The following is a 55,242-nucleotide window of genomic DNA, read 5'->3' as shown; positions in this document are numbered from 1 at the left end:
GCCGGTGCCGGCCATGGCGACCAGAAAGCCCCGCCTCGTGAGCGAGGCGCCGCTGTCGTCCGGGCGGATGAGCCTAGCCACGGGGCGCCTCCTCGGCTGCCTTGCGGATCGCCGCGCGAATGCGCGCATAGGTCATGCAGCGGCACAGATTGCCGGTCATGACGGCATCGATTTCCTCGTCCGAGGGCTTGGGATAATCGGTGAGCAGCGCGGCCGCCTGCATGATCTGGCCGGACTGGCAGTAGCCGCATTGCGGCACCTGCAGGTCCTGCCACGCCTTCTGCACCGGATGGGCGCCGGCGGGGTCGAGCCCCTCGATGGTGGTCACCTCGGCGCCGGCGACGGCGCCGAGCTCGGTGATGCAGGAGCGCGTCGCCCGCCCTCCCACATGCACGGTGCAGGCGCCGCACATGCCGATGCCGCAGCCGAACTTGGTGCCGGTCAGGCCGATCTCGTCGCGGATGACCCAGAGCAACGGCGTGTCGGCATCGACATCGACCGAGACGGGCCGGCCATTGAGGGTGAAAGAGGTCATCGCCGCACGCTTCCCGACATTGTTCCGGTCCCCGACATCGTTTCCGGCCCCGACATCGTCTTCATGGCTGCCCGCGGCCCTGGGCGCGGATGGTCGAAACGGTCTTCTCCAGGTCCGGCCAGGGCGGATGGTCGGTGCGGGTGGCGCGCAGATGGGCGGCCAGGCGGGCGATGTCGGCATCGCTGAAGCCGGGCGCGAAGCCGGGCATCACCACCCCGGCAGCACCTTCCGGCGCCGTGATGCCGTAGAGCATCACCCGGATCAGATTGGTCGGATCGTTCAGGTTCACCGCGCTGTTGAGCGACAGGTCCGGCCGCAGCGCCTTGACCTCCCCGCCGCCATTATAGTGGCAGGAGGCGCAGGCGGCGGCGTAGAGCCGGTCGGTCGGGTCGTCGTGCGGCCCGGTGCCGGTGGCGCTGGCGGCCAGCGCGCGCTCGATGGCCGGCTGCGCCTCGCCGGCACGCGCCACGGCGTCGGACACCCCGGCGAGATAGACGCCGAGCGCCTGTATGTCGGCATCGGGCAGCTTGCTCAGCCCGTCATGCACCACCGGGGACATCGGGCCGGCGGCGACGCCATGGAACCGGCTGACCCCGCCGCGCAGATAGGCGACGAGCTCGTCCTCGCTCCACGGCACCGGCGAGGGATTGGCCCTGGTCAGCGGCGGCGCCACCCAATTGTCGATGGCGGCGCCGGCATAGGGCGCGCCGCGCTCCTCGGCGCCGAGCGGGTTGCGCGGCGTGTGGCAGGCGCCGCAATGGCTGATGCCCTCGGCGAGATAGGCGCCGCGATTCCATTCCGCACTGCGGTCCGCCTGCGCCTCGAACCGCCCCGGCCGGAAGAACAGCAGCTTCCAGCCGGCCTGCAGCGGGCGGAAATTCAGCGGGAAGGGGATGGTGTTCTCCGGCGCGGTCGCCCGCACCGGCGTCCGCGTCATGAAATAGGCATAGAGCGCGGAGACGTCGGTATCGGTGAGCCGGGTGAAATGATCATAGGGAAACGCCGGGAACAGATGCGAGCCGTCGCGCGCGACGCCCTCGTGCATGGCGCGCCGGAACGCCGCCTCGGACCACGTGCCGATGCCGGTTTCCGCATCCGGCGTGATGTTGGTCGAGTAGATGGTGCCGAAGCCGGTATGCATCGCATAGCCGCCGGCATAGGGCTGGCCGCCGCCTGCCGTGTGGCAGGTGGCGCAGTAGCCGGCCCCGGCCAGCCTTTCGCCGTGCGCGACCAGGTCGGCCGGGAAGCTGCCGGCCGCCGGCGGCGCGATCGGTGGAATGGCCGACCGCCAGGCCAGCACGGCAAAGCCCGCGAGCCCGATCACCGCCAGTCCGGCAAGTGCAGCGACAATCCTGCGAATCACTGATGCAAGTCCCTGTTGAAACTCGCCACGCGCAACCACGACCCCGAACCTACCCCGGACATGGATCGCTGTCTTGAACGGTTCCAGCCTACTTTAGACTGTGCGCATATGCGGGAATTTCGCGTTCGCACGGCGTCCGGCGAAGGCCCTGGAAAGCGCTCCGGCCGCCTCGGGGGCGGCCGGAGATGGGTCTCGGCAGCGGCCGGCGAAAGGCCGGTCAGCCCTTGATGAAGGCGAGCAGGTCCGGGTTGAGCACGTCGGCATGGGTGGTGAGCATGCCGTGCGGGTAGCCCGGATAGATCTTCAGCGTGCCGTGCTTCAGCAGCTTGGCCTGGAGCAGGCTGGCGTCGGCATAAGGGACGATCTGGTCGTCGTCGCCCTGCGCCACCAGGGTGGGCACGGTGATCTGCTTGAGGTCCTCGGTCTGGTCGGTCTCCGAGAACGCCTTGATGCCGTCGTAATGCGCCTTGGCGCTGCCCATCATGCCCTGGCGCCACCAATTCTCGATCACGCCCTGCGAGACCTTCGCGCCTGGCCGGTTGAAGCCGTAGAACGGGCCCGAGGGGAGATCGATGTAGAACTGCGCGCGATTGGCGGCGAGCGCGGCGCGCAGGCCGTCGAACACCTCGATCGGCAGGCCACCCGGATTGCCCTCGGTCTTCACCATCAGCGGGGGAACGGCGCTGATGAGCGCGGCCTTGGCGACGCGGCCCTGCGGCTGGCCGTATCTGGCGACATAGCGGGCGACTTCGCCGCCGCCGGTGGAGTGGCCGATATGCACGGCATTGCGCAGGTCGAGATGCTCAACCACGGCCGAGGCGTCGGCGGCATAATGGTCCATGTCATGGCCGCCGCTGACCTGCGCCGAGCGGCCATGGCCGCGCCGGTCATGGGCGACCACGCGAAAGCCCTTGCCGAGGAAGAACAGCATCTGCGCGTCCCAGTCGTCCGACGACAGCGGCCAGCCATGATGGAACACGATCGGCTGAGCGTCCTTCGGACCCCAGTCCTTGTAGAAGATCTCGACGCCGTCCTTGGTGGTTACCGTGCTCATGATGGGATTCCTTGCGGGTAGGGGATTTGAAGCGGTCTGTGCGAAGGCGGGAAGCGCCGGCAGGGCGGCGAACAGTGCCGCGCCGGCACTGAGGGTGAGGAGATCGCGGCGCACCGGATCGATCGGCGCGTGGGAATCGGGGTCTGTCATCGGTCGCTCGCGGGATCGGGCCGGCCGGGAGCTGGCCATCCATGTGGGGTTGCGTCGGCGGGGTTGCGTCGGCGGGGGGCATCGGACCCGGCGTCCCAGCGGGGGGCCGGATCGTTCATGTCCTGCTTATCGGCCATGCGGGCCGGCCGATCTTGCCGGATGGCTCGAAATTATCGCAATCGCCGCATGCCGATGCGCCGCGACCGGAAACTGCCGGCGCGCACGGCGGGGAGGAGGGGCGTTGGGGGGCGTTCCGCCGGGATCGGTGTCGCCGGGGCGACGGAGACGCCGGCCGGACGCGCGAACCTCGTTCGAATCTGCCAGCGCCGTCGATGGCCGCGCCCTCAGGGCGCGTCGGCGTCAGGACGCGTCGGCCTCGGCATAGGCGAGGACGGCGTTGAGCAGGGTCTGCGCGCCGGCGGCGCAATGCTCGGGCGTGGCGCTCTCGGCCGGGTTGTGGCTGAGCCCGTCCTTGCACGGCACGAAGATCATCGCCGTCGGCGCGACGCGCGCCGCATAGACCGAATCATGGCCGGCGCCGGACACTATCTCGCGGGCGGGGTAGGCTTCCTGCGCCGCGCCGGCGGCCACGGCGGCGACGCAGCCGGCATCGAAGGTCACCGGCGGGCTGTCCCAGATGCGGGTGAGCCGGGCCGGGTTCTGCCGGAAGTCCGGCCCGGCGAGGAAGGCCTCGACCGCCGCCTCCATGCGGTCGAGCGCCGCCGGCTCGGGGTGGCGCAGGTCCAGCGTCAGCCGGACCCGCCCCGGCACCACGTTGCGCGAGGCATCGGCAATGCCGATCTCGCCGATGGTGGCGAGCCCGCCTTCCGCCATCGCGATGCGCCGGGCCTCCAGGATGAAGCCGGCGGCGGCGGCGAGCGCGTCGCGCCGCATCGCCATCGGCGTGGTGCCGGCATGGGCGGCGCAGCCCTCGATCTCGAGGTCGTACCAGCGCATGCCCTGCACGCCGGTGACGATGCCGATGGTGCGCTCCTCGCGCTCCAGCACCGGCCCCTGCTCGATATGCAGTTCGAACATCGCGCCGAGCCGCACGGTGCCGACCGGCAGCGCGCCGCGATAGCCGATGGCGTCCAGCGCCTGCCCGAAGCCCGTGCCGTGCGCGTCGGTCGCCGCCCGCACCTGATCGGCGGTGAACACGCCGGCATGGGCGCCGGAGGAGGCCATGGCCGGGGCGAAGCGCGAGCCCTCCTCATTGGTCCAGTTGACCAGCATCAGCGGCCGGCGGCTGACATAGCCGGCCTCGTCGAGGGTGCGCAGCACCTCCAGGCCGGCGAGCACGCCGAGCACGCCGTCGAACTTGCCGCCGGTGGGCTGGGTGTCGAGATGGCTGCCCATGGCGACCGGCAGGGCGTCGGGGTCGCTGCCGGGCCTGAGCGCGAACATGTTGCCGAGCTCGTCTATGGTGACGGTGCAGCCCAGCGCCTCGCAGGCGACGCGCAGCCAGTCGCGCACCTGCCGGTCCTCCTCGCCCAGCGCCAGGCGGCGCACGCCCCCGTCCGCCGTGCCGCCGAATGCCGCCGTCTCCATCAGCGTCGCCCACAGGCGGTCGGCATCGATCTTCAGATTTGTCATCGCGACGCTCCCAAACGAGGATCATAGCCGGAAAGCGGCAAACGCGGGGAGGCGGCACGCCGCCGCGTCCGGCGCGTCACCCGCGGGTGAGCACCGTCTTGAGGAAGTTGCGGGTGCGCGGCTCCCTCGGGTCGCTCATCAGCGCCTTGGCCTCGCCGGTCTCGACGACGCGGCCCTGGTCCATGAACACCACCCGGTCGCCGACGTCGCGGGCGAAGCCGAGCTCGTGGGTGACGACGATCATGGTCATGCCGCTGGCGGCGAGGTCGCGCATTACCCCCAGCACCTCGCCGACCAGTTCCGGGTCCAGCGCCGAGGTCGGCTCGTCGAACAGCATCAGCCTGGGCTGCATGGCGAGCGCGCGGGCGATGGCGACGCGCTGCTGCTGGCCGCCGGACAATTCGGAGGGGTAGGCGCCGGCCTTGTGGGCGAGGCCGACCCGGTCCAGCAGCAGCATGGCGGCATCATGCGCCTCGTCGCGCCGGCGCCGCAGCACCTGCACCGGCCCCTCGGTGACGTTCTCCAGCGCGGTCATGTGCGGGAACAGGTTGAAGCGCTGGAACACCATGCCGGTCTTGCGGCGCTGGCGGGCGATCTCGCCGTCGCTCAGGGGATGCAGGGCGTCGCGGACCTTGCGATAGCCGAGCAGCTCGCCGTCGAGCCAGAGCCCGCCGCTGTCGAAGCTCTCCAGCTGGTTGATGCAGCGCAGGAAGGTGGTCTTGCCGGACCCGGACGGCCCGATGATGCACACCACCTCGCCGGGCATGACGTCCATGGTCACATCGGCGAGCGCCTGATGCGAGCCGAATGTCTTGCCGACCCTGACCGCCGAGACGATGGGGCCGGTGGCGAAGGAGCCGGGAGCGAAGGAACCGGGAGCGGGCGTGTTCGGGCTCATCGGGCGCCTCCCGTGCCGAAGCCGCGTCCGAAGCGCTTTTCGAGCCGGCCCTGGACGAGGGTGAGCACCGAGACGACGACGAGGAACCAGAAGGTCGGCACCATGAGCAATTCGATGACCTTGGCGTTGGTGTAATAGATGTCCTGGGCGCTGCGCAGAATGTCGCCGAAGCCGATGATCGAGGCGAGCGCGGTCATCTTGACGAGGCCGATGAACTCGTTGCCGAGCGGCGGCACCACGATGCGCATCGCCTGCGGCAGGATGATGCGCCTCAGCGCCGTGCCGCCGGTCATGCCCATCGCCTTGGCGGCCTCGTACTGGCCCTTGTCGACCCCGAGCATGCCGGAACGGATGATCTCCGAGACATAGGCGCCTTCGTTCAGCCCGAGCCCCAGCAGCGTCGCCACCACCGGCGAGATCACGTCGACCGTGCGGAACTCGAACAGGCCGGGAATGCCGATGCGGGGGAATACCAGGGCGAGGTTGAACCAGATCAGCAATTGCAGGATGACCGGCGCCCCGCGGAAGAACCAGGCGTAGAACACCGCCGCGCCGCGCAGCACCGGATTGGCGGAGCTCCGCGCGACCGCGCAGCCGAGCCCGATGGCGATGCCGAGCGCCATGCAGGCGAAGGACATCCACACGGTGTTGAACAGGCCCCACATCACGGTGGGCCAGAACAGGTATTCCCAGGTCGTCGCCCAGTCGATCCGGCCGAGCGCGAAGGCCCGGACCAGCAGGAAGGCAAGAACGAGGATCGCGACGATGGCCGCGATCCTCCCGTAATGCGGCCGCCTGACATGGCGGAGGCGCGCTATGTCAAGCTCCTCCGCCATGGACGGCCCCGCGCGCGAGTGATCGGCGTGGGGCGCTCCGCTCACGGCTGCGGCCCGGCGTTGAGGGTGGCGTCCTTGTAGGCGGAAATGTCGAGCTTCCACTTCTTGATCAGTGCGTCATAGGTGCCGTCGGCGATCACCTTCTTCAGCGCGACGACGAAAGCGTCGCGCAGCACGCCGCCATCGGCATCCTTGTTGAAGGCCATGCCCATCAGCGCCGAGGAGATCGGCTCGCCGAGGATCATGTAGACGCCCGGCTCGGTCTGCACGATGGTCGGCACCGCTTCCAGGCCCTGGACGGCGGCCACCGCCCGCTCGGTCTTGAGATTGGTCAGCTGCTGGCCGAGATCGGTGTCGATCATCACCGTGATCGGCGCCTTGCCGGCGCAGATCTTGTCGGAGAACGCCTTGATGGTCTCGGGATAGGAGGTGCCGCGGGTGGTGGTGACGGTCTTGCCGCACAGGTCGGCGAGGGTCTTCACCTCGGCATTGGCGGCGAGCGAATAGAACTGCGCGCCCGCCTTCAGATAGTCGATGAAGTCGAACATCGGCCGGCGCTTCGGCGTGTCGTAGAAGCCGCTCATGATCATGTCGACGCGGCCGGACTGCAGCGAGGGCGTCATCTGCTCGAAGGCGCCGTCCTGATACTCGATCTTCACCCCGAGCACCTTGGCCATCGCCGCGCCGAGATCAATGTCGAAGCCCTCGAGCTCGCCGGCCTTGTTGCGCATCTCGAGCGGCGGGTAGCCGGCATTGAGGGCGACGCGCACCACTTTCGACGTCTCGATGGAGGGCGGCAGGGCCTGCGCCGAGGCGCTGGCGACGCCGAGCGGGCCGATGAGGCCGAGCGTCGCGACTACCGTAAGGATCGTCCTGTTCAGCATTGAAGTTCCCTTTGTCTGGATTCGGCATTCAGCCTTGTCGATCGGGTGATAGGCGGCAGGAGCTCAGCGGCTCGGCCGCGCCAGCTGCGGCACGGGCTCGGGCCAGAACGGCAGGCGCTCGACCGTGGGGGTCCACTCGCCCCGCGCGATCAGGCCGTCGACATGGGCGGCCATCTCGGCGAGGGTGGCGAACCACACGTCGCCCTTGGCCTGCATGTACGCGATGAGTTCGACCATCGCCTCGGCGCGGGCGAGGCGGCCGGAGACGAAGGGATGCCAGATCGCCGCCCAGACGCCGCCATGGTTCCAGGCGGCGTCGAACTCGGCGCGGAAGACGTCCATCGCCCGCGCCGGCGACTGGATCGTCATGCCCATGTTGAATTCCTTGAGGTTCACATATTGCGGCCAGTCGTCGAGCGGGTGGTCGGACGGCAGTTCGACGAGGCGGCCGGCCTTGCCCTCGATGAGGTAGGGAACGTCGTCGCCGGCCAGCGACGCGTCATAGGCGAAGCCGTGCTCGATCAGCAGGTCGAGCGTGTGCTCGGAGAACGCGCCCGACGGGCAGCGATAGCCGGCCGGCGGCTTGCCGGTGACCTTCTCGATCGCCGCCATGCCGCGCTCCAGCACCGCCCGCTCGTCGTCGCGCGACAGCTGGTTCGGCCGCTCGTGCAGCCAGCCGTGATGGCCGAGCTCATGGCCGTCGGCGAGCAGGGCGTCGATGGCGGCGGGATAGGCCTCGATGCACCAGCCCGGCACGAAGACGGTCTGGCGGAGGCCGAAATGCTTCCAGATCCGGGCGATGCGCGGAATGGCGACGCGGGCGCCGTAGCGCAGCGAGGAGGAGAGGTTGATGCGCCGCGCCGCGTCGTCGGGGTAATAGAGGTGAAGCAGGCTTTCCGCGTCGAAATCGAACGAGAAGCACACCGCGCAGCGCGCGCCGTTCGGCCAGGGGGGCGGATTGTCGATCAACTGGAGCATGCACCACTCACATGAGGCCACGCGGGGCGAGCCGGTCCGCCGGGGGCGGGCACCGCGCCATCCGCACCGGCCGGGCGCCACGCTCGGCAACCGGCCATCGGCGGCTGAAGCGAGGAATGGCCCGACATCGAGCAAGGCCATGGCTGCAGCGCCGACGTCCGCTATAATTCGGAGGGAAAAGTTTATCGTCAACTCTATTTTTAGAGCAGAGTACATCTCGCGCCGGCGCGCCGGTTCGGCTAGAAGACAAGGGAAATCGGGAGAGAGGGATGGCCATGGCCGGCGGCAGGCTAAGAGAGAAGCACAAGCGGCTGAGGGCTGAACAAGTTTTGGACGCGGCCGAGCATCTCTTCAGCCAGAAGGGCTACGAGGCGACGCGCATCGAGACGATCGCGGAAAAGGCGTCGGTGGCCCCGGCCACGGTCTACAACTACTTCGCCACCAAGCCGAACCTGCTGATGGAGCTGGCGCTGCGCCATGTGCACGCCGCGCTGCCGGAGCGGCGCAGCTTCATCCGCAACCTGCCCGACGATCCGATCGCCGGCATGCTGGCCTTCGAGCGCCTGCTGGCCGAGCAGGCGATGCGCCACCTGTCGCGCGAATCGTGGCGGGTGATCATGTCGGCGCAGTATCTGGAGCCCGAGGGGCGCGCGAGCCGCACCGGCGCGCGGCTCAACACGCTGATCAAGCGGCACTATATCCGGCTCATCCGCACCTACCAGCAGCGCGGCCGGCTCGACCCGCAGATCGACGCCGCCGTGCTGTCGGAACTGATCGTCGGCATCACCACCTTCTTCTTCGGCAATTTCGTCTCCAGTTCCGGCGGCACCGTGGAGGAGATGCTGGCGAAGGGCGCCGAGCATATCGAGCTCATCCTGCGCAGCCTGGTGCGCGTGCCCGTTGCCGGTCCGGCGCCCCTCGCTCCGGCAGGCTGAAGGCGCCGAATGAATTTGGAGTAGACTCCAATTTTCTGTTGCAACGCGGCGATCCCGCTCCTACGCTTCCTGTCGACGCATCGTTCCGATGCAAGAGATCATGTGAAGTTCGGGAGCCTGAATTGGGCGCGATCACGGAAAACGAGTGGCGCTACAACCAGTTGATCAAGCAGTTCCCCTCGGAGGCCGAGCCGGCCTTCGAGGACGAGGAGCAGCTCACCCGCTGGTGGGGGCGCAAATGGGGCTGCACCAATGACGTGGGGCAGCTGCGCGTCGTACTCATGCACCGCCCCGGCAACGAGGTGAATGTCGTCGATACCGCCAGGCGCCTCGACAGCAACGCCTTCGGCGACACCCAGACCGGCTGGTACTGGCGCGGCACCGAGGGCCCGGACCTGCCCGCCATGCAGGCCCAGCACGACGGCTACGTGGCGGCGCTGCGCGCCGAGGGCGTCGAGGTGGTGTTCATCGACGAGGCCGCGCCCGGCCGGATGAAGACCTGCTACACCCGCGACGCCGTCGTCGCCGTCGGCGGCGGCGCCATGGTGATGCGGCTCGGCCCGCGCATCCGCCGCGGCGAGGAACTGCCGGCCACGCGCACGCTGGCGAGGATCGGCTGCCCGATCCTGCGCACCATTTCCGGCGCCGGCGTCGCCGAGGGCGGCAGCTTCTGCTGGCTGAATTCCAGGACCGCCGCCACCGGCGTCTCCTCGCGCACCAATGACGAAGGCGCGCGGCAGATCGAGGAAGTGCTGCGCTCGCAGGGCGTGGAGCTTCTCAAGGTGCCGCTCACCGGCTACCGGCTGCATATTGACGGGCTGTTCGTGATGATCGCCCCCGACCTCGCGCTCGCCAATTTCACCCTGCTGCCGTTCTGGTTCATCGAGAAGCTGAAGCAGCTCGGCATCTCGCTGATCGAAATCCATCACGAGGACGACGCCGCCATCATCAATTCGCTCGCCGTGGCACCCGGCCGGATGCTGATGCCCGAGGGCGTGTCCGGCTACACCATGGACAAGCTCGCGCTGCACGGGGTCGAGGTGGTCACCGTGCCCTATGACAAGGTGATCTCCGGCGGCGGCGGCCTGCATTGCTCGACGGCGCCGCTGATCCGCGACGAGGTGTGATCATGGCGGGCGCAATGGACTGGAGCCCGGCCCAGGCGGCGGCGCTCGGCTTTCTCGGCGAGCGCCATGCGGCGTTCTCCGCCGACCATATGACGATCTGGAACCTGCACGAGCCGTCCTGGCGCGAGTACCGTTCCTCCGCCTGGTACATGGACCGGCTGGAGAAGGAAGGCTTCGCGGTGGAGCGCGGCACCGCCGGCATGCCCACCGCCTTCCGCGCCCGCTGGTCGAACGGGCCCGGCCCGGTGATCGCCGGCTATGCCGAGTATGACGCGGTGCCGGGGCAGGCGCAGGCGCCCGTCCCCTACCGCGCCCCGCGCCCCGGAATGAGCCCGCGCGCGGCCGGCCATACCGATCCGCATTCGGCGCTCGGCATCGGCTCCTTCGCCGGCTTCCTCGCCGCCAAGCACGCGATGCAGACGCACGGCATCGGCGGCACGCTGGTCTATTTCGGCGAGCCGGCGGAGAAGATGTGCGGCGCCAAGCCCGTCCACGCCGCGCATGGCTTCTATGACGGGCTCGACGCCGCGTTCAGCTTCCACCCGCACTCGTTCCCGGCGCTGACCAATGGCTGCTTCTGGGAGACCACCAGCGCCCCTTACTGGAGCCGCATCTACACGTTCGAGTGCGAGAACCCGGAGACGTGGCAGAACGAGGCCTCGGGCGGCGGCGTCAGCCATGTCCACGCCATGGCGCGGGCGCCCGGCGCCATCGACGCGGTGTGCCTCATGTACACCAACTCGAAGATGATGAAGGAATCCATGCTGCCGCATTCGGGCTCATGGACGCTCAACGAGTTCATCCCCATTGCCGGGCAGGCGGCCGCCGACAACATCGCCCCCGGCATCGGGCAGATCCAGTATTCGATGCGCGCCCCGACGCTGCCCATGTGCGAGGCGGCGTTCGCGGTGCTGGACCGCAATGCCGACCATATCGCGGCGATGACCCATTGCACGGTGGAAAAGGCGTGGATCACCAAGACCCGCGCCGGCCTGCCCAACAAGGCGATGTCGAAGCTGACCTTCGCCAATTTCGAGAAGCTCGGCGCGCCCCGATGGTCGGACGAGGCGAAGGACTTCGCCCGCCGGATTCAAGGCTCGCTGGGGCTGGAGCCGGCCGACGAGCCGTTCCTGCCGGGCCTCGAAAAGCTCACCCCGCCCTGGGAGGCCGAGGAGGCGTTCCGCGCGCAGCTGCCGGCCTGGCAGCTCAACTACGCCGCCGACGACTATGTCGACTACACCTGGCACGCGCCGACGGTGCGGCTCTACGTGGCCCGCCCGACCCTGCAGGCCACGCAGCCCGGCTATCGCTACCCGGAATGGGTGCGCCACGCCATGGGCGGGGTGCCGGCCTGCATCGACCCGATGTGGAGCAAGGCCGCCGCGGTGATCGCCACCTCCATTCTCGACCTGATGATGAGGCCCGAGGCGCTGGAGGCGGCGCAGGCCGAGTTCCGCGAGCGCACCGGCGGCGGCATCGGCGGCACCGCATGGGTGCCGCCGCTGCTGCCGGCCGATTTCGAGGCGCCCATCGGCTATCGCTGGCCGGAATATGTCGAGACGCCGCGCGGGCGCGAATGGAGCGTGCCCTGATGGCTGACGGGCGGCCGGCCATGAGCGTGTCCGAGGCGGTCGAGGGCCGGGTGTCGGTGCGCGCCTTTCTCGACCGGCCGGTCGAGCGCGGGCTGGTCGAGGACATCCTGCGCCGGGCCGCCCGCGCGCCGTCGGGAGGCAATCTCCAGCCCTGGGCGGTGCGCCTCGTCGACGGCGCCGAGATGGCCGATCTCAAGGCCCTCATGCGCCGGCGCCTCGTCGAGACGCCGGATGGCGAGCCGATGGCCTATTCCTTCTATCCCTCGCCGCTGAAGCCGGCCTATCTCGCCCGGCGCCGGCGCAACGGTGAAATCCTGTACGGCGCCCTCGGCATCGACCGGGAGGACGCCGTCGCCCGCAAGGCGTGGATCGACGGGAATTTCCAGTTCTTCGGCGCGCCGACCGGAGTGATGCTGTTCGTCGAGCGGGCGTTCGGCGCCTCGCAATGGCTCGATCTCGGCATCTATCTGCAGACGGTGCTGCTCCTGCTGCGCGAGGCCGGGCTGGACAGCTGCCCGCAGGCCGACTGGGCGATGTACGAGGCGACGGTGAAGGCGTTCCTCGACGCCCCGGCCGATCTCGCCCTCGTCTGCGGCATCGCCATCGGCTATGCCGACCCCGACCATCCTGAAAATTTCGTCCGCACCGAGCGGGACGATCCGCTCGCTTCCTTCCTGATCCGTTGACCGATCCCCGGAGCCCTGCCATGGCCATTCCCGCCGTTCCTCCCGCCCCGCCGCCGCCCGGCTACCAGCCGACCGAACAGGAACTGCGCGAGGACCTCGCCGCCGCCTATCGGCTGATCGCGCATTTCGGCATGTCGGACACGGTGTTCACCCATCTGTCGGTCCGCCTGCCGGGCGATGGGCATCGGTTCCTGGTCAATCCCTACGGGCTGCTGTTCGAGGAGATCACCGCGAGCTCGCTGGTGGCGGTCGATGCCGAGGGCGAGCCGACCCAGGCCACTTCCTGGCCGGTCAATCCGGCCGGCTTCGTCATCCACTCGGCGGTGCACCGCGAGCGCGAGGACGCCGCCTGCGTGATGCATACCCACACGCTGGCCGGCATGGCGGTGGCCGCGCAGGAAGGCGGGCTGCTGCCGCTCAACCAGATGAGCATCGAATTCTACGACGAGGTCGGCATCCACGACTATGAGGGCATCGCCGCCGACGACAATCTGAGCGAGCGCGAGCGGCTGGTGCGCGACCTCGGCGCCGGGCACGCGCTGATCCTGCGCAATCACGGCCTGCTCACCGTCGGCGCCACCGTCGCCGAGGCGTTCTACTGGATGTATTACCTGGAGCAGTCCTGCCGCCTGCAGATCGCCGCGCAGTCCGCCGGCGTGCCGCTCTCCATGCCGCCGACGCAGGTCGTCGCCCGCACCGCGAAGCAGTTCTCCGGCGAGAGCAACAAAGGCTGGCTGCCGTGGCAGGCGCTGCGCCGCAAGCTCGACCGCGACCAGCCGGACTACCGCTCGTGAGCGAGGCCGCGGCAGCGACGACCGGCGGCGAGGCGGTCGTCGCCGCGCTCAGGGTCAACGGCGTCACCACGCTCTACGGCGTGCCCGGCATCCAGCTCGATCATCTGTTCAACGCGCTGCATGGCGCGCGGGACTGGCTGACCATCGTCAATGCGCGCCACGAGCAGGGCGTCGCCTATATGGCGCTCGGCCACGCGCAGTCGACCGGCGAGCCGGGTGTCTATGTCTGCGTGCCGGGGCCGGGCTTCCTCAACACCGCCGCGGCGCTCTCCACCGCCTATGCGGTGCGGGCGCCGGTGCTGGCGCTGATCGGCCAGATCGCCGGGCCGGCCATCGGCGTCGGTGGCGGCGAGCTGCACGAGCTGCCTGACCAGACCGCCATCGTGAAGGGCCTGACACGCTGGAGCGGCATCGCCCGGACGCCGGAGGAGATTCCGGCGCTGATGCAGACCGCCTTCGCCAAGCTGAAGGCCGGCATCGCCCCGGTGGCGGTGGAACTGCCGGCCGACGTGCTGAAGGCCGTCGCCGCGCTGCCGCCGGCCCGCGCGGCGACGGCGCCCGCCCCGAAGCCGCCGGCGGCGGCGGAGATCGCCCGCGCCGCCGCGCTGCTGACGCAGGCCAAGGCGCCGCTGGTGTTCGTCGGCTCCGGCGCCTATGGCGGGGAAGCCGCGCTCCGGCCGCTGGCGACGCATCTGGAAGCCCCGGTGGTCGCGCATCTGCAGGGACGCGGCCTGCTGCCGAGCACGCATCCGCTGGCCGTCGGCTTTGCCGAGGGCGAGCGGCTGTGGGACGGCGCGGACGTCATCCTCGCCGTCGGCACCCGCTTCCATGAGGCGCGGCGCAATTGGGGCGAGCGGGCGCATCACCGCGTCATCCGCATCGACACCGACCCGGCGCAGTTTTCGCGCGGCGCCGCCCCGGAGATCGCCATAGCCGCCGATGCGCCGCTCACCCTCGCCGCGCTGGCCGGGGCGGTCGAGGCGGCCGGCCCTGCCAAAACCGGCCGCGCCGACGCCATCGCGGCGCTGAAGGCGGAGATCGCCGGCGCCTTCGCCGCCCGCCTCGCGCCGCAGATGGCGTTCATCCACGCCCTGCGCTCGGTGCTGCCCGAGAAGGCGCGCATCGTCGCCGACTATACCCAGATCGGCTATGTCGCGACCGCCGCCTTCGACGTGACGGCGCCGCGCCTGCTGCTCACCCCCGGCTATCAGGGCACGCTCGGCTTTGCCTATGCCACCGCGCTCGGGGCCAAGTCGGCCAATCCCGACGTGCCGGTGGTGGCCCTGTGCGGCGATGGCGGCTTCCTGTTCACCGGCAACGAGCTCGCCACGGCGGTGAAGCATGGCATTGCCGCCGTCGGCGTGGTGTTCGTCGACGGCGCCTTCGGCAATGTGCGGCGCATGCAGGAAGGCCTTCATGGCGGCAAGGTCGTCGCAACCGACCTCGCCAACCCGGACTTCGTGCGCTTCGCCGAGAGCTTCGGTGCCAGGGCCCGCCGCGCCGAGGGCGCAGCGGCCTTCGCCGAGGCCCTGCAATGGGCGATCGAGCAGAAGGGGCCGACGCTGATCGAGGTGCCGGTGCCGACGTTCCCGGATCCCTGGAGCCTCGTCGAGCCCTGACCGGCCGATGCCGCATCAAGCCGAGGAGGGCCGGGCCGCCTGCGACCCGGCCCCTTCGTTTCAGGCCGCCGCCGGATCGGTGATCTGGTGGTCGTAGGGGTCGCCCCTGGTCACGGAGGGCACGATCTTCACCGTGCCGTCGGCGTTGACCGTGAAGCCGCGCACGCCGGCATAGGAAATGGCGTTGTCCTCCAGCAGCTTCTGCGCCACGTCCTCCTGCCCGGCCGGCACATAGACGAAGAAGTGCTTCACGCCGGTCGGGGTGTCGTCGTCGGCCAGCGCCGAGCCGGCCTTCATATAGGCGACGCTCGCCGGCCCGATGTTCATCTCCACCTCGCCGAGCTCGCGCACCCGGCCGGTGCCGTCGGTAATGACGATGTCCGGGTAGTGATCGCCGGCCGGGGTCGGGATCGCGATCCTGGCCTCCGGCACGTTGGTGGTGGTCACGTAATCCGCCGCCCAGGTGGTCTGGCCCGGGAAGGGGAAGCGGAACCTGGCGATGTAGTTGACCACGAGGTCGTGGGTATCCTTCGACATGCTTGTCTCCTGTTGCGAAGGGGGAAGGAAGGGGGCGAGGGGGAGCGAGGGCACCGCCGCGATCTCGGCGGCGGTGGCGGGCGCGGAACGCGAGGACGCGGCGCCGGGATTTTCCAGCAGCACCACCTGCACGCCGGAAATCAGCACCAGCACGGCGCCGAGGGTGATGAGGGCGGTCGGCACATCGCCGAACATCAGGTAGCCGAGGCCGAAGCCGCTGAGCAGCGCGCCGTATTCCAGCACCGCCAGCACATGGGCGGGAATGCGCCGCGCCGCCTCGTAGATGGCGAACTGGCCAGCGCCGCCGACGAAGCCGATGAGCGCGATGCCGTAAATGTCGGCCCAGGACATCCGCCAGCCCAGCCACGGCAGCTGCACCGCCGAGGCCAGCACGAAAACGCCGTTGACCACCGCGACCTGCACGAGGCTGCTCTCCTCGCTCGCCATGGAGCGCAGCATCAGCAGCGCCGCCGCCCATAGCGCCGACGAGACCAGGGCGAGCGCCACCGCCGGCGACAGTTCGAACCGCACCAGCCCGCTCGCCAGCACCACGCCGACGAAGCCGACGAAGATCGCCAGCCAGTGCCGCGGGCTCGGCCACTCGCCCAGCACCGGGCCGGAGGCCACCGCGACGAAGATCGGCGAGACGAAATACAGCGTCACCGCCTGGGCGAGCGGCAGGGAGCGCATGGCGAGATAGAAGGTCGTCCAGGCGGCGAACATCACCAGCGCCCGCACGATCATCGTGCGCTTGAGCGGCGAGCGCACGATGCGGCGGACCACCGTCGTCCGCCCGAGCGCCAGCGCCAGCATCATCACCGTGAAGCTGCGCACCAGCAGCACCTGCGCCACCGGCATGTGCTCGATGAAGCTCTTGGTCAACGCATCCTGCAGCGGGAGCAGGAGGTTGGAAGTCATGATCAGGCCGACGGCGATCCAGAACGACGCCCGGCCGATGGCGGGCGACGCGTCCGGCAGGGTCGGAAAACGGGTGCGAGCTTCATTCATGCGGCGGAAGGGGATCAATGGCGGTGGCATCGGTTCCCGGATCGCGGATCGACGATCCGCCAGCCGGGAATGGGGCAAGTTAAATTTAAACTCAACTCTATTTTTAGAGTTTGCTTCATAGATTTTGGGCCGTCAATAGAGCGCGACGGGCCGGGCGGGTCGCGCCCGCGTGGCGCCGGTCGCGCTGTCCCGGTCGCGCCGTCCCGGTGCTCAGGCGCCCGTCACGCCGGACGGCTGTCGCGCAGCGGAAACTCGTGCGGATGCACGGCGATGCTGCCGTTCCCGGCGAAAATGACCGCGTAGGCGGGCGGCTCGAAGCTGACCGCGTGCGGGCCGGTGAAGGCCAGCGCCGACTGGTGGTTGGTGCCCCGCAGCGTGGCGAACGGTATCCCGTCCCAGGTGCCGTGCGCCAGGCGATGGACATGGCCGGCGAAGATGTGCCGCACGTTGCCGTGCCGTCGCAGCAGGTCCCGCAGCTCGCCGGCCTGCGCGAGGCGGGTATCGTCCAGCGAGGGAATGCCGATCGGGCAGGGCGGATGGTGCAGGAACAGCAGCGCGTCCGCCGCCTCGCGCAGCGTGGCGTCGAGCCAGGCGAGGCGCCGCGCGCAGAGCCGCCCCTCGATCCGGCCCGGCTCCAGCGTATCGAGGAGAACGATCCGCATCGCCCCGAAATCGGCAAGGCCATGCGCGAAGCCGTCCACGGCGAGGCCGCCGGGAAAGCTGGCGGCGAAGGCGGCGCGGTCGTCGTGATTGCCGAGCATCAGCCGGAACGGCGCCTCCAGCAGGGCGAGCCGCTCGGCCAGCGCCGCATAGGCCGAGGGCTCGCCGTCGTCGGTCAGGTCGCCCGAGAACACCACCAGATCGGCATCGGCGTGATGGCGGTTGAGATCGGCGATGCAGTCCTCCAGCCGCGCCAGCGGATCGGAGCCGAACAGTTTGTCGCCTGGCGCCACCAGATGAAGGTCGCTGACCTGGATGATCTTCACGCCGCCGTCTCCAGCCGCACGGCCTCGACGAGCGCGACAAGATCGTCCCGAAGCTGCGGCGCGCAGCCGATCACCGGCCCGCCCGCGACCAGGTCGCCATCGGCGGCGAACGCCCCGGTCCAGCCGCCCGCCTCGCGGATCAGGCAGAGGCCGGCGAGACAGTCCCAGGCGTGCATATGCGGCTCGTAATAGGCGGCGAGCCGCCCGCAGGCCACCTGGGCCAGGCTGAGCGCGCCCGAGCCGTTGCGCACGAACATGCCGCCCGCCTCGATCAGTTTTTCCACGAGGCCGGCGACGACACGCGGCGGCACCCGGAAATTGGCGCCGAGGCCGGTGAGGCCATGGCGCAGGTCGGTGGCGGTGTCGACCGCGATCGGCCGGCCATTGAGGAAAGCGCCGCCGCCGTCCACGGCGCTGAACAGCTCCTCGGCATTCGGGTCGAGGATGAACCCCGCCACCGTCGCGCCGCGCTCGACCAACGCCAGCGCGACGCACCAGTTGCGGATGCCGTGCACGAAGCAGCTGGTGCCGTCCACCGGATCGAGCACCCAGGTGAAGCCGGACGAGCCCGGTGCGAAGCCGTATTCCTCGCCGAGGAAACCGTCCTCCGGAAAGGCTTCGGCGATGCGCCGCCGCACCAGCTTCTCCACCTCGCGGTCGGCGAGGCTGACGACGTCCTGGCCGCTGGTCTTGGTCTCGACGAGGATCGTCGTCACCTCGGCGAAATAGCCGAGCGCCAGGGCGCCGGCCTCCAGGATGATCGCGCGCGCGGCGTCGGTGCGTGCGGCAAGCGGGGCAGGGGCGTTCACGTGCGGGCTCCGGGATCGGGCCTGGCGGCCGGGGAAGGGGTGGGCCGCGTGCTGGCCCGCTCGACATAGGCCGCGTCGAGCCGCGCGGTGGACGGGGCGGCCAGCGGATCGGCGAGCCGGCGGTCGAGATGCTCGATCGCGCAGGCGGCGATCCCGGCGGGATCCTGCCGGAAGGTGCTGAGCCGATAGGCCTCCCACGCGGCTTCGGGGATGTCGTCGAAGCCGATCACCGAGACGTCGTCGGGCACGCCGAGGCCGAAGCGGCCGCGCGCGGCGTCGATGAGGCCGAGCGCGATCAGGTCGTTGACGCAGAACACCGCCTGCGGCGGGTCCGGCCGGTCGAACAGCGCCGCCGCCGCCTCGCGTCCGCCGGCATAGTCGGAATCGGTGCCGCGCGCGTGGACGACCGCGGCGCCGAGAAGCCGCGCCTCCTCGGCGAAGGCGCGCTCGCGCTCGACGATGCTCGGCGTGCCGGAGGCCGAACCGGCGAGGCCGAGCCGGCGGACCCCCCGCGCCACGAACAGGCGGGCCGCCTCGCGCGCGGCGCCTTCATTGTCGATCCGCACATGGTCGCAGCCGGGTTCCGAGCGGCCGATCGAGATCAGCGGCTGGCCGTTCTGCCGCGCCAGCTCGACGAAGGAGGCCGGCGGCGAGCCGGAGAGGATGATCGTCGCCTCGGCGCGATAGCCGAACAGCGCCGCCTGCGCCGCCCGGATCTCCGCCTCGGAGCTGCCGGTATTGATGATGAAGGGGACATTGCCGCGCCGGATCAGCGCCGTGGTCAGCGCCGCCACCAGATGCGCGCGGAAGCCGACCTCCGGCTTGGTGACGACGAGGCCGACGAGACGGCTGCGGTTAGCGAGCAGGCCGCGCGCCAGGTCGTTGACCTGGTAGCCGAGCTCGGTTGCGGCCCGCATCACCTTCTCGCGGGTTTCCGGCGCGATGCTGGCGCCGGGCGTGAAGGCACGCGAGACCGCGGAGCGGGAGACCCCGGCGCGTTCGGCCACCTGCTGGGCGCTGACGAATCCCCGCGCGGCGGCGGCTTCATCGGAGAACAGGACATTCATCGGCCGACCTTCGACAGCACGTCGGATTTGAGGAAGCGCTCCACCACCAGCATGAAGCCGATGGACGGAACCAGAAGCAACAAGGCGGTGATCGAGGCGATCTGGTAGTTGCCTCCCGCGCCCGCCGTGTAGAGCAGCAAAGGCAGCATGTTCACGTCCGGCGCGCCGACGAAGAAGCTGCCGGTGAACTCGTCGAGCGATTCGAGGAACACGAAGATCGCGCTGGCGAGCAGGCCCGGGGCGGCGAGCGGCAGCGTCACGTCGCGAAAGCTGCGCAGCGCGCCCGCGCCGACGGAGCGGGCCGCCTGTTCGAGCTCGATGTCGACGGCGGCGAAGGCGGCGGTGGCGATCCACACCGCATAGACCAGCCCGTGCGTCGCATGCACCAGCACCACGCCGGCGATCGTGCCGTTGAGGCCGATCTGGTAGAACAGCCGGGCGATGTTGACGTAGACCGGCAGGTTCGGGAAGGCCTGCGGAATGAGGAAGGCGAGCAGGATCGCCGCCCGGAACGGCAGCCGCAGCCGCGCCAGCGCATAGCCGGCGGGAATGGCGAGGGCGAGCGAGACGACGACCGTGAGGCTCGCCACCAGCAGGCTGTTGCCGAGCGATTCCATGGCATTGCCGCGCGCGCCGAACACGCGGGCCCAATAGCCGAACCCGTAGTCGAGCGGCAGCGCGTGGGGGAAATACCAGCGCTCGGCCACGGTCCACAGCACGAGATTGGCGAGCGGGCCGAAGATGACGAAGGCGAGGAGACCCAGCACCAGCCCGCGCGGGATCCACCACAGGTCGAGGCCCGTGCCGGCCATGCGTCCGGCCGAAGGCGCGGCCATGCTCATGCCCGCTCCTTCAGGCTGTGGCGCAGGTAGAACGCGGCGGCGCAGACGCTGATGGCGAGCGAGACGAGGCCGAGCGCGTTGGCGACGCCGTAATCGCCATAGGCGTTGATGCGGAAGGCGATGTCGGCGGTGATCATGGTCGGCGACTGGGCGTTGATCATCAGCGGCACCGAGAGCACCGACATCATGGTGACGAAGGAGAGCACCAGCGAAACCAGCAGCGTCGTCGCCACCTGCGGCAGCAGGATCTCGACGAGGATGCGCAGGCGGGAGGCGCCGAGATTGCGCGCCGCCTCGATGGTGCCGCGGTCGACCGACGCCATCGCCCCCGCCACCAGCAGGGCGACGAAGGGCGTCTGCTTCCAGACGAAGGCGATGACGATGCCGCGCCAGTCGAGGAAGCTCGCCGCCTGCAGCGGCGTGATGAGGCCGGCACCGATCAGCACGTTGTTCATCAGGCCGTTGCGGGCGAGGAAGGTCCTGAGCACCTGCCCGACGACGATGAAGGGAATGAACATCGGCCAGCGGTAGAGCCAGCGCAGGATCGCCACCGCGCGCGGATTGTCGCCGAGCGTGAGGTAGCCGCCGATGGCGATGGCGAACAGGCCGATCAGCACGGTCGACAGGCCGACGATGACGATGGTGAACACGATGTCCGGCGTGTAGAGCTCGAAAACCTTGGCGAAATTGCCGAGCCCGTAGCCGCCACCGAGCGCGAACGCCCCGGCAATGGAGGCGGCGAGCGGCACCACGAACAGCAGCAGGATCACCGCCAGGGCGGGCAGGACGAGGATCAGTCCCAGCAAAGGCATCGGCATGTCGATGGTCCGGGGAGGAAGGGACCGCCCGGCTCATCCGGGCGATCCATCAGGCGGGTCGGAGACGATGGGGCAAGGCGTGGGGGCAAGGCGTGGGGGCAGGGCGTTGGCCCGGCTGCGCCGGGCACCTCAGGATGACGAGGCCGGCTTTTGGAACGAGGCCGCTTCTCGGGACGGCACAAGGACCCCCTCATGCCGAGGAGCGGGGCATGGCGCCGCGTCTCGAAGCGCGCACGCCTGCCCCGCCGCGTTCCAGCGCTCAGTTGGTCGCCCGGCGCTCATAGGCTTCGAGGATCGCGTTGTTGTAGGGCGCGATCGGGAACGGCTTGCCGTATCTGGCGAGGTCTTCCGGCGTCACGTTGGTGAACAGCTTCTTCCAGGTCGCTTCGTCGAGCTCGGCCTGGACGTACTGGGCGTCGATGCCCGGATACCAGTTGAAGCGCTTGACGATGCCTTCGGCCTGCACCTTCGGGCTGGTCGCCAGCTCGACGAACTTCTCGGCCAGCTCCCGGTTCGCGCTCTTGGCCGGGATCACGTAGTGCATCGGCTGGCCGGGCATGCCCGGCGCCGGCAGCACCAGCTTGAAGTCGGCCGGCAGGCGGCCGTCGGCCTGCCAGGAATAGAACATGTCGACCCATACCGGACCCATGGCGATCTCGCCGCGCGAGAGCAGGTCGAGCGTGCCGGCATTGCCCGGCGTCAGGGTGGCGTTCCGGGTGAAGTCGCGCAGCGAGGCGAAGGCGGCGTCCCACTTGCGGGTCTCGGCCTCGTCGAAGGGGCCGTTCATCAGCTTGGTCGCGTCGCCGTCGCCGAACGCGTAGATCCAGCCCATGACGAAGCTCACGCCCGAGGCGCCGCCCTTGATGCCGTTATAGCCGAACTGCCTGGGATGGGCCTTGGCCCATTCGGCGATCTCGGCATAGGTTTTCGGGGGGGTCGGCACCAGCGCCGGGTTGTAGGCGATGGCGGTCTGGCTGTTGAACATCGGCATCACGTAGCCGGCGACCCTGGTGCCGAGCGCCATGTCGGCATTGGCGCGGGACACCAGCTTGCCGGTCGATATCCGGTCCCGGTAGGGCTCCAGATAGTCCCCCTTGATCATCGGGCCGACGAACTTCTCGTGCACGACCGCGACGTCGGTGTCCCAGGTCGGGCTGCCGGCCTGCTTCTGCGCCTCGAAGCGCTCGACGATCTTCTGCGAGCCGGCATCGCCCGGCCCGCTGCCGACGACACGCACCGTGTTGCCGGGATACTGCTTCTCGAAGAGCGGGGCGAGGTACTGGTTGACGTAGTCGACCATGTTCTGGTCGCCGGCGGTGATGACGGTGAGCTCGGCCGCGGACACGGGCGCGGCCGAAAGGCCGAGGGCCAGCGTCGCCGAGACGAGTGCAGGCTGGAGGAGGCTCTTCATGGGGCAGGGTCTCCGTTGGGGGATCAGAGAGCGGCCGCCTGCGGAACGCGGTCCGGGCGGCTGGCGGGCAGGGAGCTGGCGGGCAGGGGGATCGCGGTCTGCCGGGCCGGTGCCGGCAAGGCCGGCGGCGAAGCCGCATTGAAGAGGAAGAGCTTGTCGGCCGGGACGCGCAGCCACACGGCGGTGCCCGGCTCCATCGCGCGCTCGGCATCGGCGAAGACGGAATCGTCGCCGATGCGCACCGAATGACGCCAGGCGCCGCCGAGATAGCTCACCGCCTCGACATGGCCGAACAGGTTCAGGGCCGCCTGCGAAGACGCCGTGCGAGGAGCGGCGTCGGCGGCGGCGAGGCTCGCCCCCTCGGCCCGGAAGCGGGCCTCGATGCGCCCGCCGTCGAGCCGGCGCCCGTCGAGCGGAAGCCGCGCCGCTTCGTTATGCGGGCCGGCGGCGATGTGCATGCTGTCGCCGGCGACGGTGGCCTCCAGCACCAGCACGTTCTCCGCCCCCATGAAGGCGGCGACGAAGGCGGAGGCCGGGCGGTTGTAGATCTCCTCCGGCGTGCCCTGCTGGGCGATGCGGCCGGCATCGAGGATGACGACGCGATCCGCCATCGCCATGGCCTCCTCGCGGTCGTGCGTCACATGCACGGCGGTGATGCCGAGCCGCTTCTGCAGGGCGCTGATCTCGTGGCGGACCTTCAGCCGGATGCGCGCATCCAGATTGGACAGCGGTTCGTCGAGCAGCAGGATCTGCGGGTCGATGGCCAGCGCCCGCCCGAGCGCCACGCGCTGGCGCTGGCCGCCGGAAAGCGCCGCCGGCTTGCGCTGGCCGAGGCCGGTCAGTCCCAGCAGCTGCTCGATCTCGGCGACGCGGCGCGCGATCTCCGCACGGGACGCTCCCTTGAGCTTCAGCCCGTAGCCGATGTTCTTCGCCACCGTCATGTGCGGCCAGAGCGCATAGGACTGGAAGACCAGCGCCATGCCGCGACGGTCCGGCGGCAGCCGCGTCACGTCGCGGCCGGCGACCGAGATCGTGCCGGCGGACGGTTCGACGAAGCCGGCGATCGCGCGCAGCAGCGTGGTCTTGCCGCATCCCGACGCACCGAGAAGCGCCACGAACTCACCCTTGCGGATGGAGAGGTCGAGACGCTCCAGCACGCGCGTCGACCCGTAGCCGACCGACAGATCCGTGATGTGCAACAGGGCGTCGTGGTTCATTCCATTCCTCTGCACAGCTGTGCAAGGCCCGTCGGGAGTGCTCGGCCGGAATGGAGGTAGCGTCCTTTCATTGCATGCTGATGACGACCACGGCCCCGCGGCCGTGCCGGCGATGCCGCAGCGGCAGCCGCGCAGGGCCTTGCGCACCCATGCCGGCGACGCCTTGCGCCGTCACGTGTCTGTCATATGGCTGTCCTAGCAGTGCCCGGACTGCATCGTTCCCGGAACACCCATGCCATCAGGAGCCCACCCGGCGGTCTCGGTCCGCGGCCTTGGCCTTTGCTATGGCGCCGCCCGGATTCTCGACGAGGTGGGCTTCGACGTCGCGCCGGGCGAAATCCTGGCGCTGCTCGGCCCGTCCGGCTGCGGGAAGACGACCCTGCTGCAGCTGCTTGCCGGACTGCTCGCGCCGACGGCCGGACGAATAGACATCATGGGACGCACGGTCGCCGACGCGGCAACCGGCCGGTTCGCGCCGCCGGAGGCGCGGGGGTTGAGCATGGTCTTCCAGGACTATGCGCTGTGGCCGCACATGAGCGTGGCGGCGAATGTCGCCTTTCCGCTGGAAATGCGCGGCGTGCCGGCGGCGGAGCGGCGGGTGCGGGTGATGGCGGCGCTGGAGCGCGTCGGCCTCGGCGCCATGGCCGGGCGCCGCCCGTCCGACATGTCGGGCGGGCAGCAGCAGCGCGTCGCGCTTGCCCGCGCCGTCGTGGCCGAACCGCCACTGGTCCTGTTCGACGAGCCGCTGTCGAATCTCGATCCCGAACTGCGCGAGGCGATGGTCGGGGAGATCGGCGGCCTCGTCGCCCAGCTCGGCCTGACCGCGATCTATGTCACCCATGACCGGACCGAAGCCTTTGCCCTCGCCGATCATGTCGCGGTGATGCGCGCGGGGCGGATCGCCCAGTTCGCGCCGCCGGAGACGCTGATCGCGGCACCGGCGAGCGCGGAGGTCGCCGAGTTCCTCAACCTCGGCTGCGTGCTGCCGGTGCGTCGTGCCGAGGCCGGATGGCAGATTGCGGGCACGACGATGCATGTCGGCGCGGCGGGCCCCGAGGCCCGCGAGGCCCGCCTGCTTCTGCCGGGCCGCAGCCTTCGGCTCGGACCCGCCGAGGCCGGGCGTCCCCATGCAGAGGTGCTGCGCACCCGGTTCCGCGGCGACGGCTACGCATTGACGCTGCAGGTGTGCGGCACCGCCTTCGAGATCCAGGTGTCGAGCCCGCACCGGGCGAAGGTCGGCGACGTGGTCGGCCTGTCCTGCCCGCCGGAAGAATTGCGCTGGTTCGCCGGCGCCGCGGCCTAACCCCTTTTTCAGGAGAACGAAGACCATGCGCGCATTTTCTATGGTCCTGGCCCTGGGCGCGTCCCTGGTGGCCAGCGCGGCGATGGCCGACATCACGGTCTATTCCGCCGGTCCCGGCGGGCTGATCGACAAGCTGGCCAAGGGCTTCACGGACAAGACCGGCGTCAAGGTCGCCGTGTTCCAGGCGACGACCGGCAAGATCATGGCCCGCATCGAGTCGGAAGCCGCCAATCCGGTGGTCGACGTGCTGATCTCGGCCTCGTGGGATACCGCGACCGATTTCGCCAAGCGCGGCTGGCTGCTCGCCTATGCCAGCCCGAACGCCGGCAAGGTGCCGGACTTCCTCAAGACCGATACCGCGGTCACGCAGGGCATCTCGGCGCTCGGCATCGCCTGGAACCCGGCCTCCGGCACGCCGAGGCCGAAGGAATGGGCGGACCTCGCCGACCCGGCCTACAAGGACCTCGTCACCATCCCGGACCCGGCGCAGTCCGGCGCCTCCTTCGAGCTGGTCGCCGCGCTGCAGGCGCAGTCCGGCTGGGGCCTGTTCAAGGACCTCGCGGCCAATGGCGCCATCGTCGCCGGCGCCAATGCGGAGGCGCTGAACCCGGTGATGCAGGGCGCGAAGGCGGCCGTCTTCGGGGCCGTCGACTATATTTCGCTCGCCGCCAAGGCCAAGGGCGAGTCGATCGACGTGATCTTCCCGGCTTCGGGCACCATCGTCGCGCCGCGGCCGATGATGATCCTCAACTGGTCCAAGCAGCCCGAGGATGCCAGGAAGTTCATCGACTACGTGCTCTCGGACGAAGGCCAGAAAGCGGTCGCCGCGACCTATCTCATGCCCGCGCGCACCGATATCGCCGCCAACCGGCCGCTGATCTCCGACCTCAAGATCCTGACCGTCGACGCCGCCGCGGTCTACGGCAAGCGCGACGAGACGCTGGCCGCGTTCGGCAAGGTCTTCGGCAAGTGATCCGGGCGCGCGGGTTCTCGGGCACGGGCTCCTGAGCGGGTGATCGTCGGCAGGTGAACATCGCCAGGGGAAGCAAGCGGCTCGCGACGACGGCGGGCGGGCACGGCCTGATCGGCTGGGTGACGGGGATCAGCCTCGCCGTCATCGTGGCGGTGCCCTTCGTCTTCATCGTCCTGCAGGCGATCTTCCCCGAACTGGGGCGCGGCTCCCTCGCCGCGCCGCTCCGGCATCTCGGACGCACGCTCGGCGATCCGGCCCTCCTGCGCCTCGCCGGCAACACGCTGCTGCTCGGGCTCGGCGTCATCGCCGGCTGCGCGCTGGTCGGCGTGCCGCTTGCCGTGGCGCGGGCGCTGTTCCGCGTGCCGTTCGCCCTCGTCTGGGACGTGCTGTTCCTCGTCCCCTTCATGATCCCGCCCTATATCGCCACGCTCGGCTGGATCATGTCGATGCAGCCGCGCGGCTATCTCCAGCAGCTCACCGGCGTCAATCTCGGGCCGCTGCTGTTTTCCGTGCCGGGCATGGCGCTGATCATGACCCTCAACCTCTTTCCGGTGGTCTATTTCGCCGTCTCGCGCACCATCGAGGCGGTCGGCACGCGCTATGCCGATGTCGGCCGGGTGTTCGGCGCCCGGCCCGCGCGCGCCTTCTTCCGCATCACGCTTCCGCTCGCCACGCCGGGCCTGGCCGCGAGCCTTCTCCTCGTCTTCGCCCTCGCCATCGAGGAATACGGCACGCCGGCCGCGCTCGGCACCCGCTTCGGCTTCCAGGTGCTGGTGACGGGGATCGAGACCCGCATCTCCGACTGGCCCATCGACCTGCCCGGCGCGGCGATCCTGTCGCTGCTGCTCGTGGGCTTGTCGCTCGTGGCGTTCCTGATCCAGCGCCGCATTCTGACCGCGCGCAACTACGACACGGTCGGCGGCAAGCCGCAGGCCAAGGACAAGCGCCCGCTCGGCCCGTGGGCGGTGCCGGTCACGCTCGCCTTCGCGCTGGTGGCCGTGCTCGCGACCGGGCTGCCCATTCTCGCGATCCTGGCGACGGCGCTGTCGAAGACCATCTCGGGCGGGCTGAAGCCGGGAAATATGGGGCTCCAGCATTTCGCCGAGGTGCTCGGCGACACCAATGGAGCCTGGCAGGCGCTGGTCAATTCCCTGTCGCTCGGGGTGGCGACCGCCGTGCTGGCCGGCGCGCTCGGCGCCATGACCGCCTATGTCGTGGTCAAGGGGCGCGGGCGCGGGCGCATCGCGCTCGACATGCTGGCCATGCTGCCCAGCGCCCTGCCGGGTGTCGTGGTCGCCGTCGGCATGATCCTCGCCTGGAACCAGCCCGCGCTCCCCTTCACGCCCTACAACACCGCGCTGATCCTGCTGCTGGCCTATTGCTGCATCCTGCTGCCGCAGCCGGTGCGCTACGCCACCGCCGCCTTCCAGCAGATCGGCGACAATCTGGAGGCGGCGGCGCGGGTCGCCGGGGCGCGGCCCTTCACCGTGTTCCGGCGCATCATGCTGCCGCTCATCCTGCCGAGCCTCGTCACCTCCATGCTGCTGGTCTTCGCCGTCGCCTCGCGCGAACTGGTCGCCTCGCTGCTGGTGGCGCCGGTCGGCATGATGACCATCGCCGGCTTCATCTGGCGCCAGTTCGAGCAGGGCTCCGTCGGGTTGGGAATGACCATGTCGTTCATCGCCATCGTGCTGACCACCTTGATCCCGATGGTGCTGATCGCCGCGCTGCGCCGCTTTGCCGGCGGACGCTTTACGGGATTGAGCTGAGATGAACCGCCTCGTCGCGCTGTCCGGGTGGGGAGTGAAGGGGCCAGCCTGCTTCCTGCTCGACATCGAGGGGCGCCGGCTGATGCTCGACCTCGGCGAGGGGCCGGATGCGGGACGGCGGCCGGATCTCGCCGGCGTTGGTCCGGTCGATGCGATCCTCATCTCCCACGGCCATCCCGATCATGTCGGCGCGCTCGACCTGGCGGGCAGGGTGGGCGATCCGCCGATCCATGCCACGGCGGCCGTCCGCGCGCTGTCCGGCGATCCAACGCTGAGCGCTGCGGAGGACCTTCCCTTCGGGGGCGCGACATCGATTGCCGGGATCGAGGTCGAGACCGGTCCGGCCGGCCACGCGCCGGGTGCGGTCTGGATGCGGATCGGCGGCGCACAGGGGCTGGTCTATACCGGCGACTATTCGGCCGAGAGCCCGCTCTTCCCCTCGTCCCGGCCGCTGCCGGCGGCCGCGCTGGTCTGCGACGCCAGCTATGGCGATGCCGGCGAGCCGCTCGACGTGCAGATGGCCGATCTCGTCGAGCGGGCGCGAAGGCGGCCGCTGCTGCTGCCCGTGCCGCCCGCCGGGCGGGCGCTGGAAATGGCGCTGGCCTTCCAGCGCTCCGGGGTGGCGGTCTCCCTGTGCCCGGCGACGCGGTCGGTCGCCGAGCTCCTGACCCGGCATGAGAGCTGCGTCGTCCCGCATCTGCGCGACTGGGTCGGCGAATTGCTGGAGACGGCCGGGGTGCTCACGACCGACAGCGCGCCCGCAGGCGCGATGATCGTGGCGGGTGCGCAGGCGGATCGCGGCCTGTCCGCGCGGCTGGCGGCGTCCTGCGCCGCGTCGGGCGAGGCCGACATCGTGTTCACCGGCCACGTCGCGGAGGGCTCCGGCGCCCAGCGGCTGCTGCAGGCGGAAGCCGCCACCTTGCGGCGCTGGAACGTGCACCCGACCCGGAGCGGCCTCGGCGAGCTGGTCGAGGCGGTGCGGCCGAAAGCCATGCTGCCGGCCTTCCTGCCCCGCCCGCGCATGGCCGCGCTGGTCGATGCGTTTCCCGATATTCGGGTCGCGTCGGAGGAGCGCGGCCTCAGCTGGTAGTGTCCGCGGTTGTCGGAGGCGTCCGCACGGGAGCCGTGCTTCCGCGCAGAACCAGCTCGACCGGCAGGATGATGTCGTCCACCCGTTCGTCGCCGGCGATCCGGTCGAGCAGGCGCTGGGCCGCGTGACGGCCGATCGATTCGCGCGGCTGCCTTATCGTGGAGAGCGGCGGCGTCATGTGCGCGACGAGCTCGATGTCGTCGAAGCCGATGACGGAGACATCGTTCGGAACGGCGGTGCCACGGTGCTGGACCTCGCCGATGAAGCCGCAGGCCATCGCGTCGCTGGCCAGGAAGACGGCGGTCGGGCGCTCGTCCGGCGGCAGCGCCAGCCATTCCGCCCCCGCGCGGCGACCGGAGGCCAGGGTGAAGTCGCCGGGAAAGATCCGCGGCGCCGGCAGGCCATGTGCCGCCAGCGCCTGTTCCGCTCCCGCCTGCCGCGCCTCGGACAGGACGTTGCCGGGCGGGCCGGCGACATGGGCGATCCGCCGGTGGCCGAGCTGCACGAGATGCTCGACCGCCAGCCGCGCCGCCCCGCGATTGTCGATCTTGACCCGCGGCGCGGCGAAACCGGGAATCCATTCGCATGCCAGCACCACCGGCACCCGCCGCGCCAGCCCTTCGGCCGGCAGCGAGCCGTCGAGCACGATCAGCCCGTCGGCCCGGCTGGGTTCGGCATAGCGGAGAATCGAAGCGCCTCCCTCGACGCGCGTGTCGGCCACCAGAAGATTGTAGCCGGCGGGAGCCAGCACCGAGGCGATGCCGGAGAGGATCTCGGAGAAGAACGGGTTGGCGAGGTTCGGGACCAGCGCCACGATGCCGCCGGTGCGCCGGTGCCGCAGATTGCGCGCCGCCTGGTTCAGGCGATAGCCGGTCTGGCGGATCGCCTCCTCCACCAGCTGGCGGGTCTGCGCGCTGACGAGCTGCGGATGCGACAGCACCCGGCTGACCGTTGCGGTGGACACTCCGGCAAGCCGCGCGACATCCCCGATTTTCGGCCTGTGGTGCTGCATCGCCTCTCCATAACCCCGCAATGCAGCAAACCGCAATCGGGTCCGCATGCGGGTTCGGATCGCACAGAATTCCTGTTGCAAACGATTACATAACCCAGTTACGTTGTCTGCAACCGATTACAAGAAACATAACGGTTGATCGGCGGCAGCCGGTCGGGAGGAAAAATGCGCACCATCAAGGGGCCTGGCCTCTTCCTGGCGCAGTTCATCGGCACCGAGGCGCCGTTCGACAGCTGGGATTCCATCACGCGCTGGGCTGCGGATTGCGGCTATATCGGCGTGCAGGTGCCGACCAACGACACGCGGATCCTCGATCTCGCGCAGGCCGCCGCCTCGCGCGGCTGGTGCGAGGAATGGGCGGGGCGCGGCGCCGCGAACGGCGTCGCCGTCACCGAATTGTCCACCCATTTGCAGGGACAACTCGTCGCCGTGCATCCGGCCTATGATGCGATGTTCGACGCCTTCGCCCCGGTGGAGGTTCGCGGCGTCCCCGCGGGGCGGCAGGAATGGGCGGTCGATCAGCTCAGGAAGGCGCTGACCGCCTCGAAGCATCTCGGGCTCACCGCCATGGCGAGCTTTTCCGGCGCGCTGGCGTGGCCCTTCGTCTATCCCTGGCCGCAACGGCCGGCCGGCCTGATCGAGGAGGCCTTCGACGAACTGGCGCGCCGCTGGCGGCCGATCCTCGACCATGCCGATGCGTGCGGGGTCGATATCTGCTTCGAGATCCATCCGGGCGAGGACCTGCACGACGGCGACACGTTCGAGATGTTCCTGGAGCGGGTGGACCGGCATCCGCGCGCCAAAATGCTCTACGACCCGTCGCACTACGTGCTGCAGCAGCTGGATTATCTCGACAATCTCGACATCTATGCCGAGCGGATCGGCATGTTCCACGTCAAGGACGCCGAGTTCAACCCGACCGGGCGCAAGGGCGTCTATGGCGGCTACCAGCCCTGGCTCGGCCGCGCGGGCCGCTTCCGCAGCCTCGGCGACGGGCAGGTGGATTTCGGCGCCATCTTCTCCAAGCTCGCCGCCATGGATTTCGACGGCTGGGCGGTCGTCGAGTGGGAATGCTGCCTGAAGCACCCCGAGGTCGGTGCGCGCGAGGGCGCCGCCTTCGTCAGGCACCACATCATCCCCGTCACCGACAGGGCCTTCGACGACTTCGCCAGCACCGGCGCCGACCGTGCCGCCAATCGCCGCCTGCTGGGACTCGATCCATGAGCACGCCGATCCGCCTGGGCATGGTCGGCGGCGGGACCGGCGCGTTCATCGGTGCCGTGCACCGCATCGCCTCGCGGCTGGACGGCGAGTTCGAGCTCGTCGCCGGCGCCCTGTCCGCGACGCCGGAAAAGGCGCGCGCCTCCGCCGACGCGCTGGGCCTGGCGCGCAGCTATGACGATTTCTCCGTCATGGCCCGCACCGAGGCCGATCGCCTGGACGGCATCGAGGCCGTCGCGATCGTCACGCCGAACCACATGCATGCCGGCCCGGCCATCGCCTTCCTCGAACGCGGCATCCACGTGATCTGCGACAAGCCGCTGACCGCGACCATGGATGAGGCGAGGGCGCTCGCCGACGTCGCCCGCGCGTCGACGGCGCTGTTCATCCTCACCCACAATTACACCGGCTATCCCATGGTCCGGCAGGCCCGCGCCATGGTGGAGACCGGGGAGCTCGGCCGGCTTCGCCTCGTCCAGGCGGAATATGTGCAGGAATGGCTGACCGAGGCGGCGGAGACGCAGGGCTCCAAGCAGGCCGAATGGCGCACCGATCCGGCCCGGTCCGGCGCTGGCGGCGCGGTGGGCGATATCGGCACCCATGCCTATAATCTCGCCTGCTTCGTCTCGGGACTGCAGCCGAACGCGCTCGCCGCCGAGCTGACGAGCTTCGTGGCCGGTCGCGCGCTCGACGACAATGCCCATGTCCTGCTGCGTTTCGAGGGCGGCGCGCGGGGAATGCTCTGGGCCAGCCAGGTGGCGCCGGGCAACGAGAACGGGCTGCGCCTGCGGCTTTATGGCGACAAGGGCGGGCTCGAATGGGCGCAGGAGGACCCGAACCGGCTGTGGTTCACCCGCTTCGGCGAGCCCAAGCGTGTTCTCACCCGCAACGGCGCCGGCACCGGCGAGGCGGCTTCGCGCGTCTCGCGCATCCCGCCCGGCCACCCGGAAGGTTATCTGGAAGCCTTCGCCAACCTCTATGCCGAGGCCGCCCGCGCCATCCGCGCGCATCGGGCCGGCGAGGCGCCGCCCATCGGCACCACCTATCCGACGCTGGCGGACGGGCTGGCCGGCATGCGCTTCGTCGATGCCTGCGTGCGGTCCTCGCGGCAGGATGCGGCATGGGTGGCGCTGTGAGTGCCGCTCCGGGTCCGGTGCTGGAGCTGAGCGAGGTCCGCAAGAGCTTCGGGCCGATCGAGATCCTGCACGGCATCGATTTCGCGCTGCATCCGGGCGAGGTCCACGCGCTGATCGGCGAGAACGGCGCCGGCAAATCGACGATCATGAAGCTGCTCGGCGGCTTCCTCGCGCCGACCTCGGGACAGGTCCGGCTCGACGGACGCCCCGCCCCCTTCGCCAGCGGCGCCGAAGCCGAGGCCGCCGGCGTGGTGGTGATCCACCAGGAGTTCAACCTCGCCCCCGACCTCACGGTCACCGAGAACATCTGGCTCGGGCGGGAGCTGGGGCGGGTGTTCCTCGACCATCGCGCCATGCGCGCCGGCACGCAGGACCTGCTCGACCAGCTCGACAGCCGGATCCGCCCGGATGCGCGCATCCGCGACCTGCCGGTCTCGGACCGGCAGATGGTCGAGATCGCCAAGGCCCTGTCGCGCAAGGCGCGGGTGCTGATCATGGACGAGCCCTCGGCCGTGCTGACGCATCGCGAGGTCGAGGTGCTGTTCCGCCAGATCGAGCGGCTGCGCGCGCAGGGCGTGGCGCTGCTCTACACCTCGCACCGCCTCGAGGAAGTCACCCGCCTCGCCGACCGCATCACGGTTCTGCGCGACGGCGCCGTGGTGCGCCGGGCGCTGCGCGGCGAGCTCACCGAGGACGGCATGGCGACCGCCATGGTGGGACGCGACCTCGAGGACATCTACCCGCCACGCCGGCATCCCACCGGCGCCGTGGCGCTGGAGGTCCGCGGCTTCAGTGTGCCGCCGCTGGTCGAGAACGTCTCCTTCACGCTGAATCGGGGCGAGGTGCTCGGCATATCGGGCCTCGTCGGGTCCGGGCGCACGGAACTGGCGGAGGGGCTGGTGGGCCTGCGCCCCGCGAGCGGCGAGGTGCGGCGCAACGGCATGCCGGTGCATATCGGCTCGGTGCGCGACGCCGCGTCGCACGGCATGGCTTATCTCACCGAGGACCGGAAGGAGCGCGGCCTGCTGCTCGACAAGAACCTGCGGGAGAACCTGACCCTCTCCACCCTGGCGCAGTTCGGCGCGCCTTTCCTGTCCACCGCGCGGGAGGAAGCGGCGCTGACGCGCGCCATCGGCGAGTTCGACATAAGGGCGCCGCGCCGGGACATGGCCGTCGGCAATCTCTCGGGCGGCAACCAGCAGAAGCTCCTGCTCGCCAAGACGCTGCTGTCGGAGCCCGAGATCGTCATCATCGACGAGCCGACGCGCGGCATCGACGTCGGCACCAAGAGCCAGATCTATGCCTTCATCGACGCGCTCGCCTCGCAGGGGCGCAGCGTCATCGTCATCTCATCCGACATGCCCGAGATCCTGGGCCTTTCCGACCGCGTGCTGGTCATGCGGCAGGGGCGGATCGCCGGCGAGCTCGACGGGGAGCGCATCACCGAATCCGCCGTGGTCCGGCTGGTGATGGGCACAGCCGAGGAAATCTCCAATGTCTGACACCGCGATTCCCCGGCCGGGCCTTGCCGCGCGCGTGCCCGGCCTGTCGGCGCTGGGGCCGCTGCTGGCGCTGATCCTGCTGGTCGTCCTCGGCGCCATGCTGAACGACAATTTCCTGTCGCAGGGCAACGTCACCAACGTGCTGGCCCGCTCGGCCTTCATCGGCATGATCGCCGTGGGCATGACCTTCGTCATCACCTCGGGCGGGCTCGACCTGTCGGTCGGGTCCATGGCCGCCTTCATCGCCGGGGTGATGATCCTCGCGATGAACGCGCTGCTGCCCGCCATGGGGGTCGGCGTGCCGCTGATCCTGGTCGGCATGGCCATAGCGCTGGCGGTGGGGCTGCTCGCCGGGCTGGCCAACGGCCTCCTGATCACCCAGGCGCGGATCGAGCCCTTCATCGTCACGCTCGGCACCATGGGCATCTTCCGGTCGCTGGTGACCTGGCTGGCGGATGGCGGGACGATCAGCCTCGACTTCGCGGTCCGGCAGCTCTACCGCCCGGTCTATTATTCCGGCCTGTTCGGCATCGCCTGGCCGATCCTGGTCTTCGCCGCCGTCGCGGTCGCCGGGCAGGTCGCCATGCGCCATACCCGCTTCGGCCGCTACTGCGAGGCGATCGGCTCCAACGACAAGGTCGCCCGCTACTCCGCCGTCAGCGTCGACGGCGTCAGGCTGACCACCTATGTGCTGCTCGGGCTGCTGGTCGGCCTTGCCACCATCATGTACGTCCCGCGCCTCGGCTCGGCATCCGGCTCGACCGGCATGCTGTGGGAGCTTGAAGCCATCGCCGCCGTCATCATCGGCGGCACCGCGCTCAAGGGCGGCTATGGCCGCGTCTGGGGCACGGTCGTCGGCGTGCTGATCCTCAGCCTGATCGATAACATCCTGAACCTGGCCGACCTCGTCTCGCCCTATCTCAACGGCGCGATACAGGGGGTCATCATCGTGCTCGCGGTGGTTCTGCAACGCGGGAAATCATCCGCCTGAGAGCGGAAACATGGGAGGAAACAAGATGAAGCGCAGGACGTTCCTGGCCAGTTCGGCCGCTGTCGCCCTTGCCACCGGCCTCGCCGTCCCGGCGGTCGCGCAAGGCAAGAAGGTGGTGATCGGCGTCTCGATCCCCTCGGCCACGCATGGCTTCATGGGCGGGCTCAACTGGCACGCGCAGCAAAGCATCCAGCGGCTGAAGGCGACCTATCCGAACCTCGATTTCGTTCTCGCGACCGCCGGCAATGTCGGCAAGCAGGTGAACGACATCGAGGACATGATGGCCACCCGCAACATCGACGCGCTGGTGGTGCTGCCCTTCGAATCCGAACCGCTGACCAGCCCGGTCAAGGCGGTGAAGGAGGCGGGCAAATGGGTCACCGTGGTGGATCGCGGCCTGGCGCAGCCCGGCATCGAGAACCTCTATGTCGCCGGCGACAACACCGCCTTCGGCCGCGTGGCCGGCGAGTATTTCAAGGCGAACCTGAAGAGCGGCGCCAAGATCGTGGTGCTGCGCGGCATTCCCACGACGCTGGACAATGAGCGCGTCGATGCGTTCAAGGCCGCCATCAACGGCTCGGGGATCGAGATCCTCGACATGCAGCACGGCAACTGGAACCGCGACAAGGCCTTCTCGGTGATGCAGGACTACCTGTCCAAGCACAAGAAGATCGACGCCGTCTGGGCGGCGGACGACGACATGGCCATCGGCGTGCTGGAGGCGATTTCGCAGGCCGGGCGCCAGAAGGAGATGTGGGTCATCGGCGGCGCCGGCATGAAGGAGATCGTCAGGCGCATCAAGGACAAGGATCCGCAGCTGCCGGTCGACGTCACCTACCCGCCGGCGCTGATCTCGGCGGCGCTGGAAATCACCGCCCTGCGCTTCGTGTCGGACACGCCGGTCTATGGGCGGTTCATCATCGGCTCGACGCTGATCACGCCGGAAAATGCCGACCAGTTCTATTTCCCCGACAGCCCGTTCTAGAGCGTCGGCGCCCTGATCGAGGCCCGGACCCGCCCTCCAGCGAGGGCGGGTTTTCTTTCGGCTCTGCCGGCGGACCGCAGGCGCGCGCGGGCTCCCGTTCATCCGGCATTAAAGCCTTCCCGATTGCATCAATACGCGCTAGCAGCGGTTGATGGAGACCATGAATCCGATGACGTTCGAGACCGCGACGACCCCGCAGGCCGCCATCGACCGGCTGGAGAGGCTGTATGGCGCGGCGCGCCAGGCGCTGAGGCACGACCTCAATCGCTTCTTCGAGACGGGGCGGGCGCCGGACGCCGAGGAGCGGGCGCGCTACCGCTACCCGCTGTTGCGCGTGACCTACGAACGGGTGAGGGCGTCGTCGGTGAGGAGCCAGCGCGGCTACGCGAAATTCGCCGTGCCCGGCATGCACGAGACCACCGTGACCCATCCGGCGGAATTCCGCGGCTATCTGCTCGATCAGCTGCAGCCGCTCGTCGACGAATATGGCGTGACCATCGAGACCGGCGTCAGCACGCAGGAGATTCCCTATCCCTACGCGCTCGACGGCGGCGACGAGCTCGGCCGCGGCAAGGTCACGGCGTCCGAGCTCGCGCGGCATTTCCCGACGCCGCTGCTGTCGCTGGTGGGCGACGAGATCGCCGACGGCACCTTCGATCTGGTGGAGGGCGAGCCGCGGCCGCTGGCGCTCTTCGATGCCGTGCGCGTGGACTATTCGCTGCGCCGGCTCGTCCACTATACCGGGACCGATTGGCGCGCCTTCCAGCCGTGGATCCTGCTGACCAACTATCACCGCTATGTCGACCAGTTCGTCCGCTCCGGCCTCGCCGAGATCGAGGCGGGCACCGCCGAGGCGCTGGTGACGCCGGGGGGCATCAGGATCGATCGCGCAGGCATCGACGTCACCGCCGTCGAGCGGGTGATGTCGGCGCCCTGGCACCGTTTCCAGATGCCGGCCTACCATCTCGTGCGCACCGACGGGACCGGCGTGACGCTGGTCAATATCGGCGTCGGCCCCTCGAATGCCAAGACCATCACCGACCATCTCGCGGTGCTGAGGCCGCATTGCTGGCTGATGGTCGGCCATTGCGGAGGGCTGCGGCAGACCCAGATCATCGGCGACTACGTGCTCGCCCACGCCTATCTCCGGCAGGACGGCATTCTCGACGAACTCGTCCCCACCGACATCCCGATCCCCGCGCTCGCCGAGGTCCAGGTCGCGCTCCAGCAGGCGGCGGCCGAGGTCACCGGCGAGAGGGGCGACCAGCTGAAGCGGCGCCTGCGCACCGGCACCGTCGTCACGCAGGACGATCGGAACTGGGAGCTGCGCTGGGCCAAGGAGCGCCGGCGCATCAACCTCTCCCGCGCCATCGCGGTCGACATGGAGTCGGGCACCGTCGCCGCGCAGGGCTACCGGCTGCGGGTGCCCTATGGCACGCTGCTCTGCGTCTCCGACAAGCCGCTGCATGGCGAGATCAAGCTGCCGGGCGCCGCCAATGCCTTCTACGAGCGCGCCGTCAGCGAACATCTCAGGATCGGCCTCGCCGCGCTGGACAAGCTGAAGCAGGCCGGCTCGACCATCCATTCGCGCAAGCTGCGCTCTTTCGACGAGCCGCCCTTCCGCTGACGCGCGGCGCCGCCGCGCGTGCCACGCTCCGATGCCGAAGGAAACCATTTTTCATGCGCTCCTGTGTTTTCGGCGCCGAAACGTGGGATAAGGCGGCACGACAAGGCGCCGAACGGTGGGCGCCCGGTGGTGTCAATCGGATGGTTGCCTCTAGAAAACCATGACTTTTCAACCCTATAGATTCTCCGTCGCACCGATGATGGACTGGACCGACCGGCATTGCCGCGCGTTCCATCGCACCCTCTCGGCACGGGCGCTGCTCTATACCGAAATGGTCACCGCCAATGCGGTGATCCATGGCGACCGCGACCGGCTGATCGGCTTCTCGCCCGTCGAGCATCCGCTGGCGCTGCAGCTCGGCGGCTCGGATCCGGTCGCGCTGGCCAGGGCCGCGGCGATTGCGGGCGAGCGCGGCTATGACGAGATCAACCTCAATGTCGGCTGCCCCTCCGACCGGGTGCAAGGCGGCAATTTCGGCGCCTGCCTCATGCGCGATCCGGCGCTGGTGGCCGCCTGCGTCGCGGCGATGAAGGCGGAGGTCGGCATTCCCGTCACCGTGAAGTGCCGCATCGGCGTCGACGAGCAGGACCCGGAAGCGGCGCTCGACGCCCTTGCCGACGCGGTGCTGGCGGCCGGCGCCGACACGCTCACCGTCCATGCCCGCAAGGCCTGGCTGGAAGGGCTCTCCCCCAAGGAAAACCGCGACATCCCGCCGCTCGACTATGACCGGGTCCATCGGCTGAAGCAGCGCCTGCCGCAGGTGCCGGTCATCATCAATGGCGGCATCGGCTCGCTGGAGGAGGCCGAGGCGCATCTCGTCCATGTCGACGGGGTGATGCTCGGGCGCGCCGCCTACCAGCAGCCGGAATGGCTGCTGGCGGTCGATTCCCGGCTGTTCGGCAGCCCGGATCCCCATGCCGACGCCTTTGCCGCGGTGGCGGCCTTCGAGCCCTATGTCGCCGCGCATCTCGACGCCGGTGGGCGGCTGCACGACGTCACCCGCCACATGCTCGGGCTGTTCACCGGCCGGCCGGGCGCGCGCGCCTTCCGCCGCCGCCTCGCCATCGAGGGCGTCAAGGCCGGGGCCGATCTCGACGTGCTGCGCGCGGCGGTCGACGAGGTGCGCCGCGCCGAGGAACGGCGGGCCTTGGTGGCATGATCCTCGCCTCCCTTCCGCTCGACCAGATCCTCTGGCTGGTCGGCATTCTCGTCGTGGCCGGTTTCGCCACCGGCATCCTTGCCGGCCTGTTCGGCATCGGCGGCGGCGCTATCGTGGTGCCGGTGCTCTATGAGGTGTTCGGCGTCCTCGGCGTGCCGGACGCGCTGCGCATGCATCTGGCGGTCGGCTCGGCGCTCGCCATCATCATGCCCACCGCGCTGCGCTCCTTCTCCGCCCATCGCTCGCACACCAGGATCAATACCGGGGTGCTGCGGCAATGGGTGGTGCCGCTGGTGATCGGCGTGCTCGCCGGCACGGCGCTGGCGGCGGTCTCGCCGGACCGCGTCCTTCAGCTCGCCTTCGTCGTCTTCGCGGTGCTGATGTCGATCCGGCTGCTGTTCGCCCGCGACAGCTGGGTGCTGGCGGACGAGTTGCCGGGGCCGTGGACGATGCGGGCCTATGGCGCCTTCATCGGCGTGATCGCGGCGCTGGTCGGCATCAGCGGCGGCGGCATCGCGGTGGCGATCCTCTCTCTCTACCGGGTGCCGATCCATCAGGCGATCGCCACCTCCTCCGTCCTCGGGGCGCTGATCGCGGTGCCGGGGGTGATCGGCTATGTGCTTGGCGGCTGGCCGCATCTCGCCGAGCTGCCGCCGCTCTCGCTCGGCTTCATCTCGATCCCCGGCGCGCTGCTGGTGGGGACCATCGCGGTGCTGGCGGCGCCGTTCGGGGCGAAGCTGGCGCACCGTTTCACCAGGCGCCAGCTGGAGGTCGGCTTCGGCGTCTATCTCGCCCTCATGGGGCTGCGCTTCGCGGTGGCGATGATCGTCGGCTGAAACATTCAGCGGTCGAGCGCCTTGGCGCGCATCACCAACTTCTCGCCGCGGATCTCGAAACTCTCGAGCCGCGACAGGAAGGTCATGCCGAGCAGGCTGTGCTTCAGCGTGCCGGGGCTGGCGATCAGCGCCGGCACCTGCCGCTCCTCGATGCTGCCGGCGATCGACACCCGGTCGAGCACTACCGCGGCGGCGCGGCCGCGGCCATTGGCGGTGTCGATGGGGATATCGTAGCGCAGCAATTCGATCGGCAGGCCGGCCGCCACCGCGTCCTCCGGCGTCAGCACCACGCTGGAGGCGCCGGTGTCGACCAGCATCGGGATGCGGTTGCCGTTGATCTCGACGCGGATGTTGAAATCGCCGTCGCGGGCGCGGGCGACCTCGATCGCCGGGCCGGAATCGCGAGCGACCGGAACGGCATAGCCGGGGGCGAGCTCGGCGAGCACCCGGTAGGCCGCGGCATGCATCTCGTAGCGGTAGGTATAGCCGGTGCCCAGCACGGCGAAGATGACCAGCCACAGCAGCGCGGCGCGCAACGCCTCGCCGAGGCGGCCGGTGAAGGTCGCCATGGCCCCCGCGCCGACCACCAGCGCCATCGCCGAAAAGGCGACCAGGCGGGTGAGCTGGTTGGTGCTCAGCCCGGCGATGCCGCCGGCCTCGGCATTCCACACGATGAGGCCGATGCCCGCGGCAAGGCCGATCACCACCACCCACATGAAGCGGTCGGCATTCATCGCCCGGCCTCGCAGCGTTGGCGTGCGAGCCGGTTCATTATGGCGCGGCGGGTGGTTTCGTCGAGGCTTGGCCAGGCACCGATCTCCTCGAGCGTGCGGCCGCATCCGACGCAATGGCGTCGGGCGGCATCGAGTGCGCACACTCCGATACAGGGGGTCGAAACGAGTATAGGCATGGGAATCGGGCGGTTCATCCGAACGACCGTGCGAAGATAAGCGCCCCCATCAGGAACGCAATCTCGACGGCGAGCGCCGCCGCACCGGCGACGTCTCCGGTCTGCCCGCCAAATTTGGCCGCGGCAAGGCGGACGAGGCCGGCCCACGCCGCCGCGGCGACAACGAGGCCGCCGGCGAGTGCCGTCCAACCCATTGTCGGGATGAGGAAAATCGCGACGATCGCCAGCGCGGCGATTCCGGCTGTCCACAATGTGGCGGTGCTGGGACGCCCGGCGCGGCCGGCGAGCCCGTCCGGCCGCGCCGAGGGCAGGGCACCGATCATCGCCAGCGCGCCCAGGCGGGCCAGCGCCGAGGCGGCGACCAGCGCGCCCGCCGCGCCGACCCAGGAGAGGGCGGCCAGCGCCTCCAACGCGCCGATGCGCAGCAGCAGTGCCAGCAGCAGCGCCACCGCGCCGAAGGTGCCGAGCCGGCTGTCGCGCATGATGGCGAGCCGGCGCTCGCGGCCCATGCCGCCGAGCCCGTCGGCGGTGTCGGCGAGGCCGTCCTCGTGCAGCGCCCCGGTGGCGAGGGCGAGGGTCGCCACCGCCAGCGTCGCGGCGATGAATCCGGGCAGCAGGGTGAGTGCAGTGAGGTGTACGATGGCGCCGATCAGCCCGACGATCGCGCCGGCCAAGGGGAAGGCCGGGCCGAGCCGGTCGAGGTCCGGCGGGCCGTCCCCCTTCTCCCAGGAAAAAGCCGGCACGGGTATCCGAGTAAGAAACCGCAGCGCCGCCGGCACCGGGGCGAGGACGGCGCGGAGCGCGGCGGCGGGGGAGCGCAGGTCCATCGGGCGACACTCGTTCAGCGGTACAGCACGACATCGCCGGGCGGCAGGCGTCGCTCCCAGCCGGCGCGCTCCAGTTCCGGCACATCGGAGGGCGCGCGCGGATAGCCTATGCACAGATAGGCGACCAGCCGCCAGCCCGCCGGCAGGTCGAGCGCCGCCGTGACCGCCTGCGGATCGAGGATCGACACCCAGCCGACGCCGATCCCCCGCGCGGCGGCCGCCAGCCACAGCGTGTGCACGGCGAGCACGGCGGAATAGGCGGCGGTCTCCGGCATGGTGGCGCGGCCGAGCCCGCCGCCGGTCGGCGTCGCGGCGTCGACGAACACCGCGAGCTGTTCCGGCGCGTCGTCGAGGCCGGCGAGCTTCAGCCGGGCATACAGGCCCGCGCGCTCGTCCGGCTGCGCCGCCAGCGCCTGTGCGTTGCAGCCCTCGAAAATGGCCCGCACCCGCGCCCGCCGCTCCGGCGCCGCCACCCGCACGAAGCGCCACGGCTGGCTGAAGCCGACGCTCGGCGCCCGGCAGGCCTGCTCGATGAGCGAGGCGATGGCGCCGTCCTGCAGCGGGCGGGTCTCGAAGTGCCGCACATCCCGCCGCCAGACGAACAGGCGGTCGAGCTCGTCGAGGAAGGCGGGGGTGAAGGGCGCGGGCATGCTGCTGCATAGCCGCAATCGCCGGCGCAGGCGAGGCGGTTCCCGCGATCGCAGCCGGAGGCGTGGCCGGCGCGCCTAGGCCGCGGCGTAGGGGCGGATGGCGTCGAGGTCGGGCGTGGCGCGCTCCGCCTGCGCAAGCGCGTAGGTTGATTGCAGGTTCATCCAGAAATCCGCGGGGGTTCCCAGGAAGCGCCCGAGCCGGAGCGCGGTGCCGGCGGCGATCGCGGTTTCCTCGCCGGCCGGCCGCTCGATGCGGGTGCGCGGCACATGGAGCGCCTTCGCCACCGCATGGGGCGTGAGGTCAACGATACGTCTCCCGCCGCCATTTAGCGATTGCCTCCCGGCCTGCGAGGGGCTACCCCGCGCCGACGCCGATCCGTCCCCTTCGAGGTACCCATGCAGCGCACCGCCACCGGGCTTCCCTTCGACGACATCCGCAACCTGTTCCTCAGCCTTCCAGCGCCCGATACGCAGGCGGAAGCGGCGGCGCGGGCGCGGCAGGGGCAGCTCGTCAAGCCGCCCGGCGCGCTGGGCCGGCTGGAGGAGATCGCCATCAAGATCGCCGGCTGGCAGGGCCGCGAAATCCCGCGCATCGACCGCCCGACGGTGGCGGTGTTCGCCGGCACCCATGGCGTCGCCCGGCGCGGCGTCTCGCCCTATCCGAGCGAGGTGACCAAGCAGATGGTCGCCACCTTCACCGACGGCAAGGCGGCGGTGAACCAGATCTGCGGCGTGTTCGGCGCCGGGCTCAGGGTGTTCGACCTCGCGCTCGACCTGCCGACCCGCGACATCGTCGAGGAGGACGCGCTCACCGAGGCCGAATGCGCCGCCACCATGGCCTTCGGCATGGAAGCGCTGGCCGGCGAGCCGGACCTGCTCTGCCTTGGCGAGATGGGCATCGGCAACACCACGGTCGCCGCCGCCATCCTCCACGGGCTCTATGGCGGCAGCGCCGCCGAGTGGGTTGGCCCCGGCACCGGCTCGACCGGCGAGGTGCTCGCCCGCAAGATCGCGGCGGTGGAGCAGGCGGTGGCGCGGGCGCGCGGCCATCTCGACGACCCGCTGGAAGTGCTGCGCAAGCTGGGCGGGCGCGAGCTCGCCGCCATGGCCGGCGCCATCCTCGCCGCCCGCATGCAGCGCGTGCCGGTGGTGCTCGACGGCTATGTGGTGACGGCGGCCGCCGCCGTGCTGCACGCCATGGAGCCGGGCGCGCTCGACCATTGCTTCGCCGGCCACCGCTCGGCCGAGCCGGCGCATGGGCGGGTGCTGGAGCGCCTCGGCCTGCGCCCGCTGCTCGACCTCGACATGCGGCTCGGCGAGGGCTCCGGCGCGGCGCTCGCCATCGGCGTGGTCAAGGCGGCGATCGCCTGCCATGCCGGCATGGCGACCTTCGCGGAAGCCGGCGTCGCGGACGCCTGAGCCGGTGCGTGCGCCGGGCGGCCGCTGGCGGGTTCCCCGACGCCTTCCCGGACGCGGGGCCCTGCCGCGCGGCGGCTGGCGGCCCTCGACCTGGCATTCGGTCCTGTTCGCGCTGGCACTGATCGCGGTGGCGCTGGTGGTGGAGCGCTTCGTGCCGCCGCTCGACGGGGCGGTGCGGGTCGCCGACGGCGACAGTTTCGAGCTCGGCGGCACGCGGGTGCGGCTGGAAGGTATCGATGCGCCGGAGCTGCACCAGAACTGCGGCGCGCCGGGCCGGACATGGCCCTGCGGCGAGCGGGCGAGGCAGGCGATGGCGACGGCGGCGGCATCCGCCGCGATCACCTGCCGCCCGGTCGACGGCGACCGCTACGGCCGCTCGGTGTCGATCTGCGAGGCGGGCGGGCGCGATCTCGGCGCGCTGATGGTCGAACAGGGATTCGCGGTGGCGACCGGGCTGGCCTATCGCGCCGAGCAGGCGGCGGCAAAGGCGGCGGGGCGCGGCATCTGGTCCGGCCCGTTCGAGATGCCGGCGGATTTCCGGGCGCGCCAGCGGTGACGGAATCGCTCGGACGCGCCACATAGGGGCGCATGGACACGCCACCTTCCGACCTCGACCGCCTGCTCGCCGAGATTCGCGCCTGCCGCGCCTGCGTCGAGGCGCCGCGCGGCCGGCCGCTGCCGCACGAGCCGCGCCCGGTGCTGCATGTCGGTGCCGCCTCGCGGCTGCTGATCGCCTCGCAGGCGCCGGGCACAAAGGTGCATCTCTCCGGCCGCTCCTTCGACGATGCGTCCGGCGACCGGCTGCGCGACTGGCTCGGGCTCGACCGCGAGGCGTTCTACGACGAGGCGCGCGTCGCCATCGCCGCCATGGGCTTCTGCTTTCCCGGACAGGACGCCAAGGGCGGCGACCTGCCGCCGCGCCGGGAATGCGGGGAACTGTGGCACGACAGACTGTTCGCCGCCCGGCCGGCATTCGACCTGGTGGTGGCGGTCGGCAATGCGGCGCAGGCCTATCATCTGCGCCGGCTGGGGCTGGAGCGTTTCGCCGGGCTGAGCCTCACCGAGCGGGTGACGCGCTGGCGGGAAATCATCGAGGCGCGGGAGAAGCCGAAGCTGATCCCGCTGCCGCATCCCTCCTGGCGCAATAGCGGCTGGCTGAAGCGCCATCCCTGGTTCGAGGCGGAACTGCTGCCGGTGCTGCGCGAGGAGGTGGCGCGGATCGTGCGCCGGGGTTGATCCTCAGCGCGAGACCAGCACATGCCGGTTCAGCCGGCGTTCCAGCACGTTCCACACCCGCCGCACGACCTCGACCATCAGCAGGTAGAGCACCGCCGCCCAGAGATAGACCTCCATGTCGTAGGAGCGCGAGAAGGCGAGGCGGGTGACGCCCATCAGGTCGTAGACGGTGACCACCGAGGCGATGGCGCTCGACTTGATCATCAGCACCAGCTCGTTGCCGAGCGGGCGCAGGCCGATGGCGTAGGCCTGCGGCAGGATGATGGTGCGGTAGACCTGGTAGGGCGACAGGCCGAGCGACTTGCCGCCCTCGTTCTGGCCGACCGGCAGGCTCTGGATGCCGCCGCGCAGGATCTCCGCCTGATAGGCGGCGGTGTTGAGCGTGAAGGTGAACACCGCGCAGTTGAAGGCGTCGCGGAAGAACCACCACAGGCCGATATCGGTGAGCTGCTCGCGGAACTGGCCGGCGCCGTAATAGACGAGGAAGGTCTGCGCCAGCAGCGGCGTGCCGCGGAAGAAATAGGAATAGCCGAAGGCGAGGCGGCCGGCGATCTTGCCGCCCTCGACGCGGGCGATGGCGAGCGGCAGCGACAGGATGGCGCCGAAGATCATCGACAGGCCGACCAGCTGCACGGTTACCCACACACCGTCGAGGAAGCGCAGGCCGTAGCGGTCCATCAGGTCGGCATTGAAGCCGACGAGGCCCATCAGCGCCAGGAAGCCGTGGCCGACGGGGGTGAGCAGCGTCTCGATCATGGAACCGATCATCAGGATTTGGCCCCCACCCGCTTGAGGCCCCGGCTTGCGCGCGCCTCGGCGCGGGTCAGCACCAGGCTGGAGAGGATCGAGAAGGCGAGATAGATGCCGCAGGCGACCAGATAGAAGAAGAAGGGCTGCTTGGTGACGCCCACCGCGATGGCGGTCTGGCGCATCAGGTCGTTGATGGCGATCACCGACACCAGCGAGGTGTCCTTCATCAGCACCATCCAGTTGTTGGACAGGCCGGGCAGCGCGACCCGCCAGAGCTGCGGGAACACGACGAGGCGGAACGCCTTCCACTTCGGCAGGCCGAGCGCGAAGGCGGCTTCCGACTGCCCGCGCGGCACCGCCTTCAGCGCGGCGTAGAACACCTCGCTGGAGAAGGCGGCGAGCACCAGGCCGAGCGCCACCACGCCGGCGAAGAACTGGTTCACCTCCACCGACGCGCCGTCGACGAAGTAGCCGGCGAGGCGGGTGAACAGCATCTGCCCGCCATAATAGACGATGAACAGCGTCAGCAGCTCGGGCAGGCCGCGGAAGACGGTGGTGAACAGGGTGGCGGCGCCGCGGATGATCGGCGAGTGCATGTCCTTGGCCAGCGCGACCGCGAGGCCGAGCGCCAGGCCGAAGGGCAGGGTGGCGAGCGCCAGCTCGATGGTGAGCAAGGCGCCGCGGGCGATCTCGTCGCCCCAGCCGCCGGGGCCGAAGGACAATAGGCGAAGGAGGTCCAGCATCCCGGTTTCAGCGCTCCGCGTCCGGCCGAGGGCCGGCGCCTTCTGCGAGGCACAGGACGGGCGCCGTTCCGGAAGCCTCGGACCGGAACGGCGCCGCGCCGCGTCTCAACTCGATACGGCTCAGTAGACGCTGAAGGGGAAGTACTTGTCGTTGATCGTCTTGTAGGTGCCGTCGGCGACGATCTCGTCGATCGCCTTGTTGAACATGGCCACCAGATCCGGGTCGTCCTTGCGGATGCCGACGCCGACGCCCTCGCCGAAATACTTCACGTCCTTGTATTCCGGCCCGACGAACTTGCAGCAGGCGCCGTCCTTGGAGTTCAGCCATTCGAGCAGCACGACCTTGTCGGCCAGGATCGCGTCGAGGCGGCCATTGGCGAGGTCGAGATTGGCTTCGTCCTGCTTGCCGTAGAGCTTCACCTCGGCGCCGGCCTTGGCGTAGACGTCCTCGAGATAGTTGGAATGGATGGTCGAGCCCTGCGCGCCGAGCATCTTGCCCTTCAGCGCCGCCGGCGAGGTGTCGGTGATCTTCGAATCCTTCGTGGTCACGAAGGTCGCGGGGGTGTTGTAGTATTTCTTCGAGAAGGAGATCTGCTGCTTGCGCTCCTCGGTGATCGACATCGAGGCGACGATGGCGTCGTACTTGCCGGCGAGCAGCGCCGGGATGATGCCGTCCCAATCCTGCGCGACGAAGGTGCACTCGACCTTCATCTTGGCGCACAGCGCCTTGCCGATATCGATGTCGAAGCCCTTGATCTCGTTGTTCTCGACATAGTTGAAGGGCGGGTAGGCGCCCTCCGTGCCGATGCGGACGGTTTTCCAGTCCTTGGCGGAGGCGCCGCCGACGGCGGCGACGACCATGATGGCGGCCGCCGCGAAACGAGTGACGAGGCTCATGCTGTTCCCCTGTGGAAGAGTGTTGCAGCCGGTTGTTCTTCTGTTCCGGTACCCCGGATGCTGGCATTTTTTCGGGGGGATGCGCAACGGGGTGTGATGCATTCCTAGTCAATGGTCGAAACTGACCGTCAATCGTGCAATGCGAAAAGACCGCCTCCGCCATAAGCGCCCCTGATCGGCCGATGGCGGCCGGCGGGTTGACGCTGGCGACGCCGTGGTGTCTCACGGTCTGCAAAGCGTGTAGGTTTACGGTCGGGAGTTGCGACATGGCGGTGAGCGCGGACGAGGTGAAGGCACGGCTGGCACAGGTCTCCGCCCCCGACGGACGGCCGATCACCGAGACGGGCGTGCTGTCGGACGTGCTGGTCTCCGACGGCAAGGTCTATCTCTCGATAACCGTGGACGCGGCGCAGGCGCAGGCCTGGGAGCCGGTGCGCGCGGCGGTGGAGCGCACGGTGCGCGCGACCCCCGGCGTCACCTCGGCGCTGGTGGCGTTGACCGCCGAGCGGAAGGCCGGCTCGGCCCCGGCCCCCGTCGGCGGCAGCTCCACCCAGCCGGTGCGGGTCTCAGGGCAGGGCGGCGCGCCAGCGGGCCACGCCGGTCACGCGCATGCGCCGCAGCCGCCGGCCGATCCGCAGAAGGAGGGCCGCGGCCTGCCTGGCGTCGGCTCGATCATCGCGGTGGCCTCCGGCAAGGGCGGCGTCGGCAAGTCGACGCTGGCCGCCAATCTGGCGCTCGGCCTGTCGGCGCTGGGCCTCAGGGTCGGCTTGCTCGACGCCGATATCTACGGCCCCTCGGTGCCGCGGCTGATGGGCCTCAAGGGCAAGCCGGACGTCGAGGGCCGCATGCTGCAGCCGATGTCGTCCTGGGGGCTGAAGGTGATGTCGATCGGCTTCCTCGTCGAGGAGGAGACGCCGATGATCTGGCGCGGGCCGATGGTGATGTCGGCGATCAGCCAGATGCTGAAGGAAGTGAACTGGGCGCCGCTCGACATCCTCGTCGTCGACATGCCGCCCGGCACCGGCGACGCGCAGCTGACCATGGCGCAGCAGGTGCCGCTGGCCGGCGCGGTGATCGTCTCCACGCCGCAGGACCTCGCCCTGATCGACGCCCGGCGCGGCATCGCCATGTTCGAGAAGGTGAACGTGCCGGTGCTCGGCGTGGTCGAGAACATGAGCTATTTCCTGTGCCCGCATTGCGGCACCCGCTCGGACATCTTCGGCCATGGCGGGGCGCGGCACGAGGCGCAGCGGCTCGGCGTGCCGTTCCTCGGCGAGGTGCCGCTGCACATGGCGATCCGCGAGACCTCGGATGCCGGCCGCCCGGTGGTGGCCACCCGGCCCGACAGCCCGGAGGCGGAGATCTACCGCTCCATCGCCCGCTCGGTGCGGGGCGCGCTCGAAGGCAGGAGCGCGACCGCCCGCCCGGCGCCGCGCATCGTGATGGAGACCTGAGCCTTCGGACAGCGCACCGTGGCGACCATGTCCGGTGCGCCGATGCTCAGCCGGCCCCGTCCAGCGGCGGGTCGGCGAAGAAGCCTTCCAGCTCGGCAAAGCCGATCGCCTGACCGGCAAAGCCGAAGGTGCCGGTCGCGCGCATCTCCCGCGCCGCGCCGACGAGGCTGCCATAGGCGAGGCGGGCGAGGGTGGAGCCGAGGCTGATGCGGCGCGCCCCGGCCGCGGCGAGCTCGGCGGCGGTGAAATGGGTGGCGCCCCCGTCGACCAGCACGTTGACCGGCCGGCCGACCGAGGCGCAGACTGTGCGCACCGCCGCGATGTCCCGCAGGCCGGGCGCGTAGAGCACGTCGGCGCCGGCCGCCTCGAAGGCCTGCAGGCGGCGGATGGTGTCGTCGAGGTCGGGCCGGTCCCACAGGAAGCTCTCGGCCCGCGCGGTCAGCACGAAATCGCCGGGCAGGGCGCGGCCGGCTTCCGCCGCGGCGTGGATGCGCTCCACCGCCAGCGCGAAATCGTAGATCGGCGCCTCGGCCCGCCCGGTGTGATCCTCGATCGAGCCGCCGGCGAGGCCGATGGCGGCCGCGGCACGGATGGTCTCGGCGGCGCTTTCCGGGCTGTCGCCGAAGCCCTTCTCCAGGTCGGCGGAGACCGGCAGCTCCGTCGCCCCGACGATCAGCGCGCAATGGGCGAGCACATCCTCGCGCCCGGTCCGCCCCTCCCGCACGCCGCGCGAGAAGGCCATGCCGGCGCTGGTGGTGGCGAGCGCGGGAAAGCCGAGCGCGGCGAGGATGCGCGCGGTGCCGGCGTCCCACGGATTGGGCAGGATGAAGGCGCCCGGCCCCTCGTGCAGGGCGCGAAACCGCGCGGCCTTGTCGCTCATGGCACAGTTCCCCGATGCGAGTCGGGAGCAGGCTAGCGGTTCATCGAGAACAAATAAAGAACGAAATATCCGCCCCATATGCGCCTATCCACATGCCACTGCCCGGAGCGGGTCCGGGCATGGCGGCGTGATGGGGCAAGATGCCCTTCGCGGCGGGGTGGGTGAAGGGCGTTGCCGGGCACCGTCTCAATAGATCGAGCCGGTGCCCTGATTGTACACCGTGCCGCCATAAGGGCCGGTCGTCGAGCCGTTATAATAGTACTGGCCGGGCGCGGTCTGGCTGGCATTGCCCTGGCGGGTGACGGTGGCGCCGTTCGGGCCGGTCGTGGTGCCGCCATAGGCCCATTGGCCCGGCGCGGTCTGCGTCACGCCGCCCTGGCGTACCGCGCTGTTGCCGTTCGGCCCGGTGATGGTGGTGGCGTAGTTGTAGTCGCCGGGCGTGGAATTGGTCGCGCCCTGCTTGGTGACGGAATTGCCGTTCGGCCCCGTCGTCGTGCTCGAATAGGTGTAGGAGCCCGGCGCGCCCGAGATCGATTTCTGCTTGGTCACGCTATTGCCGTTGGGCCCGGTCGTGGTGCTGGAGGCGGTGACGTTGCCCGGCGAGGTGCGGCTGACGCTGCCCTGCTTGCTCACCGAATTGCCGTTCGGCCCGGTGGCGGTGCCGCCATAGTTCCACTGGCCGGGCGCCGAGCGGGTGGCGCTGCCCTGGCGGTTCACCGAATTGCCGGCCGGTCCGGTGGTCGTGCCGTTATAGCTGTAGCTGCCCGGCGCGTTGCGGGTCACCGTGCCCTGCCGCGAGGCGCTGTAGCCGTTGGGGCCGGTGACGCTGCGGCTGCGCGAGCAGGCGCCGAAGCTGCAGCCGCCGGAACCGGAATAGGCATAGCTGCCGCGGCGCCCGGCGAAGCTGCCGCTCCGGCCCCAGGCCGCGGCCTCGGCCACCATGCCGAAAACCAGAAGGCCGGCCGTCGCGGCGGTAAGCAGGAATGAAGATCTGGCGGAAGATGTCATAGGCTCTCTCCAGGGCCGATTCCGGCCGGCAGGCAGGCAAAGGATGCACATCGACTGCGGAGACGAAATTCTACGAGGTAAATCTCACCCCGTTTCATTACGAATTCACTAACGGGCCGCTCTCGATCAAAATAATACTGTCGGGCGACCTCTGCGATTGGAAACCTGGCAAGGCGAAAAGGCGATTTGATGGCCGATCCTGCCGCAAGCTCGCCGCGGACCTTAATGCCGCAAGGGCAATGCCGGAGCGGGGCCCGGCGCCGGCGTCCCGCACCCTCGACAAAAGGCGCAAACCGGTGCTGTTGCGTCAGGCCTAGGGGTAGCGTACCTCTTTGCACAATAAGCGTTTCGTGCCCGGAAGCGGTGAGGTCAACCGGGCCGATGAGGAAACCCAACAAGGAAAGAGACACTCTATGAAGCGTCGTCAGTTTCTTGCCGCCGCCGGCTCCGGCGTTGCGGCCACGGCCCTTGCCGCCCCCGCCATCGCCCAGTCGGCGCCCGAGATCAAGTGGCGCCTGGCCTCGAGCTTCCCCAAGTCGCTCGACACCATCTATGGCGGCGCGGAAGTCATGTCGAAGATGGTTTCCGAGCTGACCGACGGCAAGTTCCAGATCCAGGTCTTCGCCGCCGGCGAGATCGTGCCCGGCCTGCAGGTGCTCGACGCCGTGCAGAACAACACGGTCGAGATGTGCCATACCGTGTCCTATTACTTCGTCGGCAAGGACCCGACCTTCGCGATTGCCGCGTCGGTGCCGTTCGGCCTCAACGCCCGCATGCAGAATGCCTGGATGTACCAGAACGGCGGCATCGAGGCGTTCAACGAATTCTACAAGAAATACAACGTCTACGGTATGCCCTGCGGCAATACCGGCGCCCAGATGGGCGGCTGGTTCGCCAAGGAGATCAAGTCGGTCGCCGACATGAACGGCCTGAAGATGCGCATCGGCGGCATTGCCGGGCAGGTCATGGCCAAGCTCGGCGTGGTGCCGCAGCAGATCGCCGGCGGCGACATCTATCCGGCGCTGGAGAAGGGCACCATCGACGGCGCCGAGTGGATCGGCCCCTATGACGACGAGAAGCTCGGCTTCTACAAGGTGGCGAAGTTCTACTACTATCCCGGCTGGTGGGAAGGCGGCCCCACCATCCACTCCTTCACCAACCTCGCCAAGTGGAACGAGCTGCCGAAGACCTACCAGTCGGCGCTCACCGCCGCGACGACCTACGCCAACACCATCATGCAGGCGCGCTACGACGTGCAGAACCCGCCGGCCATCAAGCGGCTGGTGGCCAACGGCACGCAGCTGCGCCCTTATCCGCAGGACGTGATGGAAGCCTCGCTGAAGGCGACCAACGAGCTGTGGGGCGAGATCTCGGCCAAGAACGCCGATTTCAAGAAGCTGATCGACACCATGCAGGCGTTCCGCAACGAGGAATACCTGTGGTGGCAGGTGGCCGAATACACCTTTGACGGCTTCCAGATCCGCACCCGCCCGCGCGGCTGACGTCGTCGACCCGCCTCTCGCGGCATGCCCGGGCTCCGGTCCGGGCATGTCCGCGGGGAGGTCGCGCCGCGTCGGTCAACGATCGGCCGGTGCCTCGCAATCCAGGGTGAGCTGGCGCGCGATGGCTCCGGGCCGCGAGCCCGGGCCATGGAACGGTTCGCCCTCGCCAGGCAGTGCTGGAAAAGGCGTGGCTGGAAGGGCGTGCCGGCCGGTGCCGCGTGCCCGCCATTCAATGCAGGTAGGCGCGCCTGCCGGAAGCCCGCCCGCTTCCGCTTTTGCGCCTTTGAGCCCGCTTCCGCTTCGCGCGAAGCCGTGCCGGGCGTGACGATGCCACAAGCCCGCATGGGCGCTACGCGGCGTCGAGGCGCCGATGACGCCCGGCCGCAGCGGGCCGCCGCCATGCCCGCCTCGTCGCCACACGCGGCTACCTCGCCGGGCTGCGGAATTCGCCCGACCGTCACATCGGCGATTGCCCTTGCCCGCCCGCTGTTGCAAAGACATCCCCGCTCGTTTTTCCCGCGCCGTCCGTGACGGGCGCCGCAGGACGCAGGAAAGGCCCGTTCATGAAACGCCGCGATCTCCTCAGCGTTGCCGGCCTCGGCGCCCTCGCGCCGGTCGTTGCCACATCCAGCCTCGCTACCCCCGCGCTCGCCCAGGCCGCCCCGACCGTGCGCTGGCGCCTGACCGCCAGCGTGCCGAAGGTGCTCGACGCCATTTTCGGCGCCAACGAGCTGGTGGCGAAATATGTCAGCGAGGCGACAGACGGGCGCTTCACCATCCAGCCCTTCGCCGCCGGCGAGATCGTGCCCGGCCTGCAGGCGCTCGACGCGGTGCAGAACGGCACCGTCGAGGTGGCGCAGACGCCGCTCTATTATTACGTCGGCAAGGACCCGAGCTTCGCCTGCTTCACCACCATGCCGTTCGGGCTCAATGCCCGCATGCAGAACGCCTGGTTCTACCATGGCGGCGGGCGCGAATTGCAGAACGAGTTCCTGGCCGGCTACAACCTCGTCGGCTTTCTCGGCGGCAATACCGGCACCCAGATGGGCGGCTGGTTCCGCAAGGAAGTGAAGTCGCTCGATGATTTCAGGGGCCTGAAATTCCGCATCGGCGGCATTGCCGGGCAGGTGGTGGCCAAGCTCGGCGTGGTGCCGCAGCAGATCGCCCCCGGCGACATCTACGCCGCGCTGGAGAAGGGCACCATCGACGCCTGCGAATGGGTCGGGCCCTATGACGACGAGAAGCTCGGCTTCGTGAAGGTCGCGCCCTATTACTACTATCCCGGCTGGTGGGATGGCGGGCCGACGATGAACGTCATCGTCAACAAGGCGAAATGGGAGGGGTTGCCGAAATCCTACCAGGCGATCTTCGAGGCGGCCTGTGCCACTGCCAATGCCGACATGCTGGCGAAATACGACGCCTTCAACCCCACCGCGCTGCGGCGCCTCGTGGGGCAGGGCGCGCAGCTGCGCCCGTTCCCGCCCGAGTTCCTCGACGCCTCCCTCAAGGCGAGCAACGAGCTCTATGCCGAGATCTCGGCCAAGAACGCCACCTTCAAGAAGATCATGGATTCGCTCATCGGCTTCCGCAACGAGGGCTATCTGTGGTGGCAGGTGGGCGAATATCCCTATGACAGCTACATGATCCGCGCCCGCTCGCGCGGCTGATCGGCGTCCGTCCCGCGGCCCGCGGGGCCCTGGGGACGGCACGCCCAAGAACGAAGGAAACCGCCATGACCCGCCCGATCGAGCGCCGCGCCCTGCTGAAGGGCGCCGGCATCGCCACCGCCGGCGTCGCGCTCGCCGCTCCCGCCATCGCCCAGACCGCGCCGACCGTGCGCTGGCGCCTGACCTCCAGCTATTCGAAGGCGCTCGGCACGCTGTATGGCGCCAGCGAATTGCTGTCCAGATATGCGAGGGAGGCCACCGACGGCGCCTTCCAGATCGACATTTTCGCGCCCGGCGAGATCGTGCCCGGCCTGCAGGCCTTCGACGCGGTGCAGAACGGCACGGTCGAGCTCGCCCAGACGGCGCTGTACTACTACATCGGCAAGGACCCGGCCTTCGCCCCCTTCACCACCCTGCCGTTCGGGCTGAACGCCCGCATGCAGACCGCCTGGATGTACCATGGCGGCGGGCAGCAGCTGCAGGACGGGTTCCTGGCGAAATACGGCGTCGTCGGCTTCGTCGGCGGCAATACCGGGGCGCAGATGGGCGGCTGGTTCCGCAAGGAGATCAAGTCGGTCGACGATGTTCGCGGCCTGAAGATGCGCCTGCCGGGCCTTGCCGGGCAGGTGATGGCCAAGCTCGGCCTGGTGCCGCAGAACATTGCCTCGGGCGACATCTATGCCGCGCTGGAGAAGGGCACCATCGACGCGGCGGAGTTCGTCGGCCCGGTCGACGACGAGAAGCTCGGCTTCGTGCGGGTGGCGCCCTATTACTATTATCCCGGCTGGTGGGAGGGCGGCCCGACCATCCATTTCATCGCCAACGAGAAGGCGTGGCAGAAGCTGCCGGCGAGCTACCAGGCGGTGTTCAAGGCGGCGAGCGCCACTGCCAATGCCGACATGCTGGCGAAATACGACGCCGGCAACCCGGCGGCACTGCGCCGGCTGGTGGCGGCCGGGGCGCAGCTGCGCGCCTTCCCCATCGAGGTGATGGACGCCGCCTACAAGATCAACACCGAGCTGATGGCCGAGATCTCCGCCGGGAACGAAGCGTTCCGGGAGATCTACGGCTCCATGCTCGCCTTCCGCAACGAGGGCTATCTGTGGTGGCAGGTCGGCGAATATCCCTATGACGGCTACATGATCCGCGCCCGCACCCGCGGGTGAGGATAGCCCGTCGCCGGAAGCGGCGCCCCTCGTCAGGCGGCGCCGCGTTCCACTTCGGCGGCACCCGCCTGTCGCGTCGGCGGATCGAGGCGCGGGCGGTTGTTGTCGCGCACCGTATAGATGCCGGCGGCGACGATCAGCGCCATGCCGGCCACCGAGACGATGTCCGGCACCATGCCGAACAGCACGGCGCTGAGGAACACCGCGCACACCACCGCCGTGTAGCGGAACGGGGCGATCAGCGCCGGATCGGTGCCGCGGAAGGCGGCGATGGTCAGCGCGTTGCCGAGGATCAGCGTGCAGCTGCCGCCGACGATCAGCACCAGCGTGGTGGCGTCGAGCGGCTTCCATTCCTCGAAGGCCGAGCCGACGAAGCCGAGCAGCATGCCGCAGCCCGCGGTGGCGCAGGTGATGACGAGATTCGGCACATGCCGGCCGATGCGCCCGGTGATGAAGTCGCGGAAGGTCATCAGCAGCGCGGTGAACACCGGCAGGAGGGCGATCGGGTCGAAGCCGGAGGCGCCCGGCTTGATGATCAGCCCGACGCCGACCAGGCCGACCGCCACCGACAGCCAGCGTTGCCAGCCCAGCCTGGAGCCGAGCAGCGTCACCGCGGCGACCACGGTGAGCAGCGGCGCGATCTGCACGATCGCCGCCGCGTCGGCCATCGACATTACGGTGAGGGCGGTCATGAAGGCGAAGGTGCTCGTCACCTCCGACCAGGAGCGCGCCATGGTGCGCGGGTCGACGATGTGGCGCAGCTGGCGCAATTCGCCGCGCCACGCCATCA

At 69.7% G+C, this 55,242-nt stretch carries 54 protein-coding genes (2 of these 54 cut by a window edge); 25 read left to right on the top strand and 29 right to left on the bottom strand.

Annotated features, from left to right (window positions below; all coding sequences use genetic code 11):
* The 9 genes from AC1RU4_RS17460 to AC1RU4_RS17420 form a co-directional block, all read right to left on the bottom strand.
* On the bottom strand, nt 1-81 hold the start of the coding sequence (locus tag AC1RU4_RS17460; protein ID WP_492892388.1) for a xanthine dehydrogenase family protein molybdopterin-binding subunit. 2,229 nt of this gene lie to the left of the window's left edge; only the first 81 of its 2,310 coding nucleotides appear in the window; it begins with the start codon at nt 79-81; its stop codon lies beyond the left edge, outside the window.
* The gene (locus AC1RU4_RS17455; protein ID WP_492892387.1) at nt 74-535 is read right to left on the bottom strand and encodes a (2Fe-2S)-binding protein; all 462 of its coding nucleotides are present in this window, start codon (nt 533-535) and stop codon (nt 74-76) included. The genes AC1RU4_RS17460 and AC1RU4_RS17455 overlap by 8 nt, the downstream gene beginning before the upstream one ends.
* Before the next feature lie 61 nt (nt 536-596).
* Nucleotides 597-1,898, bottom strand: a complete 1,302-nt coding sequence (locus AC1RU4_RS17450; RefSeq protein WP_492892386.1) for a c-type cytochrome — start codon at nt 1,896-1,898, stop codon at nt 597-599.
* A gap of 217 nt (nt 1,899-2,115) precedes the next feature.
* Nucleotides 2,116-2,952 carry an alpha/beta fold hydrolase gene (locus tag AC1RU4_RS17445; protein WP_492892410.1) on the bottom strand — a complete coding sequence of 279 codons (837 nt, stop codon included), beginning with the start codon at nt 2,950-2,952 and terminating at the stop codon, nt 2,116-2,118.
* A gap of 510 nt (nt 2,953-3,462) precedes the next feature.
* Nucleotides 3,463-4,695 carry a Zn-dependent hydrolase gene (locus AC1RU4_RS17440; protein WP_492892385.1) on the bottom strand — a complete coding sequence of 411 codons (1,233 nt, stop codon included), beginning with the start codon at nt 4,693-4,695 and terminating at the stop codon, nt 3,463-3,465.
* Between the two features lie 76 nt (nt 4,696-4,771).
* Nucleotides 4,772-5,593: an amino acid ABC transporter ATP-binding protein gene (locus AC1RU4_RS17435; RefSeq protein ID WP_492892384.1), complete on the bottom strand. Its 822-nt coding sequence runs from the start codon at nt 5,591-5,593 to the stop codon at nt 4,772-4,774.
* Entirely contained in the window at nt 5,590-6,429 is an 840-nt protein-coding gene (locus AC1RU4_RS17430; protein WP_492892383.1) for an amino acid ABC transporter permease, read from the bottom strand. Before AC1RU4_RS17430 ends, AC1RU4_RS17435 begins: the two co-directional genes overlap by 4 nt.
* A gap of 41 nt (nt 6,430-6,470) precedes the next feature.
* The gene (locus AC1RU4_RS17425) at nt 6,471-7,313 is read right to left on the bottom strand and encodes an ABC transporter substrate-binding protein (RefSeq protein ID WP_492892382.1); all 843 of its coding nucleotides are present in this window, start codon (nt 7,311-7,313) and stop codon (nt 6,471-6,473) included.
* 63 nt (nt 7,314-7,376) lie between these two features.
* Nucleotides 7,377-8,291 (bottom strand): polysaccharide deacetylase family protein, encoded by a 915-nt coding sequence (locus AC1RU4_RS17420; protein ID WP_492892381.1) that lies wholly within the window; start codon nt 8,289-8,291, stop codon nt 7,377-7,379.
* A 269-nt stretch (nt 8,292-8,560) separates the two neighbouring features.
* On the opposite strand from AC1RU4_RS17420, the gene AC1RU4_RS17415 reads away from it, so the two are divergent.
* The 6 genes from AC1RU4_RS17415 to AC1RU4_RS17390 all read left to right on the top strand — a co-directional run bounded on the left by AC1RU4_RS17415 (nt 8,561) and on the right by AC1RU4_RS17390 (nt 15,044).
* Nucleotides 8,561-9,226: a TetR/AcrR family transcriptional regulator gene (locus AC1RU4_RS17415; protein ID WP_492892380.1), complete on the top strand. Its 666-nt coding sequence runs from the start codon at nt 8,561-8,563 to the stop codon at nt 9,224-9,226.
* A gap of 122 nt (nt 9,227-9,348) precedes the next feature.
* Nucleotides 9,349-10,353 carry a dimethylarginine dimethylaminohydrolase family protein gene (locus AC1RU4_RS17410; protein ID WP_492892379.1) on the top strand — a complete coding sequence of 335 codons (1,005 nt, stop codon included), beginning with the start codon at nt 9,349-9,351 and terminating at the stop codon, nt 10,351-10,353.
* A gap of 2 nt (nt 10,354-10,355) precedes the next feature.
* The gene (locus AC1RU4_RS17405; protein ID WP_492892378.1) at nt 10,356-11,945 is read left to right on the top strand and encodes a zinc-binding metallopeptidase family protein; all 1,590 of its coding nucleotides are present in this window, start codon (nt 10,356-10,358) and stop codon (nt 11,943-11,945) included.
* 20 nt (nt 11,946-11,965) lie between these two features.
* The gene (locus tag AC1RU4_RS17400) at nt 11,966-12,631 is read left to right on the top strand and encodes a nitroreductase (RefSeq protein ID WP_492892377.1); all 666 of its coding nucleotides are present in this window, start codon (nt 11,966-11,968) and stop codon (nt 12,629-12,631) included.
* 20 nt (nt 12,632-12,651) lie between these two features.
* Entirely contained in the window at nt 12,652-13,425 is a 774-nt protein-coding gene (locus tag AC1RU4_RS17395) for a class II aldolase/adducin family protein (protein ID WP_492892376.1), read from the top strand.
* Nucleotides 13,422-15,044, top strand: a complete 1,623-nt coding sequence (locus tag AC1RU4_RS17390) for a thiamine pyrophosphate-dependent enzyme (RefSeq protein WP_492892375.1) — start codon at nt 13,422-13,424, stop codon at nt 15,042-15,044. The genes AC1RU4_RS17395 and AC1RU4_RS17390 overlap by 4 nt, the downstream gene beginning before the upstream one ends.
* 60 nt (nt 15,045-15,104) lie before the next feature.
* Here the strand turns inward: AC1RU4_RS17390 and AC1RU4_RS17385 are convergent, their stop codons facing one another.
* The 8 genes from AC1RU4_RS17385 to AC1RU4_RS17350 form a co-directional block, all read right to left on the bottom strand.
* Nucleotides 15,105-16,589: a DMT family transporter gene (locus AC1RU4_RS17385; protein WP_492892374.1), complete on the bottom strand. Its 1,485-nt coding sequence runs from the start codon at nt 16,587-16,589 to the stop codon at nt 15,105-15,107.
* A gap of 221 nt (nt 16,590-16,810) precedes the next feature.
* Nucleotides 16,811-17,575 carry a phosphodiesterase gene (locus tag AC1RU4_RS17380; RefSeq protein WP_492892373.1) on the bottom strand — a complete coding sequence of 255 codons (765 nt, stop codon included), beginning with the start codon at nt 17,573-17,575 and terminating at the stop codon, nt 16,811-16,813.
* Complete coding sequence (locus tag AC1RU4_RS17375) at nt 17,572-18,384, bottom strand: inositol monophosphatase family protein (protein ID WP_492892372.1); 813 nt, start codon at nt 18,382-18,384, stop codon at nt 17,572-17,574. The genes AC1RU4_RS17380 and AC1RU4_RS17375 overlap by 4 nt, the downstream gene beginning before the upstream one ends.
* Nucleotides 18,381-19,451, bottom strand: a complete 1,071-nt coding sequence (locus tag AC1RU4_RS17370) for a LacI family DNA-binding transcriptional regulator (protein ID WP_492892371.1) — start codon at nt 19,449-19,451, stop codon at nt 18,381-18,383. Before AC1RU4_RS17370 ends, AC1RU4_RS17375 begins: the two co-directional genes overlap by 4 nt.
* Nucleotides 19,448-20,287, bottom strand: a complete 840-nt coding sequence (locus tag AC1RU4_RS17365; RefSeq protein ID WP_492892370.1) for an ABC transporter permease — start codon at nt 20,285-20,287, stop codon at nt 19,448-19,450. The genes AC1RU4_RS17370 and AC1RU4_RS17365 overlap by 4 nt, the downstream gene beginning before the upstream one ends.
* Nucleotides 20,288-20,289: 2 nt before the next feature.
* Nucleotides 20,290-21,111 (bottom strand): ABC transporter permease, encoded by an 822-nt coding sequence (locus AC1RU4_RS17360; protein ID WP_492892369.1) that lies wholly within the window; start codon nt 21,109-21,111, stop codon nt 20,290-20,292.
* 259 nt (nt 21,112-21,370) lie between these two features.
* Nucleotides 21,371-22,522 (bottom strand): ABC transporter substrate-binding protein, encoded by a 1,152-nt coding sequence (locus AC1RU4_RS17355; protein ID WP_492892368.1) that lies wholly within the window; start codon nt 22,520-22,522, stop codon nt 21,371-21,373.
* 23 nt (nt 22,523-22,545) lie between these two features.
* Nucleotides 22,546-23,739, bottom strand: a complete 1,194-nt coding sequence (locus tag AC1RU4_RS17350; RefSeq protein WP_492892367.1) for an ABC transporter ATP-binding protein — start codon at nt 23,737-23,739, stop codon at nt 22,546-22,548.
* A gap of 232 nt (nt 23,740-23,971) precedes the next feature.
* Between AC1RU4_RS17350 and AC1RU4_RS17345 the strand changes: the two genes are divergently transcribed.
* From AC1RU4_RS17345 to AC1RU4_RS17330, 4 genes are all read left to right on the top strand, one after another.
* Nucleotides 23,972-25,042: an ABC transporter ATP-binding protein gene (locus AC1RU4_RS17345; RefSeq protein WP_492892366.1), complete on the top strand. Its 1,071-nt coding sequence runs from the start codon at nt 23,972-23,974 to the stop codon at nt 25,040-25,042.
* A gap of 25 nt (nt 25,043-25,067) precedes the next feature.
* Complete coding sequence (locus AC1RU4_RS17340) at nt 25,068-26,015, top strand: ABC transporter substrate-binding protein (RefSeq protein WP_492892365.1); 948 nt, start codon at nt 25,068-25,070, stop codon at nt 26,013-26,015.
* Nucleotides 26,016-26,134: 119 nt separating this feature from the next.
* A complete protein-coding gene (locus AC1RU4_RS17335; protein WP_492892409.1) occupies nt 26,135-27,784 on the top strand; it encodes an ABC transporter permease in 1,650 nt (549 codons plus the stop codon).
* 1 nt (nt 27,785) lies between these two features.
* Nucleotides 27,786-28,874, top strand: coding sequence for an MBL fold metallo-hydrolase (locus AC1RU4_RS17330; protein WP_492892364.1), 1,089 nt, complete (start codon nt 27,786-27,788; stop codon nt 28,872-28,874).
* On the opposite strand, the gene AC1RU4_RS17325 is transcribed toward AC1RU4_RS17330, so the two are convergent.
* The gene (locus AC1RU4_RS17325; protein ID WP_492892363.1) at nt 28,864-29,886 is read right to left on the bottom strand and encodes a LacI family DNA-binding transcriptional regulator; all 1,023 of its coding nucleotides are present in this window, start codon (nt 29,884-29,886) and stop codon (nt 28,864-28,866) included. The two genes, AC1RU4_RS17330 and AC1RU4_RS17325, sit on opposite strands and share 11 nt — an antisense overlap.
* 165 nt (nt 29,887-30,051) lie before the next feature.
* Here AC1RU4_RS17325 and AC1RU4_RS17320 point away from each other — a divergent pair, with 165 nt between their 5' ends.
* The 8 genes from AC1RU4_RS17320 to AC1RU4_RS17285 all read left to right on the top strand — a co-directional run bounded on the left by AC1RU4_RS17320 (nt 30,052) and on the right by AC1RU4_RS17285 (nt 39,343).
* Entirely contained in the window at nt 30,052-31,110 is a 1,059-nt protein-coding gene (locus tag AC1RU4_RS17320; RefSeq protein ID WP_492892362.1) for a sugar phosphate isomerase/epimerase family protein, read from the top strand.
* The gene (locus AC1RU4_RS17315; RefSeq protein ID WP_492892361.1) at nt 31,107-32,243 is read left to right on the top strand and encodes a Gfo/Idh/MocA family protein; all 1,137 of its coding nucleotides are present in this window, start codon (nt 31,107-31,109) and stop codon (nt 32,241-32,243) included. Before AC1RU4_RS17320 ends, AC1RU4_RS17315 begins: the two co-directional genes overlap by 4 nt.
* Complete coding sequence (locus tag AC1RU4_RS17310) at nt 32,228-33,745, top strand: sugar ABC transporter ATP-binding protein (RefSeq protein WP_492892360.1); 1,518 nt, start codon at nt 32,228-32,230, stop codon at nt 33,743-33,745. The genes AC1RU4_RS17315 and AC1RU4_RS17310 overlap by 16 nt, the downstream gene beginning before the upstream one ends.
* On the top strand, nt 33,738-34,736 hold the full coding sequence (locus AC1RU4_RS17305; protein WP_492892359.1) for an ABC transporter permease: 999 nt from the start codon (nt 33,738-33,740) through the stop codon (nt 34,734-34,736). The genes AC1RU4_RS17310 and AC1RU4_RS17305 overlap by 8 nt, the downstream gene beginning before the upstream one ends.
* 25 nt (nt 34,737-34,761) lie before the next feature.
* Nucleotides 34,762-35,721 carry an ABC transporter substrate-binding protein gene (locus AC1RU4_RS17300; protein WP_492892358.1) on the top strand — a complete coding sequence of 320 codons (960 nt, stop codon included), beginning with the start codon at nt 34,762-34,764 and terminating at the stop codon, nt 35,719-35,721.
* A gap of 169 nt (nt 35,722-35,890) precedes the next feature.
* Nucleotides 35,891-37,348 (top strand): AMP nucleosidase, encoded by a 1,458-nt coding sequence (locus AC1RU4_RS17295; protein WP_492892357.1) that lies wholly within the window; start codon nt 35,891-35,893, stop codon nt 37,346-37,348.
* A 160-nt stretch (nt 37,349-37,508) separates the two neighbouring features.
* Nucleotides 37,509-38,507, top strand: a complete 999-nt coding sequence (gene dusA, locus AC1RU4_RS17290; protein ID WP_492892356.1) for a tRNA dihydrouridine(20/20a) synthase DusA — start codon at nt 37,509-37,511, stop codon at nt 38,505-38,507.
* Nucleotides 38,504-39,343: a sulfite exporter TauE/SafE family protein gene (locus AC1RU4_RS17285; protein WP_492892355.1), complete on the top strand. Its 840-nt coding sequence runs from the start codon at nt 38,504-38,506 to the stop codon at nt 39,341-39,343. Before dusA ends, AC1RU4_RS17285 begins: the two co-directional genes overlap by 4 nt.
* A 5-nt stretch (nt 39,344-39,348) precedes the next feature.
* Here AC1RU4_RS17285 and AC1RU4_RS17280 read toward each other — a convergent pair whose 3' ends face one another.
* From AC1RU4_RS17280 to AC1RU4_RS17260, 5 genes are all read right to left on the bottom strand, one after another.
* Nucleotides 39,349-40,077 (bottom strand): retropepsin-like aspartic protease family protein, encoded by a 729-nt coding sequence (locus tag AC1RU4_RS17280; protein ID WP_492892354.1) that lies wholly within the window; start codon nt 40,075-40,077, stop codon nt 39,349-39,351.
* Nucleotides 40,074-40,253: a DUF1289 domain-containing protein gene (locus tag AC1RU4_RS17275; RefSeq protein WP_492892408.1), complete on the bottom strand. Its 180-nt coding sequence runs from the start codon at nt 40,251-40,253 to the stop codon at nt 40,074-40,076. The genes AC1RU4_RS17280 and AC1RU4_RS17275 overlap by 4 nt, the downstream gene beginning before the upstream one ends.
* Before the next feature lie 14 nt (nt 40,254-40,267).
* A complete protein-coding gene (cobS, locus tag AC1RU4_RS17270; protein ID WP_492892353.1) occupies nt 40,268-41,080 on the bottom strand; it encodes an adenosylcobinamide-GDP ribazoletransferase in 813 nt (270 codons plus the stop codon).
* Between the two features lie 14 nt (nt 41,081-41,094).
* The gene (gene bluB, locus AC1RU4_RS17265; protein ID WP_492892352.1) at nt 41,095-41,730 is read right to left on the bottom strand and encodes a 5,6-dimethylbenzimidazole synthase; all 636 of its coding nucleotides are present in this window, start codon (nt 41,728-41,730) and stop codon (nt 41,095-41,097) included.
* 75 nt (nt 41,731-41,805) lie between these two features.
* Nucleotides 41,806-42,039, bottom strand: a complete 234-nt coding sequence (locus AC1RU4_RS17260) for a HigA family addiction module antitoxin (RefSeq protein ID WP_492892407.1) — start codon at nt 42,037-42,039, stop codon at nt 41,806-41,808.
* 87 nt (nt 42,040-42,126) lie between these two features.
* Between AC1RU4_RS17260 and cobT the strand changes: the two genes are divergently transcribed.
* From cobT to AC1RU4_RS17245, 3 genes are read left to right on the top strand one after another with little or no spacing between them, the layout of a single operon-like run.
* The gene (cobT, locus tag AC1RU4_RS17255) at nt 42,127-43,149 is read left to right on the top strand and encodes a nicotinate-nucleotide--dimethylbenzimidazole phosphoribosyltransferase (RefSeq protein WP_492892351.1); all 1,023 of its coding nucleotides are present in this window, start codon (nt 42,127-42,129) and stop codon (nt 43,147-43,149) included.
* Between the two features lie 4 nt (nt 43,150-43,153).
* On the top strand, nt 43,154-43,705 hold the full coding sequence (locus AC1RU4_RS17250) for a thermonuclease family protein (protein WP_492892350.1): 552 nt from the start codon (nt 43,154-43,156) through the stop codon (nt 43,703-43,705).
* A 32-nt stretch (nt 43,706-43,737) separates the two neighbouring features.
* Nucleotides 43,738-44,385, top strand: a complete 648-nt coding sequence (locus tag AC1RU4_RS17245) for a uracil-DNA glycosylase family protein (protein ID WP_492892349.1) — start codon at nt 43,738-43,740, stop codon at nt 44,383-44,385.
* Between the two features lie 3 nt (nt 44,386-44,388).
* Here AC1RU4_RS17245 and AC1RU4_RS17240 read toward each other — a convergent pair whose 3' ends face one another.
* From AC1RU4_RS17240 to AC1RU4_RS17230, 3 genes are all read right to left on the bottom strand, one after another.
* On the bottom strand, nt 44,389-45,141 hold the full coding sequence (locus AC1RU4_RS17240; protein WP_492892348.1) for an ABC transporter permease: 753 nt from the start codon (nt 45,139-45,141) through the stop codon (nt 44,389-44,391).
* Between the two features lie 11 nt (nt 45,142-45,152).
* Nucleotides 45,153-45,878 carry an ABC transporter permease gene (locus AC1RU4_RS17235; RefSeq protein ID WP_492892347.1) on the bottom strand — a complete coding sequence of 242 codons (726 nt, stop codon included), beginning with the start codon at nt 45,876-45,878 and terminating at the stop codon, nt 45,153-45,155.
* Between the two features lie 120 nt (nt 45,879-45,998).
* The gene (locus AC1RU4_RS17230) at nt 45,999-46,775 is read right to left on the bottom strand and encodes an ABC transporter substrate-binding protein (protein WP_492892346.1); all 777 of its coding nucleotides are present in this window, start codon (nt 46,773-46,775) and stop codon (nt 45,999-46,001) included.
* Nucleotides 46,776-47,041: 266 nt separating this feature from the next.
* Here AC1RU4_RS17230 and AC1RU4_RS17225 point away from each other — a divergent pair, with 266 nt between their 5' ends.
* Nucleotides 47,042-48,229, top strand: a complete 1,188-nt coding sequence (locus tag AC1RU4_RS17225; protein WP_492892345.1) for an Mrp/NBP35 family ATP-binding protein — start codon at nt 47,042-47,044, stop codon at nt 48,227-48,229.
* A 46-nt stretch (nt 48,230-48,275) separates the two neighbouring features.
* Here the strand turns inward: AC1RU4_RS17225 and AC1RU4_RS17220 are convergent, their stop codons facing one another.
* Nucleotides 48,276-49,109: an isocitrate lyase/PEP mutase family protein gene (locus tag AC1RU4_RS17220; protein WP_492892344.1), complete on the bottom strand. Its 834-nt coding sequence runs from the start codon at nt 49,107-49,109 to the stop codon at nt 48,276-48,278.
* Nucleotides 49,110-49,295: 186 nt separating this feature from the next.
* A complete protein-coding gene (locus AC1RU4_RS17215) occupies nt 49,296-50,117 on the bottom strand; it encodes a hypothetical protein (protein WP_492892343.1) in 822 nt (273 codons plus the stop codon).
* 413 nt (nt 50,118-50,530) lie between these two features.
* Here AC1RU4_RS17215 and AC1RU4_RS17210 point away from each other — a divergent pair, with 413 nt between their 5' ends.
* The 3 genes from AC1RU4_RS17210 (at nt 50,531) to AC1RU4_RS17200 (ending at nt 54,452) form a co-directional block, all read left to right on the top strand.
* Nucleotides 50,531-51,619, top strand: coding sequence for a TRAP transporter substrate-binding protein (locus tag AC1RU4_RS17210; protein ID WP_492892342.1), 1,089 nt, complete (start codon nt 50,531-50,533; stop codon nt 51,617-51,619).
* A 563-nt stretch (nt 51,620-52,182) separates the two neighbouring features.
* Entirely contained in the window at nt 52,183-53,286 is a 1,104-nt protein-coding gene (locus AC1RU4_RS17205) for a TRAP transporter substrate-binding protein (protein WP_492892341.1), read from the top strand.
* A gap of 77 nt (nt 53,287-53,363) precedes the next feature.
* Nucleotides 53,364-54,452, top strand: coding sequence for a TRAP transporter substrate-binding protein (locus AC1RU4_RS17200; RefSeq protein WP_492892406.1), 1,089 nt, complete (start codon nt 53,364-53,366; stop codon nt 54,450-54,452).
* Between the two features lie 32 nt (nt 54,453-54,484).
* Here AC1RU4_RS17200 and AC1RU4_RS17195 read toward each other — a convergent pair whose 3' ends face one another.
* Nucleotides 54,485-55,242, bottom strand: partial view of a DMT family transporter gene (locus tag AC1RU4_RS17195; RefSeq protein WP_492892340.1) — the 3' portion only. 169 nt of this gene lie beyond the right edge of the window; the window shows 758 of its 927 coding nt (coding positions 170-927); its start codon lies off the right edge, out of view; it ends in the stop codon at nt 54,485-54,487.

The sequence above is a fragment of the Ancylobacter sp. GW821-FHT10E12 genome (assembly GCF_058809335.1).
This window is presented reverse-complemented; position numbering and strand designations above follow the sequence as displayed.

Bases quoted from the DNA above. Each gene is read 5' to 3' on its own strand.
- AC1RU4_RS17455 (WP_492892387.1), bottom strand. From the start codon at position 535: ATGACCTCTTTCACCCTCAATGGCCGGCCCGTCTCGGTCGATGTCGAT.
- AC1RU4_RS17445 (WP_492892410.1), bottom strand. From the start codon at position 2,952: ATGAGCACGGTAACCACCAAGGACGGCGTCGAGATCTTCTACAAGGAC.
- AC1RU4_RS17440 (WP_492892385.1), bottom strand. From the start codon at position 4,695: ATGACAAATCTGAAGATCGATGCCGACCGCCTGTGGGCGACGCTGATG.
- AC1RU4_RS17435 (WP_492892384.1), bottom strand. From the start codon at position 5,593: ATGAGCCCGAACACGCCCGCTCCCGGTTCCTTCGCTCCCGGCTCCTTC.
- AC1RU4_RS17430 (WP_492892383.1), bottom strand. From the start codon at position 6,429: ATGGCGGAGGAGCTTGACATAGCGCGCCTCCGCCATGTCAGGCGGCCG.
- AC1RU4_RS17425 (WP_492892382.1), bottom strand. From the start codon at position 7,313: ATGCTGAACAGGACGATCCTTACGGTAGTCGCGACGCTCGGCCTCATC.
- AC1RU4_RS17420 (WP_492892381.1), bottom strand. From the start codon at position 8,291: ATGCTCCAGTTGATCGACAATCCGCCCCCCTGGCCGAACGGCGCGCGC.
- AC1RU4_RS17415 (WP_492892380.1), top strand. From the start codon at position 8,561: ATGGCCATGGCCGGCGGCAGGCTAAGAGAGAAGCACAAGCGGCTGAGG.
- AC1RU4_RS17405 (WP_492892378.1), top strand. From the start codon at position 10,356: ATGGCGGGCGCAATGGACTGGAGCCCGGCCCAGGCGGCGGCGCTCGGC.
- AC1RU4_RS17400 (WP_492892377.1), top strand. From the start codon at position 11,966: ATGAGCGTGTCCGAGGCGGTCGAGGGCCGGGTGTCGGTGCGCGCCTTT.
- AC1RU4_RS17395 (WP_492892376.1), top strand. From the start codon at position 12,652: ATGGCCATTCCCGCCGTTCCTCCCGCCCCGCCGCCGCCCGGCTACCAG.
- AC1RU4_RS17385 (WP_492892374.1), bottom strand. From the start codon at position 16,589: ATGAATGAAGCTCGCACCCGTTTTCCGACCCTGCCGGACGCGTCGCCC.
- AC1RU4_RS17370 (WP_492892371.1), bottom strand. From the start codon at position 19,451: ATGAATGTCCTGTTCTCCGATGAAGCCGCCGCCGCGCGGGGATTCGTC.
- AC1RU4_RS17365 (WP_492892370.1), bottom strand. From the start codon at position 20,287: ATGGCCGCGCCTTCGGCCGGACGCATGGCCGGCACGGGCCTCGACCTG.
- AC1RU4_RS17360 (WP_492892369.1), bottom strand. From the start codon at position 21,111: ATGCCGATGCCTTTGCTGGGACTGATCCTCGTCCTGCCCGCCCTGGCG.
- AC1RU4_RS17355 (WP_492892368.1), bottom strand. From the start codon at position 22,522: ATGAAGAGCCTCCTCCAGCCTGCACTCGTCTCGGCGACGCTGGCCCTC.
- AC1RU4_RS17350 (WP_492892367.1), bottom strand. From the start codon at position 23,739: ATGAACCACGACGCCCTGTTGCACATCACGGATCTGTCGGTCGGCTAC.
- AC1RU4_RS17345 (WP_492892366.1), top strand. From the start codon at position 23,972: ATGCCATCAGGAGCCCACCCGGCGGTCTCGGTCCGCGGCCTTGGCCTT.
- AC1RU4_RS17340 (WP_492892365.1), top strand. From the start codon at position 25,068: ATGCGCGCATTTTCTATGGTCCTGGCCCTGGGCGCGTCCCTGGTGGCC.
- AC1RU4_RS17330 (WP_492892364.1), top strand. From the start codon at position 27,786: ATGAACCGCCTCGTCGCGCTGTCCGGGTGGGGAGTGAAGGGGCCAGCC.
- AC1RU4_RS17325 (WP_492892363.1), bottom strand. From the start codon at position 29,886: ATGCAGCACCACAGGCCGAAAATCGGGGATGTCGCGCGGCTTGCCGGA.
- AC1RU4_RS17320 (WP_492892362.1), top strand. From the start codon at position 30,052: ATGCGCACCATCAAGGGGCCTGGCCTCTTCCTGGCGCAGTTCATCGGC.
- AC1RU4_RS17315 (WP_492892361.1), top strand. From the start codon at position 31,107: ATGAGCACGCCGATCCGCCTGGGCATGGTCGGCGGCGGGACCGGCGCG.
- AC1RU4_RS17310 (WP_492892360.1), top strand. From the start codon at position 32,228: ATGGGTGGCGCTGTGAGTGCCGCTCCGGGTCCGGTGCTGGAGCTGAGC.
- AC1RU4_RS17305 (WP_492892359.1), top strand. From the start codon at position 33,738: ATGTCTGACACCGCGATTCCCCGGCCGGGCCTTGCCGCGCGCGTGCCC.
- AC1RU4_RS17300 (WP_492892358.1), top strand. From the start codon at position 34,762: ATGAAGCGCAGGACGTTCCTGGCCAGTTCGGCCGCTGTCGCCCTTGCC.
- AC1RU4_RS17295 (WP_492892357.1), top strand. From the start codon at position 35,891: ATGACGTTCGAGACCGCGACGACCCCGCAGGCCGCCATCGACCGGCTG.
- dusA (WP_492892356.1), top strand. From the start codon at position 37,509: ATGACTTTTCAACCCTATAGATTCTCCGTCGCACCGATGATGGACTGG.
- AC1RU4_RS17285 (WP_492892355.1), top strand. From the start codon at position 38,504: ATGATCCTCGCCTCCCTTCCGCTCGACCAGATCCTCTGGCTGGTCGGC.
- AC1RU4_RS17280 (WP_492892354.1), bottom strand. From the start codon at position 40,077: ATGAATGCCGACCGCTTCATGTGGGTGGTGGTGATCGGCCTTGCCGCG.
- AC1RU4_RS17275 (WP_492892408.1), bottom strand. From the start codon at position 40,253: ATGCCTATACTCGTTTCGACCCCCTGTATCGGAGTGTGCGCACTCGAT.
- cobS (WP_492892353.1), bottom strand. From the start codon at position 41,080: ATGGACCTGCGCTCCCCCGCCGCCGCGCTCCGCGCCGTCCTCGCCCCG.
- bluB (WP_492892352.1), bottom strand. From the start codon at position 41,730: ATGCCCGCGCCCTTCACCCCCGCCTTCCTCGACGAGCTCGACCGCCTG.
- cobT (WP_492892351.1), top strand. From the start codon at position 42,127: ATGCAGCGCACCGCCACCGGGCTTCCCTTCGACGACATCCGCAACCTG.
- AC1RU4_RS17245 (WP_492892349.1), top strand. From the start codon at position 43,738: ATGGACACGCCACCTTCCGACCTCGACCGCCTGCTCGCCGAGATTCGC.
- AC1RU4_RS17240 (WP_492892348.1), bottom strand. From the start codon at position 45,141: ATGATCGAGACGCTGCTCACCCCCGTCGGCCACGGCTTCCTGGCGCTG.
- AC1RU4_RS17235 (WP_492892347.1), bottom strand. From the start codon at position 45,878: ATGCTGGACCTCCTTCGCCTATTGTCCTTCGGCCCCGGCGGCTGGGGC.
- AC1RU4_RS17230 (WP_492892346.1), bottom strand. From the start codon at position 46,775: ATGAGCCTCGTCACTCGTTTCGCGGCGGCCGCCATCATGGTCGTCGCC.
- AC1RU4_RS17225 (WP_492892345.1), top strand. From the start codon at position 47,042: ATGGCGGTGAGCGCGGACGAGGTGAAGGCACGGCTGGCACAGGTCTCC.
- AC1RU4_RS17220 (WP_492892344.1), bottom strand. From the start codon at position 49,109: ATGAGCGACAAGGCCGCGCGGTTTCGCGCCCTGCACGAGGGGCCGGGC.
- AC1RU4_RS17215 (WP_492892343.1), bottom strand. From the start codon at position 50,117: ATGACATCTTCCGCCAGATCTTCATTCCTGCTTACCGCCGCGACGGCC.
- AC1RU4_RS17210 (WP_492892342.1), top strand. From the start codon at position 50,531: ATGAAGCGTCGTCAGTTTCTTGCCGCCGCCGGCTCCGGCGTTGCGGCC.
- AC1RU4_RS17205 (WP_492892341.1), top strand. From the start codon at position 52,183: ATGAAACGCCGCGATCTCCTCAGCGTTGCCGGCCTCGGCGCCCTCGCG.